Here is a 57,671-nt window from a genome sequence, read left to right on the forward strand (position 1 = left end):
AAAGAATTCATAGCAGAATTGGTTATATGACTCCACAAGCTTATGAAGATCTTATTACACAATCTGCTTAAAAAACTAAAAAAATGTGTCTACTATATTGACATAGGTCCAACAAGTAAGATTAATTTGCTTCAACATAAGATAACTTCATCAGCTAGAATATGTTTAAGTGAAAGCTTTTCTAGTAGAGTTTGGGCTAGTTTCAATGGTGTATTTCCATTTAGACTAGCCCTTGTTGTATTATTACATAGATTTATTTTAGTACATTTTCTTGGATGCAAACACGGCTTAGTTAATCTACTAATTTAGCTAGTGGATTTTTATTATATTTAATTATTGCAATTGCCACCGCAATTAAGATTTGCATTAGATTTGCAGTGGTGTCCCTCTTCATGATGTGAACATGTAACATTAGGATTATATAATAAGTTTCCATTTAAAAATGATTGAACATTTTCATCAGCATTTCCAGTAGCACCACCATAAAATTTTATGCCACAACTAGTTAATGCATTTTGGGCACCTCCACCAATGCCGCCACAAATAAGAATTTCTACATTTTGATTTTTTAGAAAAGAACCCAAAGCTCCATGACCTTTTCCATCAGTATTGATAATTTCTGTATTTGTAATTTTTCCCTTTTCAACATTATAAATTTTAAATTGTTCAGTATGACCAAAGTGTTGAAAAATTTGTCCATTTTCATAAGTAACTGCTATTTTCATATTATTACCTTCCTTTATATTTAATTTATCACTGCTATTACATATTTGAATACTGGAATTATTAAAAAAACATTTGTTAGAACAATGACTTTTACATATAGATACATTGCCTCCATATATTTTTAGTGGTAATCCTTCTATAATAAATCGTGATATTTTTTTTCTAGCATTATTGTATATACTTTGAATAGAAGCTCGTGAAACAGCCATTTGCTTTGCACACATTTCTTGAGTAAGACCATTATAATCAATTAAGCGCAGTACTTCATATTCATCTATAGATAGCACAAGTGATGTGTTACAAATCTTTGAATTAATAGCATTAAATTCAGTATACTGAGGCATTTTGCATATATTTTTTATTTTATCTGGTCTTGCCATAATGTAACCTCCATATAATAATAACAATTTATAATATAATATTATTTTAGTTATTGTCATATGTCAATAACTAAAATCTCAAAATTTATGAAAATAGTCTTATATTTTCATATAAAAATAAGTTATGGTATAATAAATGTTACTTAAACGTTTTGAACTTATGTGAGGTTGATTATATGGAAGATAATTTTCTAATACGAGAATTAAATTTTAAAGATATAAAAGCAGTATCAAATTTGGTGAAAAATGTATTTATTAAATTTGAATCTGAAAATTATAATAATTTTGAAGTAGAAAATTTTATTGATTTTATTAAAGAAGAAAATTTGTTGAAAAATTTAACTAATGGTACCATGAAATTTATAGGATGTTATCATGTAGAAAAGGTAATTGGTAGTTATTCTGAAAAAAAACTTGTAGGAATAATTGCAACTAAAAATGAAAATCATATAAGTCTTTTGTTTGTTCATGAAAATTTCCAAAAACAAGGCATAGCTACAAAACTTTTTAATGTTGTAAAAGAAAAATATAAAGGTAAATATGATTTTATATCAGTAAATTCTTCCCATTATGCAAGGGATGTATATCATAAATTGGGATTTTTTGATACAGATAAAGAGCAAATGAAAGATGGTATTATCTTTACTCCTATGAAATTTTATTATAAGCAAATTAAGGGAAAGATTAAAATTAGAAAAGCTAAAGTAGAGGATATAGATACCCTTGTCTCTTTGAGAATAAAGCAACTTAAGGATGAAGGAAATGATGAAAAAGATATTTCAGAAAATCTTAAAAAATTTTATTATAAAAATTTAAAGAATGAATCACTTATACTATATGTTGGGGAAGATGATAATAAAATAATTGCTACTGGAGGTATTTTAATATACAATCTGGTACCATATTTTGAAAATGAAACAGGTATTATTGCAAATGTAGTAAATATGTATACGGATATTTATTATAGAAGACAAAATATTGCATCAAAAATACTTATTAGTGCAATAAATGAAGGAAAAACTAAAGGCATAAAAGTATTTAGAGTAAGTGCTTCTAAATATGGAAAATTTCTTTATAAAAGCAATGGCTTTTTAAAAAAGGAAAATTCATATGAATTAATTATTAAATAATTAAAGTGAAACTGCTAGAGAAGTAATAAATTTATTATGTTGTAGCAGTTTTTTAATGCAATTTTAATAAATAATATATTAGTTTTTAATTTCCATTATGTAAAATGTAAAGTATAAAAATATGTAGTATAATTTTAATAGCTTAATAAATATTTGGAAAGTGATAATAATGGTTAATTTAAATAAAAAAGAAAAAAATAATAACAAGCAAGTTATTAAGTTGCAGCAAGCAGCTAATATTAGTTATGAAGAGGCAGAATATGTTTTAAAAAAAAAGGATGGAGATTTATTAGATGCCCTTTCTTTTTTAGAGGAAAAGGGAAGAATTAAAAATTCTAAAGTTTTATATTATAATACAAAAGATTATAATCCTAGTAGCAGCTCTAGTGAAATGCCTAATAGTAATAATTATAACTTTTCGCAAAAGATACCTAGTGGAATTAATGATGTTTTAGACAGGGGAAGTAGAAATTATTTTGAAATTAGAAGAAAAAATACAGAGCCAATAAAAGTTCCATTAATTGCATTTATTGCACTTACATTTACTGCTTTTGGATTTGTTGTGCCACTTATTATTATTGGTATGTTTTGCGATATTACATATGAGTTTACAGGCAAAGATATTAGTGAAAATGATAGTATAAATATATTTTTAAAAAAATGTAATGATACAATACAGAGGTGGCAAGGTAAAATAGGGGGCTAGAAAATAATGAGTAAAATATTAATAGTAGAAGATGAAATGAAAATTGCAAGGTTTATTGAATTAGAACTTATGCATGAAGGATATGATATAATAAAGGCTTTTGATGGTAGAGAAGGCTTAGATATTGCTGAAAAGGAAAATGTAGACTTGATTCTTTTAGATATTATGCTTCCTAAATTAAATGGGCTTGAAGTTTTAAGAAGAATAAGAAAAGAATCTGATGTGCCAGTTATTATGCTTACAGCAAGAGATGCAGTAATGGATAAGGTATCAGGTCTTGATGCAGGGGCTGATGACTATATAACAAAACCTTTTGCTATAGAAGAACTTTTAGCTAGAATAAGAAATGCATTAAGAAAGAAGAAAAAAACCTTAAATAATACAGATGGTTCAAAACTTCAAGTTGGTAAACTTACATTAGATAAAAAACGTCATGAGGTAGCTTATAATAGTATAATAGTAGAACTTACAAATAGAGAATTTAATCTTTTACAAATACTTATGGAAAATAAAAATATAGTTTTAAACCGTGATTTTTTAATGGAAAATGTTTGTGGTTATGATTATGTTGGAGAAACTAATGTAATAGATGTATATATAAGGTTTTTGAGAACAAAAATTGATGATGCCTTTAATGTGAAAATTATTTCTACTGTTAGGGGAGTTGGATATGTAATTAAAGATCAAGAGGAAAAGGGATAAATGACCAAAAAAAATATTAACAAAAACAAAAAGAAGGTATCATCTATTGCAGTAAAGATAAATTCACATTTTACATTAAGTATTTTAAAAAAGTATATTATTATTGATATAATGATTTTTTTTGTATTAATTTTTATGTGGTGTTATAAAACTGAGGCAAATGAATTTAATGGCTTTTTTACAGGAAAGAGAATGTTTTATCCAAGTAGTGACTTTAAGAACTTTACATATAGTGTTTATCTTGACAATGGTAAGGAATTGCATAAGGATGCAACAGAGCTTGTCCTTGATATTAGAAATATAATAATTGCTTTATCTATTGTACAACTAATAAGCTTAATAAAAAGTCATATTACTGGAAATAAATATATAAAAGGAAAACTTAAACCTTTAGATGAAATAGCAGAAACTACGGATAAATTAAGTAGTATGGCCTTTGATGAAAGTAAAATGCAATCTCTTGAAGATGCAATAGAAAACATTAGTGTAGTTAGTAATGAAGATAAGATACATATAAAAGATAGTGAACTTAAGGGTATTGAAAATTCCATTAATAATTTATTAGAGAGAATGAGAGATTCTTATCGTCAGCAAGCTAGATTTGTATCAGATGCTTCCCATGAACTTAGAACTCCCATAGCTGTAATTCAGGGATATGCTAATATGCTTGATAGATGGGGAAAAGAAGATGAAAAAGTACTTGAAGAGTCTATTGAAGCAATAAAAAGTGAATCCCTTCATATGAAAAATTTAATTGAACAATTATTATTTTTAGCAAGAGGAATAAATGGTAAAACAAAACTTAATTTATCACAATTTTCTTTAACTAAAATGATAAATGAAGTATATGAGGAATCTATTATGATAGATGAAAATCATATATATAGATATTCTAAAAAAGATGATATATATATAACTGGTGATGAAGAGTTGTTAAAGCAAACTGCAAGAATATTAGTTGAAAATGCTGCAAAATATACTCAAAAGGGAGAAATTATATTATTAAAAGTATTCATTAATAAAAAAAACGAACCAGCATTTTCTGTATCAGATAATGGTATAGGTATAGGAGTTAATGATGTTTCACATATTTTTGAAAGATTTTTTAGGGCAGATAGTGCAAGAGATAGAAAAACTGGTGGTACTGGTCTTGGACTTTCAATTGCTAAGTGGATTATTGATAATCATAAGGGATATTTTGAAGTTCTTTCACGAGAAGATATTGGAACTAAGATAATTGTAAATTTGCCATATATTAATATAAAAAAATAAATATTTGACAAAATTCATATAAAAATTTAATATTTTATTATAAAGATAAAAACACAGTCTGGTTGGTAGTCCAGACGCAAATTTTTTGTAAGTAACCTGCCTCCTTGGTTGTCCTTTCTTTATTTATATTTTAAGGGGGATAGTTATGGATGAATTAAATTATATTGAACTTAATGTGCTTTTTAATGATCCTTTTTGGATTGGTATATTAGAAAAAAGAGAGGGTGATAATTATTGTGCTTGTAAAATCACCTTTGGAGCTGAACCTAAGGATTATGAAGTGTTTGATTTCTTGCTTAAGAATTATTATAAGTTCAAATTTAGTCCAAAACTAAAGGAAAAAGCTAGTGCTCTAAGAACTATTAATCCCAAAAGACAGCAAAGAGAAATTAAAAAAGCTCTTAAGAAAAATGGAGAAGTAGGAACAAAAGCTCAAAGGGCATTAAGCCTTATGCATGAGGAAAATAAACTTCAAAGAAAGATTAAATCAAAAGCTAAACGTGAAGAAGAAAAAGAAAAAAAATTTAATCTTAAACAGGAAAAGCGAAAACAAAAACACAAGGGAAGATAATCATGCATAAAAATAACGCCTTAAGGTGTTATTAGATTGTTTTCAAAAGGGTTTAAATGTAGTTACATTTAGCCCTTTTGTTATTTGTTTGTATAAGATTCCTTTCATATGTGAATAATAAAAAAGTATATTTTAAATATTAAAAATATGAAAGGAGTAAAATACAGTGTTATAGTAATCATTGTATGGTTAAATTATGGATTATAAGCTTTGGATGATTTTACTTGATATAAGTAATAATTATAAAATAAAATTAATTAATAAATATAAAAGTGAAAAAGATATATATGATAATTTTGAGTATATTATAAGGGAAAATAATATACTTTTAAAAAAGTTTAAGGCATATGATAATTATAACTTAACTAAAGAAATTGATTTATTAACAGAAAAGTTAAAAAAAAATAATATTAAATTCATAGTAACTACTGATAAAGAATATCCAGAAGAACTAAAATATTATGATGATCGCCCCTATGTGCTATTTTACAAAGGAAATATTAATTTGCTAAAGGGATTAAAAGTAGCCTTTGTAGGAGCACGAAAATGTACAAATTATGGAATTCAAGCTGCTAAAATATTGACAAATGAATTGATTAGCTATAATATCACAATAATAAGTGGTGGTGCAAGGGGTATTGACAGCATAGCTCATAAAACTGCAATTTCTGGTAATGGGAATACTATAGCTGTACTTGGATGTGGCATTGATATATGTTATCCTAGAGAAAATAATTTATTATTTAGTGAGATAGAGAAAAAAGGTCTTATAATCTCAGAATTTTTACCTGGGACTCCACCTATGGCTTACAATTTTCCAAGAAGAAATAGGATTATTAGTGGATTAAGTAAGCTTACAATTGTAATTGAAGCTTCTAAAAAAAGTGGTTCATTAATTACAGCAAGGTTAGCTATTGAACAGGGAAAGGATGTTATGGTTGTTCCTGGTTCTATATTTTCAAATGAAAGTATAGGATGTAATACCCTTATATCAGAGGGCGCGTTAGTGTTTGCAGAAATGGCAGATTTATATACTGCACTTAAATTAGATATAAATAGAAAAAATAACAAATGTGATTCTCCAATTAAGGAAAAAATATTAAGTGTAATTGAAGAAGAACCTAAACATATTGATTACATTGAGAGTCATTGTAAATTTGACAGAGAAGTTTTAATTAATGTATTATTTGAAATGCAAATGAAAAAACAGATAATTTGCCTGCCAGGTAATTATTATGCAAAAATAATATAAATTTAAGGGGGTGCATACTCCAATAGGAGTAGTAGTATGGGTCAAAAATTAGTAATAGTGGAATCACCAGCAAAAGCAAAAACAATTGAAAAATATTTAGGAAAAAATTATGTGGTAGAAGCTTCAATGGGGCATGTTAGGGATTTGCCTAAGAGTAAGCTTGGTGTAGATATAGAAAATAACTATACTCCTAAATACATAACAATTAGAGGCAAAGGTGAATTAATAAGTAAATTAAAAAAATTAGCTAAAAAATCTGATAAAATATATCTTGCTACCGACCCTGACCGTGAAGGAGAAGCTATATCATGGCATTTGGCTAATATTTTAAAAATAGATGAAAAAGAAAACTGTAGAATTGTGTTTAATGAAATAACAAAAACTGCTGTTAAAAGTTCATTAAAAGAAGCAAGGACAATTAACCAAAATCTTGTTGATGCACAGCAGGCAAGAAGAGTATTAGATAGGCTTGTAGGTTATGAAATTAGTCCTATATTATGGAGGAATGTTAAATGGGGATTAAGTGCAGGTAGAGTTCAATCTGTAGCCTTAAGACTTATATGTGATAGGGAAAATGAAATTAAAGAATTTATACCTAAGGAATATTGGTCTGTAGAAACTACATTAAAAAAAGATAGAAAAAAATTTAATGTAAGACTTATAAATAAAAATGGTTCAAAACTAGAAATAAATAATGAAGATGAAGCAAATGAAATAATAAATGATTTATCTAAAAATGATTTTTTTGTGGATAAAATCGTAAATGGAAAAAAACAAAAAAATCCATTACCACCCTTTACAACAAGTACTCTTCAACAAGAAGCTGGGAAAAAGCTTAATTTCATGACAAAGAGAACTATGTCAATTGCACAAATACTTTATGAAGGTGTTAAAGTTAAGGGTTATGGAACTATTGGTCTTATTACATATATGAGAACAGATTCAGTAAGAATATCAAAAGAAGCTCAAGAAAAGGCAGTAACTTTTATAAAGGATTCTTATGGAAATGAATATATACCTGAATCACCTAGAGCATTTAAATCAAAAAAGAATATACAAGATGCTCATGAAGCAATAAGACCTACATACGTAGAAATAACTCCAGAAGTAGCTAAAGAAAATTTGACTCCAGAGCAGTATAAATTATATTCACTAATTTGGAAAAGATTTGTGGCTAGTCAAATGTCAAGTTGCATATTAAAAACAAGTTCTATTGATATTGTTAATGGAGAGTATAAATTTAAAGCTACAGGTTCAAGTGTAGACTTTGATGGATTTATGAAAATATATGAATATATATCAGAAGAAGAGGCTAAATCTGTAAACTTACCAGAACTTTCAGAAAAGGAAAAATTAAGCAAGGACAAAATTGAGGGAAAACAACATTTTACTCAACCACCAGCAAGATTTAGTGAAGCTTCTTTTGTAAAACTGATGGAGGAAAAAGGTATAGGAAGACCTAGTACCTATGTTCCAACTATTTCAACTTTAGTAAGTAGAAATTATGTAACAAGAGAAAAAAGAGTACTTATACCAACTGACCTTGGATTTATTGTAAATAATATAATGAGTGATTACTTTAAACAAATTGTAGATGTAGATTTTACTGCTGAAATGGAAAAAAATCTAGATAACATTGAAGATGGAAAAGAGCAATGGAAAAAAGTTGTAGCAGAATTTTTTGAACCACTTAAAGTTTGTATTGATAAAGCAGAAAAAGAAGTTTCTAAAGTGGTAATAGAAGATGAAGTTACAGATATACCATGTGAAAAATGTGGTAGGATGATGGTTATAAAAAGAGGACGTTATGGTAAATTCTTGGCATGCCCTGGATATCCAGAGTGTAAAAATGCTAAACCTATTGTAGAGGAAATAGATGTACCATGTCCTAAATGTGGTAAGAAAATTGTTGTTAAAAGAAGTAAAAAAGGCAAGAAATTTTATGGCTGTTCTGGATATCCAGAATGTGATTTTGTAAGTTGGAACGAGCCTGTAAAAGAAAAATGTCCAGAATGTAATTGTTATATGGTTAAGAAATTCTCCAAGAAAGATGGAGCATATATTCAGTGTTCTAACAAGGAATGTAATTTCAAAAAAATATTACCAAAGGATGAAAATAAAAAAGAAGAGATATAATACATGTTTTTTAAATTTATTTTTATAAAAGATTCATAAAATACTTGATTAATTGTAAAAATATGGTAATATATAAATAGAAAGTTTAAATTATTAATACAATTCCTTTGTAAGTTAGAATTTAATAAATTGTATAAGCATTATGCAATTATTGTAATATGTTACAAGGTATAAGTAATGGAGGGGTAACAAATGGCATCATTATTAAACAAGACTAGAAGGCTTAATAAGATTTTACAAAAGAAAGGAACAGAACCAGTAGAGTTTAATGAAATTTGCAGCTTATTAAGTGAGGTTTTAGATTGTAATGTTTATATAGCCAGCAGAAAAGGAAAAATTTTAGGACACACATTTTTAGAAGATTTTGATTGTAGTATTATGAAAGGAAAAATATTAGAAGATAAAATGTTTCCGGCTGTCTATAATGAAAAACTATTAGACATAATAGATACTATATCAAATATAAAAAGTAAAGGATTATGTGTTTTAGAAAGTGAACACAAATGTCAGGAGGAAGATAAGATAACAACAATAGTGCCTATCATTGGTAATAGAGAAAGACTTGGTACTTTAATACTTGCAAGGTTTGGAAAGAATTTTTCAGAAGAAGATTTAGTATTAGTTGAATATAGTGCTACAATAGTTGGCATGGAAATTCTTAGAGCAAAACAAAACGAATTGGAAGAAGAAACTAGAAAAAAAGCAGTTGTTCAACTTGCCATTGGTACATTATCTTATTCAGAACTTGAAGCTGTGGAACACATCTTCAATGAAATACATGGAGATGAAGGGCTTTTAGTTGCATCAAAAATAGCTGAGGAAGTTGGAATAACAAGAAGTGTTATTGTAAATGCTCTTAGAAAATTTGAAAGTGCTGGGGTAATTGAATCACGATCTTTAGGTATGAAAGGTACACACATAAAAATATTAAATGACAAGCTTATGGATGAACTTAAAAAGATAAAATAGTTAAAAAAGGCTGCTTTTTTAAAGTGGCCTTTATTATTAGCTAAAATATATAAATTTCAAAAAAATCTTGCCTCATAGTAAAGCTTATGATATACTAACTTAGGAAATTAAATACACACATTATCTTAGAGCATGCGCTAGGTGCCATAAGGTTGTAGCATGAGATAAGGATAATGGAGGTAAAAACCAGGAGGGAAAACAATGTCAGTTATATCAATGAAACAATTATTAGAAGCAGGTGTACATTTCGGTCACCAAACTAGAAGATGGAACCCTAAAATGGCTCCATACATCTTTACAGAAAGAAACGGAATCTACATAATAGATTTACAAAAAACTGTAAAGAAAGCTGAAGAAGCTTATGAATTTATAAAACAAGTAGCAATGGATGGTAAAGATATATTATTTGTTGGTACTAAGAAGCAAGCTCAAGAAGCTATTGAAGAAGAAGCAATAAGATCTAATATGCATTATGTAAATAACAGATGGTTAGGTGGAATGCTTACTAACTTCACAACTATAAAGCAAAGAATTAAAAAGATGGAAGAATTAAACAAGATGCAAGAAGATGGAACATTTGATGTTCTTCCTAAAAAAGAAGTTATTAAATTAAAAATGGAATTAGAAAAATTAGAAAAGAATCTTGGTGGAATAAAGAACTTAGATGCTGATAATATTGGAGCAATGTTCGTTGTAGATCCAAGAAAAGAAAAGAATGCTATATTAGAAGCTAAAATATTAGGAATTCCAGTAGTAGCTATTGTAGATACTAATTGCGATCCTGAAGAAGTAGATTATGTTATTCCAGGAAATGATGATGCTATAAGAGCCGTTAAGTTAATAACAGCTAAAATGGCAGATGGAATCATTGAAGGAAGACAAGGTGAACAAGTAGCTGCTGAATAATATAATTAAATTTGCAGCTTTGCTGCCTAGTTAAATTTTAATAATAAAAGGCAGATGAATTAAATTCATTTGCCTTTTTCACAAAGAAATATTTAAGAATAATGATTTTTAGGAGGATGAATTATGATAACTGCAAAGTCAGTAAAAGAATTAAGAGATAGAACTGGTGCAGGTATGATGGCTTGTAAAAAGGCATTAACTGAAACTAATGGAGACGTAGAAAAAGCTATAGAAATATTAAGAGAAAAGGGATTAGCTGCTGCTGCTAAAAAGGCAGGAAGAGTTGCTGCTGAAGGAATAGTAAAAACTTATCAAACAGAAGACTGCAAGAAAGCTGTTGTAGTAGAAGTTAACTGTGAAACAGATTTCGTTGCTGAAAATGATCAATTTAAGTCATTTGTTGATAAACTTGCTGCTTTCATAGCTGAATCTAAAGCTACTACAGTAGAAGAATTAGAAGCTGAAACTTTTGAAAATGGAAAAACAGTTAAAGAAGCTCTTACTGATTTAATTGCTGCTCTTGGTGAAAACATGACAGTAAGAAGATTTAAGAAATTTGAAGTACAAAATGGTGTGGTTCAAACTTACATGCATGGTGCAGGAAGAATAGGTGTTGCTGTTGAATTAGCTTGTGATTCTGATTCTGATGTTGTTAAGGCTGTTGCTAAAGAATTATGTATGCAAGTAGCTGCTGCAAATCCTTTATTCTTAGATAAGAATTCAGTAGATCAAACTGCTATTGAAAAAGAAAGAGAGATATATAGAGCTCAAGCATTAAATGAAGGAAAACCTGAAAAAATCGTTGAAAAAATGGTTGAAGGTAGAATTAATAAATACTATAAAGAAGTTTGCCTTGTAGATCAATTATGGGTTAAGGACGGGGATAAGACAATATCAAAACTTCTTGATGAAAAGTCAAAAGAGGTTGGATCTCCAATTTCAGTTGCTAGTTTTGTAAGATTTGAAAGAGGCGAAGGAATCGAAAAGGTTGAAGAAAACTTTGCTGAAGAAGTTGCTAAGCAAATGGGCAAATAAAAAATAATTAAGAGAACACCTTGTGTTCTCTTTTTTTGAAAATTTCTAAGATTAAAACATGGAGGCAATATTAATATGGCAAATAAATATAATAGAGTAATGTTAAAGCTTTCAGGTGAAGCACTTGCTGGAGAAAATGGATTTGGATTAGATTTTAACGTATGTACAAGAATAGCTTTAGAAATTAAAGAATTAGTAGATATGGGAATTGAAGTTGGAGCTGTTGTAGGTGGCGGTAACATATGGAGAGGCAGAAGTGGAGAAGGAATGGATAGAACTACTGCTGATTACATGGGCATGCTTGCTACATGTATAAATGCTTTAGCTCTTCAAGATTCATTAGAACAAGTTGGAGTTATGACAAGGGTTCAAACTGCAATAGAGATGAAGGAAGTAGCAGAACCATTTATAAGAAGAAGAGCAATGAGACATTTAGAAAAGGGTAGAGTAGTTATTTTTGCAGCAGGCACAGGTAACCCTTATTTCTCTACTGATACTACAGCTGCTTTAAGAGCTGCTGAAATAGAAGCAGATGTAATATTACTTGCAAAGAAAGTTGATGGTGTATATGATAAAGATCCTCATAAATTTGCAGATGCTAAAAAATACGATTCATTATCATATATTGAAGTATTAGATAAAGGTCTTCAAGTTATGGATTCAACTGCAACATCTTTATGTATGGACAATAATATTCCTATATTAGTATTTGGGTTAGATGATCCAAATAATATAAAAAGAGCTATTTCAGGAGAAAAAATAGGTACATTAGTATATAAGAAATAGGAGAGGATAATATGATTAAAGATATTAAAAAAGTTTCTGAAGAAAAAATGGGTAAAACTATTTCTAAATTAGAATCAGATTTATCTACAATGAAGGCTGGTAGGGCTAATCCAAGTATGCTTGATAGAGTGCAAGTTGATTATTATGGAAGTCCATGCCCAATTAGTCAAGTTGCCAATGTATCTGCACCAGAACCAAGAGTTTTAATGATTACTCCTTGGGAAAAAACAATTTTAAAAGATATAGAAAAAGCAATATTAAAATCTGATTTAGGATTAAATCCTTCAAATGATGGTAATGTTATTAGACTTATAGTTCCTGAATTAACTGAAGAAACAAGAAAAGATTTAGTTAAAAAGGTAAAAAAAGTTGGAGAAGAAGCTAAGGTTGCTATTAGATCAATAAGAAGAGATGCTAATGAAAAAATTAAAGCTTTAAAGAAAGAAGGAGATCTTTCTGAAGACGAAATAAAGAAAGGCGAAGATGACATTCAAAAAATAACAGATACTCATATTAAGAAGATTGATACTGTTGTGGCAGCTAAAGAAAATGAAATTATGTCTATATAGTTAAATTTGTTTTGTTAGAGATTTATCAGTTTCTTTGGTAAATCTCTGCTTTTTATAGGAGGTAAAGATGTTTAAAACATGTATGAAAAAAATTTCAAATGGTAAGGATGAAAAGGGAGTATCTTTTGAAATTGATATGGATAGAATTCCAACACATATAGGAATTATACTAGATGGGAATGGAAGATGGGCTAAGAAAAAAGGACTTCCAAGAAGTTTTGGACATAAAGCAGGTGTAGAAGTAGTAAGAAAAATACTTATTGAATCAAAAAAACTTGGAGTTAAATATTTAACTCTTTATGCTTTTTCAACAGAAAATTGGAAGAGGCCTAAGGAAGAAGTAGGAGCATTAATGAAACTTTTGGTTCAATATTTAAAACAAGAAGTTAACGAACTTGATAAAAATGACGTATGTTTAAAGTTTATAGGAAAAATTGATGAATTACCTAAAGAATGTGTTGACGGAATATATGCTGCTATGAAACAAACAGAAAATAATACAGGAATATATATGAATATAGCTGTTAATTATGGTGGCCGAGATGAAATTACAAAAGCTTGTAGAGAAATTGCTTTAGATTTAAAAGAAGGAAAAATACAAGCTTCAGATATTTCTGAAAAGCTAATATCAGATCATTTATATACTGCAGGTATGCCAGATCCTGATATGATTTTAAGACCATCTGGAGAACAAAGATTAAGTAACTTTTTACTTTGGCAAGCAGCTTATTCAGAATTTTGGGTGACTAATATATGCTGGCCTGATTTTTCAGAAGATGATCTTAGAACTGCAATTTATGATTATCAAAATAGAGATAGAAGATTTGGGGGAATTTAATTTTTTGAGGTGATAATTTGAAATCTAATAATAGATATTTAGGTGCTTTAATGATAGCACCATTCATTATATTTGTATTTTTAGGCGGAATGCCATTGAAATTATTTACTTTTGTGTTATCGCTACTTGGTATGTTTGAATTTTACAAAGCTACAAGAATTAAACACTTTAAGCCTATAAGTATATTAGGTTATATTGCTATTATTTTGTATTATACATTTAATAATGATTTTTCGAGTCTGTTTAATCTTTTAATTGCACTTACACTAATTGCACTTATTATACCTGTAATAAATTTGAAAATTACTTTTATAGATTCTGCAATTACAATACTTGGTTTTTTATATGTTGGTGTTTTTTTCTCATTCCTTCCAATGATATCAGAAAAAGCATCAGGTAATTTTTATGTATGGCTTGTTTTTATAGGAGCTTGGATTACTGATACTTGTGCTTATTATTCTGGAAAATTCTTTGGAAAGCATAAACTTTGCCCTAAAGTAAGTCCTAAAAAAACTATAGAAGGTTCAATAGGTGGCGTTATAGGAACTGCTTTAATATCAGGTATATATGGTTTTGTTATAAGTAATTTTGCAGATGTAATGCCAGTTTATCATTTTGTTATAGTGGGATTAATATGTGGTATTTTAAGTCAATTTGGAGATCTTGTAGCATCATCTATTAAAAGATATGTTGACATAAAAGATTATAGCAATTTAATACCAGGTCATGGTGGGATTTTAGATAGATTTGATTCTATTTTATTTACTAATGTAGTAGTATATTATTATTTGACATTAATAATACATATTTAGTATGATAAAAACCTTTGTTATCTAAGCAAAGGTTTTTTATTTTTATATAAATTTGTATGACTGTAAATTTGTATGCATATAAATATTTATAGAATTTTTAATAATTTTGAAAGGCATATTATGAAAATATATAAATATAATCTCTTAATAAAACTATTAATATTGTTTATTATAATGACAATTTTAATTTTTTTTATAAGATTCTATTTTAAACCTTTTTGGACTTTGCTTATAATATTTGTTTTAGCTACACCTACGTATAACATACTTTTAAAAGCTGGTATAAATAAAAAAGTTTCAGCAGTTATAAGTATTGTTTTTTGCAATGTAATGATATTTTTAATTCTTACAATTATAAGTAAGACTTTCTATAATTTATTGTCAAGTTTTTCTGGAGAATTTAATAATATATATAATTCTTTTTTGCTTCAATATAAATATATTTTTGATTATATTAAAGATATTCAATTTATTGATGTACTTAATATTGTAGGAAAGGGAAATATTGGCTTGAAGATAAAAAATACTGGTAATCAATTTATAGCTTATTTTATTGGTAATATTGCATGCTATTTTATTTTTACAGAAAAAGAACAAATATGTTTTATTATGAACAAAATACTATCAATAGATATTGTTAATCAAATTAGAAATCAGAAAAATAATATGTTAGAAATGATATTAATTGAGGGTAAACTTATTATATTATCTACAATTGCAATTATTATAGGTTTTTACTTTTTAGGTGTTAATAATTATCTTTTTTTAGGACTTATATGTGGTATACTTGATATTCTTCCTTATATAGGAACTGTTATAGTTTTTATTCCTCTTATAGTATATAATTTTTTTGTTAAAAGGTACTTTTTTTCTATTGGGCTTATACTTCTTTATGTTTTTGTTCAACTAATAAGGGAAATATTAGAAGCAAAATTTCTAGGTAAAAATTTAAAAGTGCATCCTATAGTAATATTTTTGTTTATGTATATATTTATAGAAATGTTTGGATTTGTGGGAGTAATATTCGGGCCTATTTATTGTATACTAGCTAAAGATATGATATTAAAGGATAATTGAAATAAATTAATTTGTTATTATTTTGATTTTAATATACAATAATATAAGTTAGTTAAATAATTTATAGAATGAAATGTAATTTATATATAAAATCTAAGGAGGAATAAGATGAAATTTGTGTCAATATTAGGGGCTACAGGTTCTATAGGAACTCAAACTCTTGATGTTATTAGAAAAGAAAAAGATAATTTTAAACTTGTAGGAATAACAGCTAACTCATCTGTGAAAAAGATTATAGAAATAATTAGGGAATTCAAACCTGAGCATGTAGCAATGATGGATGAAAAAAGTGCTGAAGATGTAAAAGAATTTTGCATGGAAAATAATTTTAATACAAATGTATATAGTGGAATTGACGGGCTTGTTAAGGTAGCTACTGTCCCTTCTGCAACAATGGTTGTTACATCTGTTGTTGGTATGATAGGTCTTGTCCCAACTATTGAAGCTATAAAAAAGGGTAAAGATATTGCCCTTGCAAATAAAGAAACCCTTGTAGTAGCAGGGGAAATAGTTATGAAACTAGCAAAGGAAAATAATGTTAAGATTTTACCTGTAGATTCAGAACATGGAGCTATTTTTCAATGCCTTAGAGGAAATGAATATAAGGATCTTAAAAATATAATATTAACAGCATCAGGGGGACCTTTTAGAGGTAAAACTTATGATGAACTTAAACATATTACAGTAAAGGAAGCATTAAATCATCCTAATTGGAGCATGGGGAAAAAGATAACTATTGATTCCGCCACTCTTATGAATAAAGGCTTAGAGGTTATAGAAGCTCATTTCCTTTTTAATTGTCCTTATGATAATATAAAACCTATTGTTCATAAAGAAAGTATTGTCCATTCAATGGTGGAATATAAAGATGGAAGTGTTATAGCACAACTTGCTTCAGCAGATATGAGACTTCCTATTCAATATGCTATGAATTATCCTAAAAGAGAAAAAGCAGTAGCTAAAACTATTGATTTTTATGAAATATCTAAGCTTACTTTTGAAAAGCCAGATTATGATACATTTAAATGTTTAAGACTTGCTTTTGAAGCAGGTAAAAAGGCTGGACTTATGCCTACTATATTAAATGGAGCAAATGAAGTGGCAGTAGATCTATTCTTAAAGGAAAAGATTAAATTCTTAGATATTGCAGATATTATTGAAGATGCTATGAATTATTTTGAAAAAGAATCTAAAGAAGAATTAACAATAGATAACATAATCTCCTTAGATAAAAAAGTAAGAAAATATGTTTTAGAAAAATTTAGTTAGGAGGATTAAACATGAAATATGTTTTGGCGCTTATAGGTTTTGGTTTACTTGTTATTGTTCATGAGCTTGGACATTTTATAATGGCAAAAATCAATAAAGTTAAAGTTATTGAATTTTCTATTGGAATGGGACCAAGAATATTATCATATCAAGGAAAAGAAACAAGATATAGTTTAGCACTTCTTCCTATTGGTGGTTTTGTAATGCTTCTTGATGGAGAAGAAAATATTGATGATCCAGGGTGCATGCTTAATAAATCACATTTAAGAAGAATAAGTGTAATGATTGCAGGTATTGTTATGAATTTTCTATTTGCTATGGCACTTTTTACAACATTTTATTATAATGTAGGGTTTGGCAGTAAGGCTTTAGCAGAGGTTACAGAAGACGGAGCAGCAAGTGAAGCTGGAATTTTGCCTGGAGATGAAATAACAAAAGTTGATGGCAAAAAGATGTATATTTATGATGATGTTAGCATGGCTATTGCAGAAGCTAAGGATAAGGAAATGGAAATTGAATATGTACGAAATGGAGAAAGTTACAAGACAAATCTTATTCCTAAATACAGTGAAGAATATGATAGATATATGATAGGAGTTTCTTTTGAAAAAATACAAAATCCAAGTGTTATTGAAAGTTTAAAGCACAGTACTTTTGAAACTCGTACATTAGTTAATGAAACTTTATTTTCAATAAAGAAACTTGTAACAGGTAAAGGTAACTTTAAAACAGATGTTGGAGGTCCTGTTAGTGTTGTTAAAGTATCTGCTTCTGCAGCAGAAATGGGAATTTGGAATTTTATATATTTAATTGGTATATTATCAATAAGTTTAGCAGTATTTAATGCACTTCCATTTCCGAAACTTGATGGAGGTACAACTCTTATATTATTAATTGAAATGATAACAAGAAGGAAAGTACCTGAAAAAGTTTTAACAGCAATAAATGCTTTCGGTTTTATAATGTTAATGATACTTATGGTTGCAGTTACAATTAAAGATATATTGTTTCCTATAAGTTTGTAGGAGGATAAAAAATGAAAAGAAGAGAAACAAGAAAAATAAAAGTTGGTAATGTATTTATTGGAGGAGATGCACCTGTTGTTATACAATCAATGACTAATACTGATACAAGAGATGCAAAAAAAACTTTAGATCAAATTAAACTTTTATATAATGCAGGTTGCGAAGTTATAAGATGTGCTGTTCCTGATATGGAGGCTGCAGAAAGTATAAAAGAAATAGTTTCTAAATCTCCTATTCCTGTAGTTGCAGATATACATTTTGATTATAGATTAGCATTAAAGGCTATGGAAAATGGGATAAATGCCCTTAGAATAAATCCTGGGAATATTGGAAGTATTGATAGAATAAAGGCTGTAGTAAATATGGCAAAAGAAAAAAATATTCCAATTAGAATTGGTGTTAATTCAGGTTCCCTTGAAAAAGACATTTTAGAAAAATATAAAACTGTAAATGCCCAGGGCTTAGTAGAAAGTGCTTTAAGACATGTTAAAATTCTAGAAGATCTTGACTTTCATGATATTGTAATATCAATAAAATCTTCTAATGTTTCTATGATGATTGATGCTTATAGATTAGTATCAGAAAAGTGTAATTATCCTCTTCATTTAGGAGTTACTGAATCAGGAACACCTTTTAAGGGAACTATAAAATCAAGTATTGGTATAGGGACATTACTATCAGAGGGGATAGGTGATACTTTAAGAGTTTCTCTAACAAGTGACCCAGTAGAAGAAATAAAAGTCGCAAGGGAAATATTAAGGGCTTTAGATTTAAGAAAAGGCGGAGTAGAATTTGTCTCTTGTCCTACATGCGGAAGAACAGCAATAAATTTAATAGAAATAGCAAATGAAGTAGAAAAAAGATTAGAAGGAATTAAAAAAGATATAAAGGTTGCAGTTATGGGGTGCGTTGTAAATGGACCTGGAGAAGCAAGAGAAGCAGATATTGGAATTGCTGGAGGTAAAGGTGAAGGAATTATATTTAAGAAAGGACAAATTATAAAAAAAGTTAAAGAATCTGAACTTGTAGATGAACTTATGAAGGAAATACAATCTATATAGGTTACTTTTTAGTAAAGGACTTGAAATATAAATGTATATATGATATTATTTATATATAAGATTTATCTTTAATAGCTAGAGTTTTTGAGTGGGCATTTTACCCGCTCTTTCTATTTGTCAGCGCAACTATATTTCTTTAGTTGCGTTTTTACATAAAAATTTTTAAAAGATAGTATCTTATAGCTTTTTATGCAAATGATATATATATATTAATGCATATTAAGTATTTACAATTAAATATAAGGAGGTATACAAATGCAAAATGATGCCTTAATAAACACAGTATTAGAGTTTACAAAGCCAATAGCAAATGATCTTAATTTACTTATTTATTATGTAGAATATGTAAAAGAAAACAAGGACTATTTTCTTAGAATATATATAGATAAGGAAGAAGGCAGCGTATCACTTAATGATTGTGAAAATCTTTCAAGAAGAGTTAGTGAGGTTTTAGATGATAAAGATCCAATTAAGGATCCGTATTATTTAGAAGTATCTTCACCAGGTCTTAATAGACAATTACACACACAAGAACATTTCAAAAGATTTATTGGCAGAGATGTATATGTAAAGCTAAAAAGCCAAGTTGAAGGGATGAAAGAAATTAAGGGAGTTTTGAAAGAGGCTCTTGAAGATGAAATTATAGTTATAAGTGGTGAAAATGAATATAATATACCTAAATCAAAAATAAAAAAAGCAAATTTAGATGGGGAGATTTAGAAGGAGGATTAATAATGAACGCAGAGTTTATAGGTGCTTTAAAAGATCTTGTTAAAGAAAAAGGTATTAGTGAAGATTTAATATTTACTACAATAGAGGATGCTATGGTTGCTGCATATAAGAAAAATTATGCAAATCCTAATACAGCTGCTCAAAATGTAAGAGTAAATATGGATAGAGAAACAGGGGAAATAAAAGTATTTGCTCAAAAAGTTGTTTGTGAGGAAGTTTATGATGATGTAACAGAAATTTCTATTGAAGATGCTAAAGCAATTAGTCCTAAATATGAGGAAGATGATATAGTAGAAATTGAAGTTACACCAAGAAACTTTGGAAGAGTTGCAGCACAACTTGCAAAACAAGTTGTAACTCAAAGAATTAAGGAAGCAGAAAGAAATATTATCTATAATGAATACAAAGAAAAAGAATATGATATAATAACAGGTACAGTTTTAAGAAAAGATAAAGATATGGTATTTGTTAATTTAGGTAAACTTGAAGGGGTAATTGTTCCTAAGGAACAAATACCAGGTGAACAATACTACTTTAATGAAAAATTAAAACTTTACATTGTAGAAGTTAAAAATGGTTCAAAGGGAGCTCAAATACATGTTTCAAGAACTCATCCTGGTCTTGTTAAAAGACTTTTTGAACTTGAAGTTCCAGAAATATATAATGGAATTGTAGAAATAAAGAGTATTTCAAGAGAAGCTGGTTCAAGATCTAAAATTGCAGTATTTTCAAATGATGAAGAAGTAGATGCAATGGGAGCTTGTGTTGGACCTAAAGGTATAAGAGTTCAAAATATTGTAGATGAACTTAAAAATGAAAAAATTGATATAATTAAATGGAGCAAAGATCCAAAGGAATTTATCGCAAATTCTTTAAGTCCAGCTAAGGTTTTAAGCGTTGTAGTTGATGAAGAAACTAAATCTGCAAAGGTTGTAGTAGATGATAATCAGCTATCATTAGCAATAGGAAAAGAAGGACAAAATGTAAGGCTTGCAGCTAAACTTACAAATTGGAAAATTGATATAAAGAGTAAGTCACAAGCTGACGAAATGCCAGAAGAAAGTGATGATTTTACAATTGAAAATGAATATGTTGAAAATGAAGATTTAAATGATTCATCAGAGTTTGAAGTTGTAGAAGAAGATTCAAACAATGAAATAATAGAATAATAGGGAGGTTTTTTATGAAAGTAAAAAAAATTCCTATGAGAATGTGCACTGGCTGTATGGAAATGAAACCTAAAAAAGAATTAATAAGAGTAGTAAAAAACAAAGAAGGAGAAGTTTCTGTAGATTTAACTGGCAAAAAAGCTGGAAGAGGTGCGTATATTTGTAAAAGTGCTAGTTGTTTAGAAAAAGCAGTTAAAACAAAAAGATTAGGAAGAAATCTTGAAGTTGTAATTGACGAGGAATTGCTAAATAAATTAAAGGAAGAAGTAGAAAAATGAATAAGTTTTTAAATTTTCTTGGCTTAGCTAAAAGATCAGGAAGTATTATTGAAGGTTATAGCAAATGTAATGAGCAAAGAAATAAAAAGAAAATATACTTATTTATAATTTCAAATGATGCATCAGAAGCGTCAAAAAAGAAGTTTAAAAATCATTGTAATGACAATAATATAAAATATATTCAAAATTTCTCTAAGGAAGAATTAGGAGCAGCAGTAGGAAGACCAGAAATTAAGATTATTGCTATTTTAGATAACAATATTGCAAAAAAATTAGTGGCTCTTTACCAGGAGGAAGAAAATATGAATTAAAATAATTAAGAGGGGTGATCGTATGTCTAAAATAAGAGTATATGAATTAGCTAAAGAATTAAACATAAGTTCAAAAGAACTTATAGCAATGTTAATGGATGAATTTGATGTAAAAGTAAAAAATCATATGAGCGTTATTGAGGATGAAGATGCAGCATTAATAAAAGAATTACTAGGTTCTTCAGATGAAGATAGTAACAAAAAAGACGAAAAGGAAAACAAAAAAGAAGAAAAAGAAGTTAAAAAGAGTATTGTAGATGAATACGAAGATATTTTGTCTGAAGAAGTTAACAAAGGTAATAAAAGAAAGAAAAAAACAAAAAAACAAATAGCAGCAGAAAAAGCTCAAAAAGAAGCAGAATTCGCTGAAAATACAATTCTTGAAATAGGTGAAACTATTACTGTTAAAGAATTATCTGATATGTTAAAAAAATCTTATGCTGAGGTTATTAAGTCATTAATGATGCATGGTGTAATGGCTGCAATGAATCAGGAAATAGATTATGATACAGCAGCTAAAGTTTGTGATGAATTTGGAATATTATGTGATAAAAAAGAAGTTACATCAGAACTTGAATCTTTAGACATAGAAGATGAAAATGATGAAAATGCAGTTGAAAGACCACCTATAATAACAGTTATGGGGCACGTTGACCATGGTAAAACATCACTTCTTGATGCCATAAGAAAATCAAAGGTAATAGCTTCAGAAGCAGGTGGAATTACACAACATATAGGTGCCTATACTGTAACAATAAAAGGAGAAAAAATTACATTTCTTGATACTCCAGGACACGAAGCATTTACTGCTATGAGAGCAAGAGGTGCTCAAATAACAGATATTGTTATTTTAGTTGTTGCTGCAGATGATGGTATTATGCCACAAACAAAAGAAGCTATAGATCACTGTAAAGCTGCAAATGTTCCAATAGTTGTTGCTATTAATAAAATAGATAAACCAGGGGCTAATATAGATAGAGTTAAACAAGAACTTACTGAATATGGCTTAGTGGCTGAAGATTGGGGCGGCGATACTATATGTGTACCAATATCAGCAAAGAAAGGACTTCATATAGATCAACTTCTTGAGATGGTTTTATTAACAGCAGAAATGCTTGAACTTAAGGCTAATCCAAATAGAAAGGCTAAGGGTACTGTAATTGAGGCACAACTTGATAAAGGTAGGGGTGCTGTTGCATCACTTCTTGTTCAAAGTGGTACATTAAAAGCAGGAGATTCTATTTTAGTTGGATCAACTTATGGTAGAATAAGAGCTATGTTTGATGATGATGGAAAGAAGATAAAATCTGCTGGACCATCAATTCCAGTAGAAATATTAGGACTTTCTGAAGTCCCAGCAGCTGGAGATAGATTTATTCAAGTAAAAGATGAAAAAACAGCTAGAACTATGGCTGAAGCTAGAAAAGAAGCAATTAGAAAAGAAACTTTAAATGCATCTCATAGAGTATCTCTTGAAGATTTATATAATCAAATTAGGGAGGGCACTGTTAAAGAACTTACAATTATAGTAAAAGCAGATGTTCAAGGTTCTGTTGAAGCTATAAAACAATCTTTAGAAAAACTTTCTACAGATGATGTTATGGTAAGAGTTATACATGGGGGAGTTGGTGCAATAACTGAAACTGATGTTACCCTTGCTGCAGCTTCAAATGCTATTATTATAGGATTTAATGTAAGACCTGATTCTAATGCTACAGGAGCAGCTGAAAGAGAAGGCGTTGATATAAAAACATATAGAATTATCTATGATGCTATTGAAGATGTTAAATCAGCAATGATTGGTATGCTTGAACCTGAGTATAGAGAAATAGTACTTGGAAAAGCTGAAGTTAGAGAAGTATATAAAATTTCTAATGTAGGTACTATTGCTGGATGCTATGTTAAAGATGGTAAAATGATAAGAAATGCTGAAGTTAGAGTTATTAGAAATGGTATTGTTATATTTGAAAGTGCTCTTGCTTCCCTTAAGAGATTTAAAGATGATGTAAAGGAAGTTACATCAGGTTTTGAATGTGGACTTAGTATTGAAAAGTTTAATGATATTAAGGAAGGCGATGAAATAGAAGCATTTAGAATGGAAGCTATAGCAAGAAAAGAACTTTAAGTTAGAGGGTGATATTTATGTCTAATTATAGAGGCGGTAGAATAAATGAAGAAGTAAAAAGAGAAATAAGTAATCTTATAAGAAATGAAATTAAAGATCCAAGAATAACTGCAATGATATCTGTAACAGAAGTAGATGTTACAAAAGATTTAAGCTATGCAAAGGTATATGTAAGTATCTTTGCAAAAACTGAAGAAGAAAAACAAAGTAATTTTGAAGCTTTAAAAGGGGCAGCTGGTTTCTTAAGAACAGAAATTGCTCACAGAATTAATTTAAGGCAAAGTCCTCAAATTTTATTTGAATTAGATAAGTCAATAGACTATGGTATGCATATTGAAGATTTAATTCAAAAAACTAAGGAAAAATAATTATGATATATACTGAAATTGCAAATAAAATATTAAACTCAAATAAAATTGCAATTACATTCCATGCATCTCCAGATGGAGATGCAATTGGAAGTGGTCTTGGACTTTTAAATGGATTAAGAATACTTGGAAAAGATACTTATATAATATCTAAGGAAGAAGTACCTAAAAATCTTTCTTTTCTTTCTTGTGCAGAAGAGATTACTGGTGAATTAGTTGAGCCTACAAAGGATACTGATTTGCTTATTCTTGTTGATTGTGGTGATAAACCTAGAATATGTGCAGATATTTCAAATTATTCAGGGGATATAATAATAATAGATCATCATTTGTCTAATGAAAAATTTGGAAATATAAATCTTGTAGAACCTGATGCTGCTGCAACTACAGAACTTATATATCTACTTTTAAAAGAAATGAAACTTGATTTTTCAAAAAGTAGTGTTTCTGAAAAAGTTGGAACATGCATATATACAGGACTTGTAACAGATACAGGTTGTTTTAGACATTCTAATGTAACAAAAAGAACACATGACATTGCAGGAGAATTAGTAGGTTTTGGAGTAAGTAATACTTATATATATAATAATTTATTTGATAATAAGCCTTTTAATAAGGTGAAATTAATGGGATATGCACTAAAGGATATTGAACTTTTAGCAAAAGGTAAAGTTACATATATTGGCTTGCCTATGAAAATGCTTGAAGAATTAAATCTTGGAAATGTTGACACTTCGGAAATAATTTCCATGGCCCTTGGTGTTGAAAATATTGAGGCAGCAGTTGTATTGAAAGAAGTAGAAGATGGTGTAAAAGCAAGTTTAAGGTCAAAAAATAATCTTGATGTTAGAAAAATTGCTGAAAAATTTGGTGGCGGTGGTCACATGAAAGCTGCAGGATTAAAAATGATGAATGTGGACCTTAAAACTGCTAAAGAAAAAATAATTACTGAATTTGAAAAAGAGTTGAATGTATGAACGGAGTAATTAATATATACAAAGAAGAAGGATTAACTAGCTTTGATGTATGCAAAGAAATAAGAAAAATATCTGGCGAAAAAAAAATAGGGCATACAGGTACCTTAGATCCTAAAGCTACAGGTGTTCTTCCTATTTGTTTAGGTAAAGCTACAAAAATAATAGATTATATTATGAACGATAATAAAAGCTATTTTACTGAATTTAAGCTTGGCATTAATACAGATACTTATGATTTAGAAGGTAAGGTTATAGAAGAGTTTGATATAAGTACTATTACAGAAGAGGATGTAGAAAAAGCTGTTTTAAGTTTTTGCAAAGAATATATGCAGGTTCCTCCAATGTATTCTGCTTTAAAAAAAAATGGAGTAAGGCTTTACGATCTTGCAAGACAAGGTATAGAAGTTGAAAGAGAAGGCAGAAGAGTAGTTATTTACAATATAGAAAATATAAAAATAAATCTTCCATATGTTTCTATGGATGTAACTTGTTCTAAAGGAACATATATAAGAAGTCTTTGTTTTGATATTGGACAAAAATTAAATGTAGGAGCTACTGTTACTAAACTTGAAAGAACTAGAACGTCATCTTTTTATAAGGAAAACAGCATAAAATTAAGTGAACTTACTAAAGAAAATATTCATAATTATTTAATTACAATAGAAGAAGCTTTAAAAAAGTATGATTCAATTAAAATTAATAAAGGTTTTTCAAAATTACTTGTAAATGGTGTTAAGGTATGTGATAAAAGAGTTACTAACTGTAATGTAAAAGAAAATATATTATATAGAATTTATGATGAAAATAATATTTTCCTAGGACTTGGAATGAAAGATGAAAAAGGATTAAAAATGTCAAAGCTTTTAATTTGATTATATATATGTATTAGGAGATTAATAAATGATTATTTATGATGAAGTTAAATTTCATAGTGGTAAAGATATTTTGCAAAAAGGTACATATGTAGCTCTTGGAAGTTTTGATGGACTTCATTTAGGGCATATTTCCTTAGTAAATAAAATTGTGGAATTAGCTAAAAAAAACAATTCTTTAAGCATGGTATATACATTTTCTAATCATCCAAGAAAATTTGTTAAACCAAATGAAAATTTAAAGCTTTTAACAGATTTTAATACAAAGGTTAAGATTCTTAAAAATCACAATGTTGACATAACATATTTTGAAAAATTTGATGAAAATTTTATGGAAAGATCTGCTGAAGAATTTATAGTATATTTAATTGATAAATTTAATGTTAAAGGCATTGTTGTTGGATTTAATTACAAATTTGGATATAAAAATTTAGGAAATACTGAAACACTTAAAAAGCTATCAAAAAAGTATAATTTTGATTTATATGTAATGGAGCCATGTAAGTATAAGGATAAAGCAGTAAGTAGTACCAGAATAAGACATGAAATAATAAATGGAAATGTTTTTGATGTGTTTAATATGCTTGGAAGACCATATCATTTATTGGGAAAAATTGTTTATGGAAAGCAAATAGGAAGAACTATAGGATTCCCTACTGCTAACCTTTATATAAATAAAGATTTTGTTATTCCTAAAATAGGCGTATATTATACAAATGTTTTTGTAGATGGAATTTTGTATAAAGGAATAACTAATGTAGGGACTAATCCAACAGTACATGGCAGTAAGCTAACTGTTGAAACGTTTATTCTTGATTTTAATGAAGATATTTATGGAAAAAATATAGAAGTTATTTTTATAAAAAAAATTAGAAACCAAACTAAGTTTAATAATATAGATGAACTTAGAAATCAGCTTATTAAAGATAAAAATACAGCGAGAAATGAAAATTTATATAAGTATAGTGAAAATTATTTACAACAATGAAGTATTTTGATATAATAATAGCTGAAAACCTAGTCCTATGTTTAGAGAATGCCAAAACTCTTTACTTGGAGCTATGGGGTTAATATTTTTGGAGGTGCAAACTTAATGGATAAGGCAAGAAAACAAGAAATAATTAAGGAATTTGGAAGAAACGAAGGAGATACTGGTTCAGTAGAAGTACAAGTAGCATTACTTACTGAAAGAATTACTGAATTAACAGCTCACTTAAAAGTTCATAAGAAAGATCATCATTCTAGAAGAGGTTTATTTATGATGGTTGGACAAAGAAAAGGTCTTTTAAACTACTTACAAAAACAAGATATCGAAAGATATAGAGCTATTATCAAAAAATTAGGTTTAAGAAGATAATCTTAGAGCGGATTATGTCCGCTCTATTATTTTGAAATAATTATAATTTTTAATATATAGTATATTTTTGAAGGGAGGTTCATAAATGAAAAATGAATTAAAAACAAATATAGCAGGAAGAGAAATGAAAGTTGAATTTGGAAGAATAGGTATGCTTTCAAATGCTGCAATATTCATGAGTTATGGTGATACTGTTATATTAACAAATGTTAATGCATCAGAAGAACCAAGACAAGGGATAGATTTCTTCCCATTAAGTGTTGAATATGAAGAAAGATTATACTCTGTAGGTAAAATACCAGGAGGTTTTATAAAAAGAGAAGGTAAACCAACGGAAAAGGCAATATTAAATGGAAGAGCAGTTGATAGAACAATAAGACCTCTTTTCCCAAAAGGGTATAGAAATGATGTTCAAGTTGTAACAACTGTAGTTTCAGTTGAACAGGATAATCTTCCGGAAATTTTAGCAATTAATGCGGCTTCAATGGGATTATGTTTATCTAGTATTCCATATACTATTCCAGTTGCTGCTGTTGAAATAGGATTAGTTGATGGCGAACTTGTAGTTAATCCTACAGCTGAGCAAAGAGAAAAAAGTACATTAAAATTAACTGTTTGTGCAACAAACGAAAGAGTTATGATGCTTGAAGCAGGTGCATGTGAAATACCAGAAGACAAAATGATAGAAGCCATTGAATTTGGTTTTGAAAGTTGTCAGCCAATTATTAAATTCCAAGAGGAAGCTATGGCTAAGTTTGGTAAAAAGAAAGAAGTACCTGAATGTTATCATCCAGATGAAGAAGTAGAAAAGGAAGTAAGAGCTTTTGCTTCTGATATGATAAAAGAAGCTATGTATATAGTTGATAAAGATGAAAGAAATGCTGCTATTGATGAAGCAACAGAAAAAATAAAAGAACACTTTGGTGAAGAATATGATGAAAAAGCAGCAGATATTAAAGAAATTCTTTATGTAATGCAAAAAGAAGTAGTTCGTAATATGCTTTTAAATGAAGGCAGAAGACCTGATGAAAGAGCATTTGATGAAGTTAGACATATAGGTTGTGAAGTAGGAATCCTTCCTAGAACTCATGGTACTGGATTATTTACAAGAGGATTAACACAAGTTATGACTGTTGCAACTCTTGGATCTGTAAGTGAAGTTCAAGTTTTAGATGGTGTAGATGAACTTGAATCAAAAAGATATATTCACCATTACAATTTCCCAGGATATTGTACAGGTGAAGTAAAACCTTTAAGAGGACCTGGAAGAAGAGAAATAGGTCATGGTGCTTTAGCAGAAAAAGCTTTAGTTCCTTTAATACCATCTGAAGAAGAATTCCCATATACTATTAGATTGGTTTCAGAAGTATTAAGTTCAAATGGATCTACATCACAAGCTTCTGTATGTGGATCAACTCTTGCACTTTTAGATGCAGGTGTGCCAATAAAGAGACCTGCTGCAGGTATAGCAATGGGACTTATAACTTCACCAGACTTATCAAAAGAAAAAGTTATAACAGATATTCAAGGAATAGAAGATTTCTTTGGTGATATGGACTTTAAGGTAGCAGGAACTACTGAAGGTATTACTGCTATTCAAGTTGATACAAAAATTCATGGTTTAAGTTTTAATGTAATAGAAAATGCAATAAAGGATGCTAGAAAAGCTAGACTATTTATTTTATCTAAAATTAATGAATGTATTCCTGAACCTAGGAAAGATGTATCAATTTATGCTCCTAAAACATCAACTATGAAAATAGATCCTGATAAGATTAGAGACGTAATTGGTGCTGGTGGTAAGGTAATTAATAAGATTATTGAAGATACTGGCGTTAAAATTGATATAAAAGATGATGGTACAGTATTTGTTTCATCTACAGATCATGAAGGTGTTTTAAAAGCCCTTAAAATTATTGAAGGATTAACAAAGGATGTTAAGCCAGGAGAAGTATATCTTGGAAAGGTAATTAAAATAACATCATTTGGTGCTTTTGTAGAAGTACTTCCTAATAAAGAAGGTTTAGTTCACATATCTAAACTTGATAAAGGAAGAGTTAACAAGGTAGAAGATGTAGTATCTGTTGGAGATGAAATTTTAGTTAAGGTTATTGATATTGACAACCAAGGAAGAATAAATCTTTCAAGAAAAGATGCACTAGAAGAAAAGGAAAAAAAAGAAGGGCAGAAATAATGCCTTTTTTCTTTCTACTGTTTTAGTTAAAATATCAAATATGAAAGGAAGATATTATGCATAAATTATATACTTTAAAGAATGGTTTAAGAGTTGTTACAGAAAAGTTTAATGGAGCAAATTCTGTAAGTGTGGGTGTAATGATTCAAAATGGATCTAGAAATGAAAGCTATATACAAAATGGTATATCACATTTTATTGAACATATGTTTTTTAAAGGTACAAATAAAAGAAACGCTAAGGATATAGCAGAAACAATAGAGAATGTAGGTGGTCAGTTAAATGCATTTACAGGAAAAGAATCTACGTGTTATTATGTGAAAAATTTATACACTCATTTAGAATTATCTTTAGAAGTATTATCAGATATGCTATTAAATTCTAAATTTGATGAAAAAGAAATTGAAAGAGAAAAAAGTGTTGTTATAGAGGAAATTAATATGAATGAAGATAATCCAGAAGATGTTTTGTATGATCTTCATTCAGAAGTTGCTTATAAAAATACATCATTGTCATATCCTATACTTGGAAGTATTGATAAAGTAAATAATATAACTAGAAAGGATATACTTAAATATGTAAATAGCAAGTATACACCATCTAATTCAGTAATTTCTGTTTGTGGAAGATTTGAAGATAGCAAACTTGAAGAACTAATAGAAAAATATTTTGGAAGTTGGCAAAGTGCTAATTATATACCAGATTATGAAAATATAAATATACAAAGTGGTTCTGGTTATATAAATAAGAAAATAGAACAGCATCATATTAATTTAGGACTTAAAGGACTTCCGTTTGATGATGATAATGGATATGCATTAGTGCTTCTTTGTAATCTTTTAGGAGGCGGAGCCTCTTCTATCCTATTTCAAAAGGTAAGAGAAGAACTAGGCCTTTGCTACAATATATATTGTTGCCCTCAAACTTTTGTAGGAAGTGGTATGATAGACATATATACTGGACTTGGTAAAAATTATGGAGAAAAAGCTTTAGAAGTAATAAAAAAAGAAATTTCTAATTTTTCAAAAACAGGTATTACAAAGGAAATTTTAGATATAAATAAAGAAAAGCTAAAAGCTAGTTATATTTTAGGACTTGAAAGTACTAGTTCAAAAATGTTTGGAAATGCAAAGTCTGTTCTTTTTAGAAATAGAATAATAACAGAGGAAGAAGTTATAAAAAAAGTAGATAATATTAAAAGTGAAAACATTGATTTTGTTTTAAAAGAATGTTTTGGCAAAGGAATTATTAATGCAGCATATGTTGGGGCCGATATAGAATATAAAAAATTAGATAGTATAATATTTGATTAATAAATAGCCTTCATAATGCATACAATTATAGTAGCATTTATGGAGGTTTTTTTATGAGCAATATTAAATTATTAAGTGAAATAGGAAAATATGAGCTTATTAATATTAATGATGGGGAAAAATATGATTATCTACAAAATAATGATCTCATTATTGATGATGATGGAAATTTGAAATATTTAGTTATCAATTTAGGGGGAAGGCTTGGTCTTTTTGGTTCTTCTAGAGAATTTCTTGAAATTCCTTGGAGTGCTGTAAAGAAGATTGGTTCAAAAACTATAATATTAGACGCAGAAGAAAGTGAAATTAAAAGAGCTAAACTTTAGATTGAGGTGGATAATTTGAAAATAGTAATACAAAAATTTGGTGGCACTTCAGTAGCTACAGAAGAAAAGAGAAAGTGCATTATAAAAAAGATAAAAGTAGCTATAAATAATGGGTATAAACCTGTAGTGGTTGTTTCAGCTATGGGAAGAAAAGGAGACTGTTATTCTACAGATAATTTGAAAAACTTAATTTCAAAAGATTTTGCAAGAGATAATAGTATGCAGTTTGATTTAATTGTAAGTTGTGGTGAAATAATAAGTTCTGTTATAATGTGCAATGATTTATATAATGAGGGATTTAATGCTATACCTCTTACAGGAGGGCAAGCAGGAATAATAACAAATGATAATTATACAAATGCATCATTAATTGAATTTGATAATAAAAGAATTGAGAAAATATTATCAGAAGATAAAATACCTGTCATATGTGGTTTTCAAGGAGTTACAAAAGATGGATTTATTACAACTCTTGGTAGAGGAGGAAGTGACACAACAGCTGCTATTTTAGGAGCAAAATTAGAAGCTTCAAAAATAGAAATATATACAGATGTTGATGGAATAATGACTGCAGATCCAAGAATTGTTCAAGATGCCTCATTAATTAGAGTTTTAAATTATGATGAAGTTTTTCAACTTGCAGATCAAGGAGCTAAAGTTATTCATCCAGAAGCTGTATCCTATGCTAAAGAGAAAAATATTCCTATTATAATTAAAAATACTTTTTCTGATTGTGAAGGAACTATAATAAATAGTATAGGGGACAAGAAAAGTGGCAGAGTTATTACTAGTATAACAAGTACTGGAAATAGGTGCCAGATAAAAATTAAATTAAAGGAAAATTGTAATTGTGAATTTTATGAAGATATATTAGAGTATATAGCAAAGGAAAATATTAGCCTTGATCTTATAAATATATTTCCTCACGAACAAATTTTTACTATATCTTCCTGTGACAAAAGAAAAATAACTAATATATTTAATAAATATAAAATTAAAGCTCACATAATAGAAAATTGCAGTAAAATTTCTCTTGTAGGTACTGGAATGAAAGGTATTCCAGGAGTTATGGCTAAAATATATAAAGCATTAAATGATGAAAATATTAATATGCTTCAAACTGCAGATTCTCATATGACTATATGGTGTCTTGTAAAAGATCAGGAATTAAATAAGGCAATAAATATACTACATAAAACATTTAAATTATAATTTATTTTTAAATTTTGAATTAAATAAATATTTTTTAGGCAAAATAAAAAAAAGACCTAGGAGATGAAATTTAATGAAAGAATTTAATAATATAATGTCTAGTAATAAGGAAATTGAAAATGAAAATAATAAAGATGTTAAAACTATAAAAGAATTTGGAAATTTAAGTATTTCTAAACCTAATGAAAGAATACAAATTATTTCTATAATAGGTCAAATTGAAGGACATAATATTTTAGGACCTCAAACTAAGGCTACAAAGTATGAGCATATTATTCCTCAACTTATAGAAATAGAACAAAATGAAAATGTAAAAGGAATTCTTATAGTTTTAAATACTGTTGGTGGCGATGTGGAAGCAGGCCTTGCTATTGCAGAAATGATTAATTCTTTATCAAAACCAACAGTTTCAATAGTAATTGGTGGTGGCCATTCAATTGGTGTTCCTCTTGCAACCTCTTCAAATTATTCTTATATAACACCTTCTGCCACTATGATAGTTCATCCTGTAAGAATGAATGGATTTGTTATAGGTATAGCTCAAACTTTTGACTATTTTAAAAAAATGCAGGAAAGAATAAATGGTTTTATATTAAGAACTTCTAATATCAAAAAAGAAACCTTAGAAGGTTATATGAAACAAAATGGTGAACTTTTAAATGATATAGGTACAATTTTAATAGGCAAACAGGCAGTAGATTGTGGCCTTATTGATGAAGTAGGAGGAATAAAGGAAGCTTTAGATAAATTAAATTCACTAATTAGTGAAAAATAAGTTTATTATAGCTTTTTATGTAAAGAGTGATAGTTCTTCACTCTTTATATTTTTTGTGAAAATATAAGTACATTCCAGATTAATAATGGAATTGAAAAGATTTTTGTGGTATGCTAATATTTAGGAATTAATACATAAGAAAGGGTGAAAATTTTGAGTCAGACAAAAAAGGGGAGCAGTAAGTCAAATAATTCAAAAACAAAAAAAGAAGTTACAAAGGAAGTTAAAACTGCTAATTATGAAATTAAAGGTATAGTAGCCCTTGCAATAGGAATATTACTTGCAGTAAGTATATATACAAATTTTGCTGGCTTTTTGTCTAATATTTCTCAAAGGTTAGCATTTTTACTACTAGGAATTGGAGGATTTTTAATACCTTTATACGTTATATATTTAAGTATAAATTATTTAAGTAGCAGAGGTAAAATTACATTAAATGGTAGATTTTATGGGATTACAATTATACTTTTTGTAGTAAATTTAGTTTTTGCAACAATAAGTATTTCTATGTTAGATAGTAATATATCTTTTAAAGAAGGTTTTAGTGATTTAATTGGTAGTGTAAAAAGTAATACATTATCAGTTAGTGGAGGAGCAATAGGTTTTGTTATTGCATATGGGCTTCATTATTTAATAGGTGCAGTAGGATCTTACATTGTATATGCATTATTAATTATTGTAACACTAATATTTACATTTGACATTTCAGTTGTAGATGTTTCAAAAAATATAAAACATAAGGGAATGGAATATAAAAAGTCCAAAATAGCTGCTAAAAAAGAAAAAATAAATTTAGATAATAATGATGATTACATTAATGTAGTTTCAAAGGATGAAAAGAGCAAAAATGATTATTTAAAAGGTGTAAATAATAAAATAAAAATATTAGATTTTATGAAAAACGCTACAATAGATGAGGAACTTGGAGCAGAAGATGATGGAAAGACTGAGAAGGAAGTACAAAATGAAATTGTAATATCTGAAATGAAAAAGGCTATAAAAACGCCATTTATAGATATTAAGGAACCTGAAGATATAGAAAAAGATAAAAATAATGAAAATTGTAACAAAAATAAGAAAGAAGATTTAAAAGAAAATATAAATGACGAAATAGATAAAGAAATGAATTTAAAAGATGAAACAAAAAAGGAATATAAATTTCCAGGATTAGATCTTTTAAATATTAATAATAAAACAAAACTTAATAGTTCTGATAAAAAAGAATTAATTGAAAGTGCTGCTAAATTAACAGAGATATTAGGAAATTTTGGAGTCTCTGCTAAGGTAAATCAAGTTAGCAAAGGACCATCTGTTACAAGATATGAACTTCAACCAAGTCCTGGAGTTAAAGTAAGTAAAATAGTTAACCTTGCTGATGATATAGCCTTAGGATTAGCTGCATCAGGTGTTAGAATAGAAGCTCCAATTCCAGGAAAGGCTGCAGTAGGAATAGAAGTTCCTAACAAAAAGCAAACAGCTGTGTTTTTAAGTGAAGTTCTTGAATCGGAAGAATTTGTTTCAAGTCATAAAAAACTTGCCTTTGCCTTAGGAAAGGACATAGCTGGTGAATGTATTGTTGGAGATTTAAGTAAAATGCCTCATACATTAATAGCAGGGGCTACTGGGTCTGGTAAAAGTGTATGTATAAATTCACTTATTATAAGTCTTTTATATAAGTATAAGCCAGAAGATGTTAAGCTTTTAATGGTAGATCCTAAAGTAGTTGAACTTAATGTTTATAATGGAATACCACATCTTTTGATCCCTGTTGTTACAGATCCTAAAAAGGCAGCAGCTGCATTAAATTGGGCTGTAAATGAAATGACAAAAAGGTACAATCTTTTTGCAGAAAAAGGTGTTAGAAATATAGATTCTTATAATAATTTATACAATAAGGGAGAGGTATCAGAAAAGCTTCCATTTATAGTTATTATAGTAGATGAACTTGCAGATCTTATGATGGTTTGTCCAAATGATGTGGAAGATGCTATATGCAGATTAGCTCAAATGGCAAGGGCAGCAGGTATGCATCTTGTTATTGCTACTCAAAGGCCATCTGTAGATGTTATTACTGGTGTTATTAAAGCTAATATTCCTTCAAGAATTTCTTTTGCAGTATCATCGCAAATAGATTCTAGAACAATACTTGATAGCTCTGGGGCTGAAAAACTTCTAGGAAAAGGAGATATGCTTTATTATCCAGTAGGAGAAAGTAAACCTCTTAGAGTTCAAGGATGCTTTATATCAGAAGAAGAAGTTGAAAATGTTGTAGAATACATTAAAAAAGAAGAGTCAGAGGTAAACTATAAAGAAGAAATAATTGAACATATAAATAAAGAAACTGAAGATAAGGAAGACACTTCTAGCAGTGAATCTGATACAGATGATTTATTAGATGAGGCAATAAAAATTGTTGTAGAATATAATCAGGCGTCTACTTCATTTTTACAAAGAAGACTTAGAGTTGGTTTTAATAGAGCTTCAAGAATAATGGAGCAATTAGAAGAAAGAGGAATTATATCAGAACGAGATGGGACAAAGCCAAGGCAAGTACTACTTACTAAAAATGATTTAATTAGAGAAAATGAAAGTGAGCAGTAAATTTTATCTTGTAATAGATTCAGAAAAGTAATAAAATTATAGTGTTGTGCTAGGTTAATATAAAAAGCTATGGAGGAAATATACTTGAATAAATTAAAAGTTGGAATGGTTAGCCTTGGATGCGATAAAAACAGAGTGGATTCTGAAATTATTTTAGGATCTATGAATAACATGTATGAAATAACTAATAATCCTAAAGAAGCAGATATAATTATAATTAATACATGTGGTTTTATAGAATCAGCTAAACAAGAATCAATAAATACAATATTAGAAATGGCAAATTATAAAAAAACAGCTAAATGTAAGCTTCTTGTTGCTACAGGTTGTTTGACTCAAAGATATGGTAAGGAATTAGAAGAACTTATTCCAGAAATTGATATTATGCTTGGAGTTAATGATTATAAAAAACTTCATATGTTAATTAACAACTTTTTTAATAACAATGAAAAGTCTTTAGAAGTTAATTTCTCTAATGAAAATATTAATGAAGGAGAAAGAATTTTAACAACAGAAGGTCATACAGCTTACATAAGAATTGCAGAAGGGTGTAATAATTTCTGTACATATTGTATTATCCCTAAAATTCGTGGAAAGTTCAGAAGCAGAAGTTTTGAAAGTATACTTGCTGAAGCAGAAAAGTTAAGTAAGATTGGTGTAAAAGAACTTATAATAGTAGCTCAGGATACTACAATGTATGGTACAGATTTATATGGTAAAAAAGAATTGCATACTCTACTAAACAAAATTTCAAAAATAGATGGCATTAAGTGGATTAGGGTACTTTATTGTTATCCTGAAGAAATTTATGATGAACTTTTAGATGAAATTGCAAATAATAATAAAATATTAAATTATTTAGATTTACCTATACAACATATAAGTAACAGAATTCTAAAATTAATGGGTAGAAAAACTACTAAGAAGGATATTTTAGAAAAAATAAATTTAATTAGAAATAAAATAAAAGATGTTACGTTAAGAACATCACTTATAGTTGGATTTCCAGGAGAAACAGAAGAAGATTTTAATGAATTATCTAGCTTCTTAGAAGATTTTAAACTTCAAAAGGTTGGAGTATTTAAGTATTCTATGGAAGAAGGTACTGCAGCTGCTAAAATGAGTAATCAAATTAGTGAAGAAGTAAAGGCTATAAGAGAAGAAAAATTAATGCTTCTTCAAAAAAATATTTCAAAAGAAATTAATAAAAATAAAATTGGTAATGTTTATGATGTTCTAATTGAAGGCTCAAATGAAGAATATTATAAAGGAAGAAATTATGAAATGGCTCCTGATATTGATGGGTGTGTATACATAAAAAGTGATAAACATTTAGAAAAAGGTACAATAGTTAGTGTGAAAATAACAAATTGCACAAATTATGATTTGGTAGGAGTTGTTAATTATGAAACTTAATCTTGCAAATAAATTAACCGTACTTAGAATATTTTTTGTTCCAATATTTTTGCTTTTTATAATAGTAAAGGATATTGTGCCTTATGGGTCATTTATTGCAACGATAATTTTTATACTTGCCTCATTAACTGATAAATTAGATGGTTATATTGCTAGAAGTAGAAATCAAGTTACTAATTTCGGAAAGTTTATGGATCCTTTAGCAGATAAACTATTAGTAACTACTGCACTTATTTGTTTGGTAGACTTACATGTTATATCTAGTGTTGTAGCAGTTATAATAATTGCTAGAGAATTTGCAGTTTCAGGACTTAGAACTGTAGCAGCTTCAGATGGAAAGGTAATTGCAGCAAGTTATTGGGGAAAGGCAAAGACTGTAGTTCAAATTATTGCTATTGTTTGTGCTCTTTTACAAGTTAATATATCTGCATCTGAAAATTTAAGTGCTTATGTTGCAAGTAATGTTTATTTAAGTGGTTTCATTAATATAGGAACAAATATTTTAATGTTTGTAGCTGTTCTTATAACAATAATATCTGGATTTGATTATTTTTATAAGAATAAACATGCCATAAGTACAGATAAATAAAATATGGAGCTTAGGCTCCTTATTTTTATGTGTATTATTTTTTATAAAAGTGGTAATAATTATTATTGAGATAAAAATAAATGTTGACTACTAAAAAATAGTATCATATAATTAAAACAGAACATAAGTTCGCAAAGGGATAATTTAATGTGTATTTTATATACTTACGTAAAGGGAGAGTTGTATAATAATGAGTAATATTGATGAAAATAAATTAAAAGCTATTGAAAGTGCTATGGGGCAAATTGAAAAACAATTTGGTAAAGGATCTGTTATGATGCTTGGGGAAAACAGTCATTTAACTATTGATGCTGTTTCAACAGGATGCTTAGATTTAGATATAGCACTTGGAATTGGTGGTGTTCCTAAGGGTAGAATAGTAGAAATATATGGACCTGAAAGTTCAGGTAAAACTACTGTTGCCCTTCATATAGCAGCAGAATCACAAAAGAAAGGTGGCGCTGTTGGGTTTATTGATGCTGAACATGCATTAGATCCAGGTTATGCAAAAAAAATAGGTGTAGATACTGAAAGTTTAATAGTTTCTCAACCTGATACAGGAGAACAAGGACTTGAAATTGCAGAAGCATTAGTAAGATCAGGAGCTATTGATGTATTAATTGTAGATTCAGTTGCAGCGTTAGTTCCAAGAGCAGAAATTGAAGGTGAAATGGGAGATTCACATATAGGTCTTCAAGCAAGACTTATGTCACAAGCTTTAAGAAAACTTGCAGGAACAATAAACAAAACAAATTGTGTTGCAATATTTATTAACCAACTAAGAGAAAAAGTTGGAGTAATGTTTGGGAATCCAGAAACTACTACTGGAGGAAGAGCATTAAAATTCTATGCATCTGTAAGATTAGATGTTAGAAGAATAGAATCAATAAAATCTGGAGATTCTATAATTGGTAATAGAACTAGAGTTAAAATAACAAAAAATAAAGTTGCACCTCCATTTAAACAAGCCGAATTTGATATAATGTATAATGAAGGTATATCAAAAAATGGTAACATTATTGATGTAGGTGTTAAAGAAGGTATTGTTCAAAAAAGTGGTGCTTGGTTCTCTTATGGAGATGTACGTTTAGGTCAAGGTAGAGAAAATGCAAAAATATACTTAAAAGATAATCCTGAAATTGCAAATGAAATAGAAATTCAAATTAGAGAAAAATATGGATTACCTACAGATGAAATTACAAATAATAATGCAAAAAGTGAAGAAAAAACTTCAGAAACAGAAAAATAAATAAAAAATTGCACAAAAAAAGAAAGCCTACACAGGTATTGTTGTACAAAAAACTATGTGCTAGGCTTCTTTTTAATAAATTATAAAATTATTAGCTAATGTTGACATAATATCGTTTTTCGGATAAAATAATAACAAATACTGGTTTATCATATTCCTAGATTTACAGCAGTATAATTGTATTAATAAATACACCTTCTTGTTAACTTATAAAACATAAAATTTGACAAGATTGGGGGTGTTTACGTGGGAACGCAAACATTAATATTAATAGTAATAGATATTGTAGTACTTATCATTTTAGGAATGGTATTGAATAAAACACTAAAATTAGCTTCGAAAAATAAACTTGAGGCATTAGAGCGAGAAGCACAATTATCTCTTGAAAATGGAAAAAGAGAAGCGGAAGCTGCCAAAAAAGAAGCAATTTTAGAAGCAAAGGAAGAAGCTCATAAAATAAGAAGTGACTGTGAAAAAGAAACTCGAGAGAGAAGAAATGAAGTTCAAAGACTTGAAAGAAGACTTATTCAAAGAGAAGAAACTCTTGACAAAAAGAGTGATTCCCTTCAAAAGAAAGAAGATACAATAGCTAAGAGATTAGCTGATATTGAAAAGACTGAAATTCAAGTTCAAGAATTACATGCTAAAACTAGAGAAGAACTTGAAAGAGTAGCCGGATTAACTGGCGAACAGGCAAAGGAAATGTTACTTGATGAAGTAAAAAAAGAAACTTCTCACGAAGCTGCTTTAATTATTAAAGAAAGTGAAAACAAGGCAAAGGAAGAAGCTGATAAGAGAGCTAGAAATATTATAACTAATGCAATTCAAAGATGTGCAGCAGATCATGTATCTGAATCAACTGTACATGTAGTTGCTTTGCCTAATGATGAAATGAAAGGTAGAATAATAGGTAGAGAAGGAAGAAACATTAGAACCCTTGAAACTTTAACTGGTGTAGATTTAATAATTGATGATACTCCAGAAGCAGTAATTTTATCTAGCTTTGATCCAATAAGGAGAGAAGTTGCTAGAATTGCTCTTGAAAAGTTAATTGTGGATGGAAGAATTCATCCGGCTAGAATTGAAGAGATGGTTGAAAGAGCACAAAGAGATGTAGAAAATGACATTAAAGAAGAAGGAGAACAGGCTGCTTTAGAAACTAGTGTTCATGGATTACATCCTGAAATTATTCGATTACTTGGTAGATTAAAGTATAGAACTAGCTATGGTCAAAATGTACTTAAACATTCCATAGAGGTTTCATATTTAGCTGGTTTAATGGCTTCAGAGCTAGGTCTTGATGTTACCTTAGCAAAGAGAGCAGGTTTGCTACATGATATTGGTAAAGCTGTGGATCAAGAGCAAGAAGGACCTCATGCAATAATTGGTGGGGATCTTGCTAAAAAGTATCGTGAGTCACCAGTAATAGTTAATGCTATTGCAGCGCATCACGGTGATGTGGAAATGCAATCTTTAGAGGCTGTGTTAGTTCAAGCAGCTGATGCAATATCAGCTGCTAGACCAGGAGCTAGAAGAGAAACATTAGAAGCATATATTAAGAGATTAGAAAAGTTAGAAGAAATTGCAAATTCCTATGAAGGTGTAGATAAATCATATGCAATTCAAGCTGGTAGGGAAATTAGAATTATGGTTAAACCAGATCATGTCGACGATGCTGGAGCAATAGAACTTGCACGTGATATTGTAAAGAGTGTCGAAGAACAATTAGAATATCCAGGACAAATAAAAATAAATGTTATAAGAGAAACTCGAGCAGTGGACTTTGCAAAATAGAAAAAGATACCTTTTGATTAACTTTCAAAAGGTATCTTTTTTAAATACAAATGTAATAATGTTAAAAACTAATAGTATATTGTAATAGTATGTTTTTAATTTTATAATATTATTCATATTTCATGAAAAATCCTTTGTTTTAAAGGTTTATCTTAGTTACAATAAATTAACATTAAAAAAGACTATAAAGAAGTAGTAAAAGGAGGAATTTATACAGGGAAATAGAATAATATATATAAGCAAGAGTTTTATATATGGCAGTTTCTGTAAACGATTAGTAATAGTATGAAGGGGGAGTAACAAATGGAAGTATTAAAAGTATCAACAAAATCAAATCCAAATTCTGTAGCAGGAGCATTAGCTGCAGTAATAAAAGAAAAAAATGTTGTGGAGATTCAAGCTGTTGGAGCAGGAGCAATAAATCAAGCTATTAAAGCTATTGCTATTGCTAGAGGCTTTGTAGCACCAACAGGAAAAGATATAGTATGCGTTCCAGCATTTACTGATATTGAGATAGATGGAGAGGAAAGAACTGCTATTAAATTAATAGTTCAACCTAGATAAACATAAGCAAGTTTCAAAATAAAGCTAAAAATAAAAGTTCGATAACCATATGTTGTATCAATTAAAAAAAATAACTGTTTAATAAAACTTCTTGTAAATCTGAAAAAACAAAACTGTTGTAATTTAATTTAAAGTACTATATAATTAGATTAAAGTGTTAAGCTTGCAGATTAAATGAAGAGGTGAATGTAATGGTTTCAAAAGAAGTAGTAGTAAAAAACGGAACTGGTTTACATGCTAGACCAGCAACTTTATTAGTTAAGAAAGCTTCATCTTTTAAATCAGATATAAGTATCGAATTTAATGGAAAGAAAGCAAATGTTAAAAGTTTAATAGGCGTTTTATCATTAGCAGTAACAAAAGAATCAACTATCAAAGTTATTGCAAGTGGTGATGACGAAACACTTGCTGTTGATGAAATAGTAAAATTAATTGAACAATTAGAAGATTAATTTTTTAGATTATTTCTTTTAAAAAAAGTGCTAAAAGTACCTTTAAGTTTAAGTACTTTTAGTACTTTTTTGTTTGTGAGATTAACTATTTTGAAAAAAAACATATATATGTTATAATATTTTGGTAAAAAGTATTAAAAAAGTCCCTGGAGGTTAACAATGAGAGATTTATACAGTACACCATTAAATTCTAGATATGCCTCAAAAGAAATGAGTCATATATTTTCTGATGATAAAAAATTTACAACTTGGAGAAAGCTATGGATAGCTCTTGCAGAATGTGAAAAAGAATTAGGATTACATATTACAGATGAACAAATTGATGAGTTAAAGGCACATGTAAATGACATAAATTATGATGATGCAGCAAAAAGAGAAAAAGAAGTTCGTCACGATGTTATGAGCCATGTTTATGCTTATGGACTTCAATGCCCTAAAGCTAAAGGAATAATACATCTTGGAGCTACAAGCTGCTATGTTGGTGATAATACAGATATTATTCTTATGAAAGAAGCACTTTTATTAACTAAAGAAAAAATGGTAACAGTCCTTGATAGATTAAGAAAATTTGCACTTAAATATAAGGATATGCCAACATTAGGTTTTACGCATTTTCAACCTGCTCAACTTACAACAGTAGGAAAGAGAGCTACTCTTTGGATGCAAGATTTAGTTATGGATATTGAAAATATTGATCATGTAATTGAACACTTGAAATTAAGAGGTGTTAAAGGAACTACTGGAACACAAGCAAGTTTTATGAACCTTTTTGAAGGTGATGAGGATAAAGTTAAAAAACTAGATAAAATGGTAGCAGAAAAAATGGGCTTTAAAAAGAGCTTTGGCGTAACTGGACAAACTTATTCAAGAAAAGTTGATTCAATTGTTTTAAATACATTATCTGAAGTAGCACAAAGTTGCTATAAATTTTCTAATGATTTAAGATTACTTCAAAATATGAAAGAAATAGAAGAACCTTTTGAAGCACATCAAATAGGTTCATCAGCTATGGCTTATAAGAGAAATCCTATGAGAAGTGAAAGAATGGGATCACTTGCTAGATATGTTATAGTTACAGCATTAAATCCTGCAATTACTGCTTCTACACAATGGTTTGAAAGAACACTTGATGATTCTGCAAATAAGAGAATTTCAATTCCTGAAGCATTCCTTGCATTAGATGGAGTATTAAATCTTTATATAAATATTTCTGAAAATATGGTTGTTTATGATAAGGTTATTGCATCACATGTAAATAGAGAACTTCCATTTATGGCAACTGAAAATATAATGATGGAATCAGTTAAGCGTGGCGGAGACAGACAAGAACTTCATGAAAGAATTAGAGAACATTCTATGGCTGCAGCTCAAAGAGTAAAAGGCGAAGGTCTTGATAATGATCTTATAGAAAGAATAATAAATGATAAGAGCTTTAATTTAAGTAAAGACGAAATAATTTCTATAATTGATCCTATTAAATTTGTAGGTAGAGCACCAAGTCAAACTACAGAATTTATAGAAGAATATGTTGATCCAATAATTGCTGCAAATCCAGAAGCTGTAAAGATAGATAGCGAAATAAATGTATAAATAAATTTTTTAGAACCATTTTCAATATATTTGATTATGGTTCTTTTTTTATGCAAAATTTCCTAAAGGGAGGAAAAATGTAATTTTTTTTAGTATAATAAAGTTGTATAATAACAAATAAGTAAAGTTAAAACTTATTTTATGTAAAGACATAATTTAACATAAGGGGCGATTTTTTAATGGGTAAATATATAATTGCTTTAGATCAAGGAACAACAAGTTCAAGAGCTATTATTTTTGACAAAGAACAAAATATTATAGGTATGAGTCAAAAAGAAATAACTCAAATTTATCCAAGAAGAGGTTGGGTAGAACAAAATCCTATGGAAATATGGGCTACTCAATATGGTGTTTTACAGGAAGTTATAGCCAAAACAAATATAAATCCAAATGAAATATCAGCAATAGGACTTACAAACCAGCGTGAGACTACTGTTGTATGGGACAGATTTACTGGAATGCCTATTTATAATGCTATAGTATGGCAATGTAGAAGAACTGCTAATTTAATAGAGTCCTTAAAGGAAGATAAAGAACTTGAAGATTATATAAGGGAAAATACAGGACTTTTACTTGATTCTTATTTTTCTGCAAGTAAAATAAAATGGATACTAGATAATGTTGAGGGTGCAAGAGAAAGAGCAAAAAGAGGAGAATTATTATTTGGAACTATTGATACATGGCTTATTTGGAAATTTACAAATGGTAAAGTACATGTAACTGATTATACAAATGCTTCTAGAACTATGCTTTTTAATATTAAAGAATTAAAATGGGATAAATATCTTTTAAATAAATTTAATATACCAGAGAATATAATGCCACAAGTTAAAAATTCATCAGAAATATATGGACGTATAACTTTAAGCAGGGATAAATCCTATAATGTACCTATTGCTAGTATTATAGGAGATCAACAAGCTGCGCTAATAGGACAAAACTGTTTTAATAAAGGTGAAGTAAAAAATACTTATGGTACAGGATGCTTTATGCTTATGAATACTGGTGATACTTTTGTTAGAAGCAAGAAAGGTCTTATTTCTACTATTGCACTTGGAATGAATGGCAAAATTAAATATGCTTTAGAAGGTTCTGTCTTTTCTGGAGGTGCTACTTTAAAGTGGCTAAGAGATGAAATGAAAATAATAAATGATATAAGTGATTCTGAATATTTTGCAAATAAAGTTCAGGATAATGGTGGTGTTTATATTGTTCCTGCCTTTGCAGGATTAGGAGCACCATATTGGGATATGAAAGCAAGAGGAGCAATATTAGGTCTTACAGGAGGCACTAATAAAGATCATATTATAAGAGCAGCTCTTGAAAGTATTGCATATCAATGTAAAGATGTTTTAGACACAATGGAAAAGGAATCAGGAATTAAAATAAAAGAACTTAAAGTTGATGGTGGAGCAAGTAAAAATAGATTTTTAATGCAATTTCAAGCTGATATTATGAATACAAGAGTTATTAAACCAATTATTACAGAAACTACATCCTTAGGAGCTGCATACTTAGCAGGACTTGCAGTAGGTTTTTGGAAAAACAATGAAGAAATTTCTGCTGGATGGTATCAAGCAGAAAGTTTTAAATCAAAGATGTTTCCAATTGACAGAGAAAGGCTTTATAAGGGCTGGAATAAGGCTATAGCAAGAGCAAAGGCTTGGGAAGAAGATTAATCTTTATAAAAGTAAAAAATTATGATATTATTAAGGTACAAGATTTTTAAAAGCATATAAAAAAGGATGGTTAATATGGCAAAAATTAGTACATGTACATTAATTATAAGGGATGATTTTAAGAATGTTTTAATCCTGCAGAAAAAGGTAAAAAAAGGTGAAGTAGATAGTTTTTCATTATTAACACAAAAGCTTCGTGGTAGAGAAAGTGAAGAAAAGTGTGTAAATAGAGCTGTAAAAGATTCTTTAAAGTCAATAATTTTTGATCTTGAAAAATTACAAAATTATAAATTAAATGATGAAGAAGAAACAGCAGTATATGTAGGTCAGTTAAAAGAAAGAATTGTACTTGACAAAGCTTATAAAGATTGTAAATGGATAAGTAAAAAACAAATTGATGATTTTAATTTAGATGAAACACAAAAGGAAATATTATCATTGTACTTTAAATAGGTGGCAATAAATTATGCCACCTATTTTAATATACAATTTTGATAATTCTTATTTTGTCAAAATATATTGGGTAAACTTCACTTAAGGGAAAATCTAATTTATCATAGCTGTGGCAACAATATAAGTAATCTCCATTAGGTAAAGATGTAGTAATTAGTCCAGAGTGAGAAAAGTAATTTTTAGTATTTGTGTAAAATTGAATTATGCTTCCAGCATTATATGATTTAGAAGAGGTATTGTCTATTCCAATGCCTTTTCTTAGTAGGTAATAATAAAGTTCATTTACTCTAATCCAAGCATTAGAATAAGGCTTCCAACTGCTAGTAGTTTTTATACCACCAGCATGAATACATTGACAAACAAAATTAGTACAATCTCCACCAGCATTATTAAAATGTTTATATTCTTTATTGTAATTTAAAGCATATTTTCTAGCATAGGAAATTGCCTCTTCATAATTATATTTCATAGGATAGGATCTATCCATATAATTTGATTTGTATATAGAACAAGTTTTATTATATTCTCTTTTTAATGTATCTATATTAGCAATTTTAATATTCCAATAATTAATTTTATAATCTAGGTTATTTTTATATTCTTCCTGTTCTGATATATTTCTATACATACTAGGAAAATGCTCTTTGTCAATAATATCATTAATTAGCCAATTGAATTTTTCTTTAGTTAATATAAATATAAATTCTAGTATTTCTGAAGATGTATGTAAAGTAGGAGCATTTTCTAAAATAAAACTGTGATTTACCTTTACAAATACTTTTGTATAGTCAGTATAATTATTAATTGATAAGTTAATAATTTTAAAGGATTCTTTTGATATTAATGATCCTATTTTTTTTCTCCAATTATTTTTAAAGTTATTCATAAGAGTTATTTCTTTAGTTAATTTATTGCTAGCAATATACTTTTGGCTAAATATTTCAAATGTTTTTTGGTTAAACTTTTGCTGTACTTTAAAATACTTTTTCAATAAATATTTTATACACATAATTTACCTCATTAAATACTTATAATTAATTTATATATAAAAAATATTAAAATATGATAAAAAATTGTTTTAGTTTTATATATATATTGTTAAAATAAATATATAAAAAGGAGGTATAGTTTTGGATAAAGTATTAATTTTAATAATAGTTTTACTTATTATAGTAAATATAGTTCTATTTATATATGGAAAAAGAAAATTAAATGAAATAAAGAAAAATGAAAATGCTAAGGATGAAGATTATAAAAAAGGAATGAAATATATTATTTTATCATCAGCAGTATCTTTTTTAACAATTATTCTAATAACAATTATGGCTATAATAAAATTAGTATATAAATAATATGAAAAGGTGAACTTATCTATTGATATAGTTTACTTTTTTTATTTTTTAGAAAAATATATAGCTATACGTAAAGAATTAGAAAGTAATAACGATAAAATATATAAATACACATTTTTACATTAAGAAAGGTAGTGGTAAGAATGAAAATATCATCTATGCATGTTAATAATAGAATAAATTTTGGTGTTAACCAAAATAAAAATGCTAATAATAAAAATGACAACTTAGGAGAAGCTATGCAAAAACCTTCTTTTGATAGTACAGAAAAAATTATAGAAAATTTACAAAAAATGAAACAAAAGCTTACAGATCAAAAGGATAAAGTAAAAATGCAAGAGGATTTGGACAAGGATACTAAAAAACAAAAAATAAAAGATCTTCAGGAAAAAATATCTGATATAGATAGTCAGATTCAAAATATACAAATTCAAAAACAAAAAGAGAAAATTGAAAAACAAAAGGAAGAAAATGAGCAAAAAGCTAGCAAAGAAGAAAAGGAAAAAGCAAAGGAATATAAAGATAAGGATCTTGGAGGAGCTATTGTTTCTAAAAGCCTTGTAAAACTTATTGATGCAAATAATTCTTTAAGTAATATACATAACCTAAAGGATGATAAAACAAGACTTAATGCAGAAAAACTTGATATTAAGCCTACAGGTAATGAAAATTCATATAATGACATTAAGCTTTCAAAAATTGCAGGTTCATTAGCTGGTATAGATATAGGCATTAGTACCAAAATAGGAGAAAGTATAAATAAAATAAATGAAAACATAAAAGATAAAAACAAAGAAGTAAATACAAATACTGACATTAAGAAAGATGAAATAAATAATAAGGGTTATAATATTTCAGATAACGAAGAAAATAGTAAAAATAATAATAAAATTAATAATAAAAATTTAAAAAATACTGAGGAAAATGAAATATAGTATGGTATAATCTTATTATTTACAAATGAAAATAAGGTGGAATAATTATGACAGGTAAAACCCATATGGCTCTAGGTGTACTTACTACACTTTTTATAACACAACCAGAATCTCCAAAGGAATTTTTAATTTGCTTAGGTGTATCTTCTATGGGATCTGTATTAAGTGATATTGATGTAAGTACATCAAGTTCTAGAAATGTTTTAAATAAAACATTATTAGTTATAGGTATTTCTATTGCTATTTTGTTTTTTGCAGAATTCAAATGGGGAATTTCTCTTAGTGAAGGTATACAAAGCATTTTTAGAGTTATTATAGGATTAGCTTTCTTTTTAGGTATATGTATATATGGAATGAATACACCTCATAGGTCTTTTATGCATTCTTTTCTAGCTATAGCACTTATTACGATAGCAACATATATTGTATTACCAGAAGGTGCTATATATATGATAATTTCTATGATGAGTCATATAATTTTAGATATGTTTAACAAGAAAAAGGTGCAAATTTTATACCCAAGTAATAAAGGTATAAGTTTAAATATATGTAAAGCAAATGGAATGGCAAATAGTGTGCTTTTTAAAGTTTCAAGTATATTATTAACTTTATATGTTTTTCTTTTTTTATTAAGATACTATTTATAAAATTATGAGAGGTGATATTTATGGGACTAGATTCTTTTTTAAGAGAAATTGAAAATAAAATTAATGGCATTACAGAAGGATGTAATAATTCTATAAATTCTGTAAAAAATCAAATTACAGAAAAAACTGACAAATACATTAATGAAAATTTTAATGATATAAGATATTCATCAGATAATATTAATAAATGTATAAATGATGGTATAGACAAATTGTTTGATAAGAGAAGTAACATAGAAAAAAAGAAATTGGTAGATAGTAGCTCCTTTATTAGTGAAAATAGTGAAATTAACAAACCAAAAGTAGATTTAAAAAAGAAATAGTAGTTTTTAAGTACCCTATGAAAAAATTCATAGGGTATTTTTTTGTATAAAAAAATTTTTCTTACAAATAATAATTTAGTAATATGAAGTAAGGAGGCTTAATTATATGAAAAAGTATATGTGTATAGTTTGTGGTTACATACATGAAGGAGATTTACCTCCAGAAGTATGCCCTGTATGTAAAGCTGATAAGTCAAAATTTCAAGAAGTTTTAGAGGATCTTGTATTTGCAGATGAGCACAAAATAGGAACAGCTGTAGATATTGATGCAGATATTATTGAAGATTTAAGGGCTAATTTCACAGGAGAATGTACAGAAGTTGGAATGTATCTTGCCATGTCTAGGCAAGCTGATAGGGAAGGATATCCTGAAGTTGCAGAAGCTTACAAGAGAATTGCTTATGAAGAGGCAGAACATGCAGCTAAATTTGCAGAAATTTTAGGAGAAGTTCTAGTAGCTGATACTAAAGCAAATTTAAAGGCAAGAGTTGAGGCAGAATTTGGAGCTTGTGCAGGTAAAAAGCAATTAGCAACTAAAGCTAAAGAAAAGAATTTAGATGCAATTCATGATACAGTACATGAAATGTGCAAAGATGAAGCACGTCATGGAAGAGCATTTAAGGGATTATTAGATAGATATTTTAGTAAATAAATTTGGAGGTTTATTCTTATGAGCAAAATAAAATGTAATGTAACAAATTGTTCTCATAATAGTGGAGAAATTTGCCATGCTGATAGAGTTAATATAGGAGGAATAAATGCATCAAATGATTCTAATACATGTTGTGGCAGCTTTTTGAATCGTCTTTTGTATTCAGATTTAACAAATTGTTCTAGTGAAAGTGGCACATGTGATTGTCTTGTTTGTTATTCTAAAACCTGTAAGCATAATGAAAATTGTTTATGCAGTTTAGAAGATATATCTGTAGGTGGTGGCTCTGATACTGCAATATACACAGAAACATGTTGTAATAGCTTTGAAAGTAAATAATAAGCCATTTATGTACTTAAAATAATTATTGTGATAGAATATATATTAGAAATTTAAGTACATATTTGGAGGAAGAAATGTTAGATATAACAATTAAAGAACTTAAAAAAACATATAATTTTCAAGATAAAACTTTTGAAATTTACAATAAAGCATTAAATGATGTAAAAGATCAATTTAAAAAATTTGATGAAATAAGAGAATTTAATCAAATAAAAGTATTAGATGCTTTTAGGGAAGAAAAAATAAGTGATATGCATTTTACTAATTCATCAGGTTATGGTTATGATGATGCAGGCCGTGATGCACTTGATAAAGTATATGCAAGAATATTTAAGGCAGAAGCTGCTTTAGTAAGGCCACATTTTGTTAATGGTACTCATGCCATAGGAGCTGCTATTTTTGGAAATTTAAGACCAGGTGATACTCTTCTTTGTGCATCAGGAAGACCATATGACACTTTAATGAGTTTAATTGGACTTAAAGAAAATGAAAGAATAGGTTCTCTTAGAGAATATGGAGTAAAATACAAAGAAGTAAGTTTAAATGAAAATGGGAAATTTAATTATAGTGCTATAGAAGAGGCGCTAAAAGATATGACAATAAAGGTTGTTCATCTTCAAAGAAGCACTGGTTATGGATGGAGAAACGCATTTTTAGTAGAAGAATTAGCAGAAGTTATTAGTTTTATTAAATCAAAAAGAAACGATGTTAGCATATTTGTTGACAACTGCTATGGTGAATTTATAGATACTATAGAACCTACAGAAGTAGGAGCTGATTTAATTGCAGGTTCATTAATTAAAAATATAGGTGGCGGTTTAGCACCAGCAGGTGGTTATATTGTTGGAAAGAAAGATCTAGTAGAGCAAGCTTCTTACAGACTTACAGTACCAGGTATAGGTGGTGAATGTGGAGCTACTTTTGGACTTATGAGAAATTTATTTCAAGGATTATTTATGGCTCCTCATGTAGCTATGGAAGCTTTAAAAGGTGCAGTATTTTGTTCAAGAGTAATGGAACTTGCAGGTTTTGAAGTATTACCTAAATATACAGATAAAAGAAGTGATATTATTCAAGCTATTAAATTTGGAAACCCAGAAAATGTTATAAAATTCTGTAAGGGTATTCAATATGGATCTCCAATTGATTCTTTTGTTGAATGTGAACCTTGGGCAATGCCTGGCTACGAAGATGAGGTAATAATGGCTGCTGGAGCATTTATTCAAGGATCATCAATTGAACTTTCAGCAGATGCGCCAATTCGTGAACCATATATAGCATATATGCAAGGTGGTTTGACTTTTGACCATGCTAAAATAGCTATTTTAATAGCTTTAAACAATATATTAAAATAAACCTATAAAAAGCTTGTATCTGGCATTTTTTATTGCTAGCTACAAGCTTTTTTTGTGTATTATTTTTACGTATTAAAATTTCCAATAAAGAACAACTTATATATTAAAGTAATTGCTATCTATTTTTATTATTTCATCAATAGGTATAATGCTACAATCTGACATATATAAAGTATGGTTAAATTTATCTATTTTTATTACATGACCATAACAAGTTACATAAGATCCACCAGATTTATTTTTATCTGTTTGAAAATACGTTATTTTAATTTCAATATGTAAGTGAAGATTTTGTGAAATTATAAGTAGTTTTTTGTTTAAGCTTTCTTTCATATATTCATCAAGTTCTATTTTTTTATTTGTTAATCTTGCAGTTTCTTTTATTGCAACATCATATCCATTTAGAGCAGCAAAAGGTGCAAATTGGGCAGCACGATTATAGGTTGACATATGTTTGTAATATGATGATTGATGATGTTTCATGTTAATAATATCATTATAAGAATTATTATCCAAGGTTGTATCCTCCATTTTATTCTATGCATTATGACCACCAATTTGGCTATTTCTATTTTTGGCAGTTGCACCTTCCTCTAAATTAATTCCTTTTAAAATTGAATTTTTTCCGAATTTTTTCTTGATACTCAATATAGTTTTTTGTATGTTTCTTTCATGTTCCAAGGCTAATTTCTCTTTTTGCTGTTTTTTCTGTAATTCTTCATAATTTGTAAATAGGTCAATTTGTTCAATGTTTTTTGATTCTATTGATAAACCTTCCTTCATAAGATGATTTGCTGAAATATTAATTCTTCTCACAAGGAGATTTTTATCAACAATCCTATCATATAGTTTCATCATTGTATCTATAATTAATGTAGTAGAGGAGGTTTGCTTTTTTATATTAGCTGTACCATGAGCATGTTTTGGAATTATTCTTCCATAATGATCTGTAGTAATAGCTCCATTGTACATATTTCTTTTATCCTCATTATTTAAGTTTTCAATATCATATCCTATAGTCAGTACAATCTGGTCAGTAACAAGACCTTTATCTACTAAGTCTAGAACTAATAAATCAGTCATTTCTTTAACAACTAATTTTGCTTTTTCAAAATTATAAGGACATTGAAGTACTTGTCCTGATGCTAAACTATTTGTTGCAGGTTTATATTTTTTTATATCTTCAATGGTGCAAGGTTCCCATCCCCAAGCATGGTCAATTAAAAGTTCAGCATTAACACCAAACATATCATACAATATTTTCTCGTTATAATATTCATTAGGTTTGCCTATGGAACATCTAGCAATATCACCCATAGTATATAAACCCTGTTTATATAATTTTTTTGCGTAGCCATTGCCTACTCTCCAAAAATCAGTAATTGGTTTATGATTCCAAAGCTTTCTTCTATAAGACATTTCATCAAGTTCTGCAATTCTTACTCCATTTTTATCTGCTTCAGTATGTTTTGCTACTATATCCATTGCTACCTTACATAAATATAAATTCGTTCCTATTCCAGCAGTAGCAGTTATTCCAGTTGTATCAAGTATATCTTGAATAATCATTTTAGTAAAATTATGGGCTGACATTTTATATGTTTTTAAATATGCAGTAACATCTATAAATACTTCATCTATTGAATATACATGAATATCTTCTGGCGCAATATATTTTAAATATATTTTATAGATCTTTGTACTATATTTCATATATAAAGCCATTTGTGGTTTAGCAATAATATATTTTAATTCTAATGATGGATTTGTTTTCAGATCAACATTATTAAATGATGAACCATTAAAAGTTTTATATGGTGCCCTCTGCTTTCGCATAGAATTTATTTGCATAGTTTTTTGAATAACTTCAAATAATCTTGGCCTTCCAGGGATTCCATAAGATTTTAATGATGGTGAAACAGCAAGACAAATGGTTTTGTTTGTTCTACTATTATCTGCAACAACAAGGTTAGTAGTTAATGGGTCAAGATTTCGTTCTCTACATTCAACAGAAGCATAAAATGATTTTAAATCAATTGATACATAGATTCTATTATTATCCATACTCATTCTTCCTTTTATATTTCTATATTATTAATATACCATAAGGAACATATGTTTGTATATGCCATTAGCTAATGAAATACGTATTTAATATAAACAAATTCTTATGTATGAGTTTTTAGGGGTTGAATTTAAGAAACAAGTAAAAAAACTTATGACTAGTAGTTTTTAATTGCTAGCCATAAGTTTTTTTAATATTTTCTATAAAGCCCTACAATTTTTCCTAAGATGCTACAATTAGGAACAATAATTGGATCCATTGTATCATTTTCAGGTTGAAGTCTAATGTGGTTTTTTTCTTTATAGAAGGTTTTTATAGTAGCTTCATTTTCTATAAGAGCTACAATAATGTCACCATTTTTTGCAGTGCTACATTTTTCAATAATAGCTAAATCGCCATTATTTATTCCTTTATTTATCATACTTTCACCAGATACTCTAAGCATAAATAATTCTTTATTATGACTTATGTAATCAAGTGGAAGCGGAAAAGTATCTTCTATATTTTCTGTTGCAAGAATAGGCATACCTGCAGTAACTTTTCCTATAATAGGTATATTTACCATTTCTTTTTTGTTTTCATGAAGTTCCACAATTTCTAAGGCTCTAGGTTTAGTAGGATCTCTTTTTATAAGTCCTTTTTTTTCTAATCTTTTTAAATGACCATGAACAGTAGAAGTAGAACTAAGAGAAACAGCTTCACATATTTCACGTACAGAAGGTGGATAACCTTTTGTTTCTGTATAAACTTTTAAGAAATTATATATTTCAGATTGTTTATCATTACTTCCCATATAATATTTTTTTACTTTAAAAATTAATTAAAGTAAAAGCTCCTTTCTAGTATTCTATTAATTAGAGTATACCATAACAATGATTATATATCAAACTTATGTTCCCATTTTCATAAGTATATTTCGTGTAAATAATTGACTTTTTTATTTTATTAAAGTGTAGTATAATAGCGTGTAAAGTTTTTTTAAGAGGTGACAACATGAAAAAAAACAATTTTTTATCTATTTTAGATAATGATAACAAAAAGCTTGATTTTAAAAAAGAATTTTTAGCAGGATTAACTACTTTTATTACAATGGCATATATTATAGCTGTTAATCCTAATATTCTTGGTGCTACAGGCATGGATGCAGGAGCTGTAGTTACAGCAACTTGTCTTTCAGCTGGTTTTGCAACTATTATTATGGGAGTATATGCAAATCTTCCTTTTGTTTTAGCTTCTGGAATGGGATTAAATGCTTATTTTGCATATACAGTAGTAATAAAGCAAAATATATCATGGGAAGTTGCATTAACAGCTGTTTTTGTAGAAGGTATAATATTTATATTATTATCCTTATTTAAGGTTAGAGAAGCTGTTGTAAATGCTATTCCAATAAATATGAAGCATGCAGTTACAGCTGGTATTGGCTTATTTATTGCATTAATAGGCTTTAAAGGAGCAAATCTTGTAGTAGCAGATGAAAGTACATTAGTAGCTCTTGGAAATTTTAAAATGCCTACAGTTTTAATAGCTCTTGCTGGATTTATAGTAATTGCTATACTTGAAAAAAAGCAAGTTAAAGGAGCCATACTTATTGGTATAGCAACTTCAACATTACTTGCATGGGGATATGCATTATATGATCCATATTATGCAAATGCATTAGGAATATACCTTCCACAAGGAATATTCAAATATGAAAGTATAGCTCCAATAGCAGGTAAAATTGATTTTAATTATATGATTAATCCTGAAACAGTCGCATCATTTATTAGTATAGTACTTACATTTTTATTTGTTGATTTCTTTGATACAATAGGGACTTTAGTTGGTGTTACATCAAGAGCAGGAATGTTAGATGAAAATGGAAAGGTACCACGTGTTAGTAAAGCTTTAATGGCAGATGCTATAGGAACAACTGCAGGAGCATGCCTTGGAGTTTCTACAGTAACTACATATGTTGAAAGTTCCACAGGAGTTGCTGCTGGAGGAAGAACTGGTTGGACAGCAGTATTTGCAGGTATATTTTTTATTTTATCAATGTTTTTATCTCCAATATTTATTGCAATTCCTTCTTGTGCAACTGCACCAGCTTTAATTTATGTTGGATTTTTAATGGTAGGTGCTGTTAAGAATATAGATTTTGAAGATTTAACAGAAGGAATACCAGCTTTTATGACAATTGCATTAATGCCACTTACTTATAGTATAGGCGATGGATTAACATTTGGAGTTTTATCATATGTTGTTATTGGATTATTATCTAATCTTATAAGTAAGGAAAAGAAAAAAGTATCAGTTGTTATGATTATTTTAGCAATAATATTCTTAATAAAATTATTACTATTATAGAATTGTTATAAAAAATAAAGGCTATTGCACTTAAAAAATGTGATAGTCTTTTTTTGCTATTACAAAGAGAAATAAGCATAAGTATGTATATTTTTTATTATAAGTAATAAAAATATAGTTAATGAAAGAGTATATTGTAAAGTAACTTTATAAATTAAGTAAAATTTATCATAAATCTATGTAAAAAAATAATTGAATAGATTTAAATATTATATTAAAATAAAGAAGTGGTAAAATCTATTTAAAAATAAATATAGATATTAGGAGGAAAGATTTTTGTACATATTAATAAGTCTTATAGGTGGCCTTGGATTATTTCTATATGGTATTAGTGTAATGGGAGATGGCTTACAAAAATCTACAGGTCCTAAGCTTGAAAAAGCTATTGGACTTTTGACAAGTAATAAGCTTATGGGAGTTTTAGTAGGTGCTGTAGTTACTGGTATAATTCAAAGTAGTGGAGCAACCACGGTTATGGTAGTTGGTTTTGTTAACGCTGGTATAATGAGTTTATATCAGGCTATAGGAGTTATAATGGGTGCTAATATTGGTACTACTGTCACAGCTCAGCTAGTGTCTTTTGATGTTAGTATATTATCATCTGTTGCATTAGGAATTGGTATAGTCTTATATATGATTGGCTCTAAGTCAAAGCCAAAGTTAAAAAATATTTCTGAAATATTAATTGGTTTTGCAATATTGTTTATTGGTATGAATTTCATGAAAGATGCTTTAGCGCCTTTGTCAGAATATGAAGCTTTTAAAAATGCACTTGCTTATCTTGCAAAGTATCCAATACTTGCCTTAATTGCTGGATTTTTGCTTACTACTATTTTACAAAGTTCTAGTGCATCAATGGGTATATTAATAGCTCTTTCATCACAAGGATTAATGCCATTAAGTGCTGCATTACCTGTTTTATATGGTGACAATATTGGTAGTTGTACAACATCACTTTTATCAAGTCTTGGGGCAAATAGAAATGCCAAAAGAGCTGCTACAATGCATTTGTGTTTTAATATAGTAGGAACAATTTTGTTTATGCTTGTTTTAAATATTCCAATAAGAATGATTGTTGAATATATAGATCCTAATGATACAGCAAGACAAATTGCAAATGCTCATACTTTATTTAATTTAGTTAATGTAGCTATTCTTCTGCCATTTTCTAAGTATATAGTTAAGTTAGTTATGTTCTTAATACCAGAAAAACCAGAAGAAAAAGAAGGTAAAAATACTACAAAATATATCGATGGAAGAATGCTTGAAACTCCAGCTATAGCTTATGCTAATATTATAAGAGAAGCTTTAAGAATGGGATTAAAAGCAAAAGAAAGTTATACAAGTGCAGTATTAGGTGTTACAAAAAGATCACAAAAGGATATAGATAATACCTTTGAAAAAGAAAAACTTATAAATAAAGAACAGAAAAAAATAATCAGTTATCTTATTAAATTATCTAATAAATCCTTAGATGAAAAAATGCGAATGTCTGTTGACTTATTGTTTCATACAGTAAACGACATTGAGAGAATAGGAGATTTATCAGAAAATGTAGCTGAATTAGCTGAAGGATGTTTGAAAAACAATGTAAATATATCTCTAGAAGGTATTAAAGAAATAGAAAATTTCTATTCTCAAGCATTAAAAACATATGAATTAGCTTTGGAATCTATGAAAGAAAATAATGTTGATTTGGCAAATAAATCTTTAGAGTCTGAAGAAGAAGTTAATAAACTTGATAAAAAGTACAGAGAAGAACATATGCATAGATTAAATAATAATCAATGTACTATAGATTCTGGAGTTGTTTACTTAGATTTATTAACTAATATAGAAAGAATATCTGACCATGCAGTAAGCATTGCAAAAAGAGTTATAAAAATTAATTAGTTTAATATTAAATATCTGTATAAGGTTTAAGTTTTATACAGATATTTTTTTATTATATAATGTTATATAATAAATATTATGTAAAGTAAGTTGATTATTTTATTTTACTTTGATATAATTTGATGTAATATATAATTAAG

Annotated in this window: 57 protein-coding genes; 52 read left to right on the top strand and 5 right to left on the bottom strand. The window is 28.3% G+C overall.

The window, feature by feature from the left end:
- Positions 1 to 329 precede the first annotated feature (329 nt).
- A complete protein-coding gene (locus ACTNAO_RS03740) occupies positions 330 to 1,106 on the bottom strand; it encodes a NifB/NifX family molybdenum-iron cluster-binding protein (protein WP_441029232.1) in 777 nt (258 codons plus the stop codon).
- A 176-nt stretch (positions 1,107 to 1,282) separates the two neighbouring features.
- Here ACTNAO_RS03740 and ACTNAO_RS03745 point away from each other — a divergent pair, with 176 nt between their 5' ends.
- The 43 genes from ACTNAO_RS03745 to ACTNAO_RS03955 all read left to right on the top strand — a co-directional run bounded on the left by ACTNAO_RS03745 (position 1,283) and on the right by ACTNAO_RS03955 (position 45,618).
- Positions 1,283 to 2,236, top strand: coding sequence for a GNAT family N-acetyltransferase (locus tag ACTNAO_RS03745; RefSeq protein WP_441029234.1), 954 nt, complete (start codon positions 1,283 to 1,285; stop codon positions 2,234 to 2,236).
- Positions 2,237 to 2,405: 169 nt separating this feature from the next.
- Entirely contained in the window at positions 2,406 to 2,942 is a 537-nt protein-coding gene (locus tag ACTNAO_RS03750; RefSeq protein WP_441029236.1) for a hypothetical protein, read from the top strand.
- A gap of 6 nt (positions 2,943 to 2,948) precedes the next feature.
- Entirely contained in the window at positions 2,949 to 3,644 is a 696-nt protein-coding gene (locus ACTNAO_RS03755) for a response regulator transcription factor (RefSeq protein ID WP_441029238.1), read from the top strand.
- Positions 3,645 to 4,916: a sensor histidine kinase gene (locus ACTNAO_RS03760; RefSeq protein WP_441029240.1), complete on the top strand. Its 1,272-nt coding sequence runs from the start codon at positions 3,645 to 3,647 to the stop codon at positions 4,914 to 4,916.
- A 145-nt stretch (positions 4,917 to 5,061) separates the two neighbouring features.
- Entirely contained in the window at positions 5,062 to 5,487 is a 426-nt protein-coding gene (locus ACTNAO_RS03765; protein WP_441029242.1) for a YjdF family protein, read from the top strand.
- A 196-nt stretch (positions 5,488 to 5,683) separates the two neighbouring features.
- Positions 5,684 to 6,739: a DNA-processing protein DprA gene (gene dprA / locus ACTNAO_RS03770; protein ID WP_441029244.1), complete on the top strand. Its 1,056-nt coding sequence runs from the start codon at positions 5,684 to 5,686 to the stop codon at positions 6,737 to 6,739.
- 36 nt (positions 6,740 to 6,775) lie between these two features.
- Positions 6,776 to 8,875, top strand: coding sequence for a type I DNA topoisomerase (topA, locus tag ACTNAO_RS03775; RefSeq protein ID WP_441029246.1), 2,100 nt, complete (start codon positions 6,776 to 6,778; stop codon positions 8,873 to 8,875).
- Between the two features lie 192 nt (positions 8,876 to 9,067).
- Positions 9,068 to 9,844 carry a GTP-sensing pleiotropic transcriptional regulator CodY gene (gene codY, locus ACTNAO_RS03780; RefSeq protein ID WP_441029248.1) on the top strand — a complete coding sequence of 259 codons (777 nt, stop codon included), beginning with the start codon at positions 9,068 to 9,070 and terminating at the stop codon, positions 9,842 to 9,844.
- A gap of 201 nt (positions 9,845 to 10,045) precedes the next feature.
- A complete protein-coding gene (gene rpsB / locus ACTNAO_RS03785; protein ID WP_441029250.1) occupies positions 10,046 to 10,750 on the top strand; it encodes a 30S ribosomal protein S2 in 705 nt (234 codons plus the stop codon).
- A 123-nt stretch (positions 10,751 to 10,873) separates the two neighbouring features.
- On the top strand, positions 10,874 to 11,785 hold the full coding sequence (gene tsf, locus ACTNAO_RS03790; RefSeq protein ID WP_441029252.1) for a translation elongation factor Ts: 912 nt from the start codon (positions 10,874 to 10,876) through the stop codon (positions 11,783 to 11,785).
- 75 nt (positions 11,786 to 11,860) lie between these two features.
- Positions 11,861 to 12,571, top strand: a complete 711-nt coding sequence (pyrH, locus tag ACTNAO_RS03795) for a UMP kinase (protein ID WP_441029254.1) — start codon at positions 11,861 to 11,863, stop codon at positions 12,569 to 12,571.
- A gap of 11 nt (positions 12,572 to 12,582) precedes the next feature.
- Entirely contained in the window at positions 12,583 to 13,140 is a 558-nt protein-coding gene (frr, locus tag ACTNAO_RS03800; protein WP_441029256.1) for a ribosome recycling factor, read from the top strand.
- A gap of 82 nt (positions 13,141 to 13,222) precedes the next feature.
- Complete coding sequence (locus ACTNAO_RS03805; RefSeq protein WP_441029260.1) at positions 13,223 to 13,978, top strand: isoprenyl transferase; 756 nt, start codon at positions 13,223 to 13,225, stop codon at positions 13,976 to 13,978.
- 17 nt (positions 13,979 to 13,995) lie between these two features.
- The gene (locus ACTNAO_RS03810) at positions 13,996 to 14,790 is read left to right on the top strand and encodes a phosphatidate cytidylyltransferase (protein ID WP_441029258.1); all 795 of its coding nucleotides are present in this window, start codon (positions 13,996 to 13,998) and stop codon (positions 14,788 to 14,790) included.
- Positions 14,791 to 14,910: 120 nt separating this feature from the next.
- A complete protein-coding gene (locus ACTNAO_RS03815; RefSeq protein WP_441048049.1) occupies positions 14,911 to 15,867 on the top strand; it encodes an AI-2E family transporter in 957 nt (318 codons plus the stop codon).
- A 108-nt stretch (positions 15,868 to 15,975) separates the two neighbouring features.
- Positions 15,976 to 17,136, top strand: a complete 1,161-nt coding sequence (locus ACTNAO_RS03820; protein ID WP_441027376.1) for a 1-deoxy-D-xylulose-5-phosphate reductoisomerase — start codon at positions 15,976 to 15,978, stop codon at positions 17,134 to 17,136.
- 11 nt (positions 17,137 to 17,147) lie between these two features.
- The gene (gene rseP, locus ACTNAO_RS03825) at positions 17,148 to 18,161 is read left to right on the top strand and encodes an RIP metalloprotease RseP (RefSeq protein ID WP_441027377.1); all 1,014 of its coding nucleotides are present in this window, start codon (positions 17,148 to 17,150) and stop codon (positions 18,159 to 18,161) included.
- Between the two features lie 11 nt (positions 18,162 to 18,172).
- Complete coding sequence (gene ispG, locus ACTNAO_RS03830) at positions 18,173 to 19,222, top strand: flavodoxin-dependent (E)-4-hydroxy-3-methylbut-2-enyl-diphosphate synthase (protein ID WP_441027378.1); 1,050 nt, start codon at positions 18,173 to 18,175, stop codon at positions 19,220 to 19,222.
- Positions 19,223 to 19,477: 255 nt separating this feature from the next.
- Complete coding sequence (rimP, locus tag ACTNAO_RS03835) at positions 19,478 to 19,942, top strand: ribosome maturation factor RimP (protein ID WP_441027379.1); 465 nt, start codon at positions 19,478 to 19,480, stop codon at positions 19,940 to 19,942.
- 14 nt (positions 19,943 to 19,956) lie between these two features.
- Positions 19,957 to 21,123: a transcription termination factor NusA gene (nusA, locus tag ACTNAO_RS03840; protein WP_441027380.1), complete on the top strand. Its 1,167-nt coding sequence runs from the start codon at positions 19,957 to 19,959 to the stop codon at positions 21,121 to 21,123.
- A gap of 14 nt (positions 21,124 to 21,137) precedes the next feature.
- Entirely contained in the window at positions 21,138 to 21,401 is a 264-nt protein-coding gene (gene rnpM, locus ACTNAO_RS03845; RefSeq protein ID WP_441027381.1) for an RNase P modulator RnpM, read from the top strand.
- A complete protein-coding gene (locus tag ACTNAO_RS03850; protein ID WP_441027382.1) occupies positions 21,398 to 21,712 on the top strand; it encodes a ribosomal L7Ae/L30e/S12e/Gadd45 family protein in 315 nt (104 codons plus the stop codon). The genes rnpM and ACTNAO_RS03850 overlap by 4 nt, the downstream gene beginning before the upstream one ends.
- Before the next feature lie 22 nt (positions 21,713 to 21,734).
- The gene (gene infB / locus ACTNAO_RS03855) at positions 21,735 to 23,837 is read left to right on the top strand and encodes a translation initiation factor IF-2 (RefSeq protein ID WP_441027383.1); all 2,103 of its coding nucleotides are present in this window, start codon (positions 21,735 to 21,737) and stop codon (positions 23,835 to 23,837) included.
- 17 nt (positions 23,838 to 23,854) lie between these two features.
- Positions 23,855 to 24,205: a 30S ribosome-binding factor RbfA gene (gene rbfA, locus ACTNAO_RS03860; RefSeq protein WP_441027384.1), complete on the top strand. Its 351-nt coding sequence runs from the start codon at positions 23,855 to 23,857 to the stop codon at positions 24,203 to 24,205.
- A 2-nt stretch (positions 24,206 to 24,207) separates the two neighbouring features.
- The gene (locus ACTNAO_RS03865) at positions 24,208 to 25,182 is read left to right on the top strand and encodes a DHH family phosphoesterase (RefSeq protein WP_441027385.1); all 975 of its coding nucleotides are present in this window, start codon (positions 24,208 to 24,210) and stop codon (positions 25,180 to 25,182) included.
- Positions 25,179 to 26,054 carry a tRNA pseudouridine(55) synthase TruB gene (truB, locus tag ACTNAO_RS03870; protein WP_441027386.1) on the top strand — a complete coding sequence of 292 codons (876 nt, stop codon included), beginning with the start codon at positions 25,179 to 25,181 and terminating at the stop codon, positions 26,052 to 26,054. The genes ACTNAO_RS03865 and truB overlap by 4 nt, the downstream gene beginning before the upstream one ends.
- A gap of 28 nt (positions 26,055 to 26,082) precedes the next feature.
- Positions 26,083 to 27,042, top strand: coding sequence for a bifunctional riboflavin kinase/FAD synthetase (locus ACTNAO_RS03875; protein ID WP_441027387.1), 960 nt, complete (start codon positions 26,083 to 26,085; stop codon positions 27,040 to 27,042).
- A 105-nt stretch (positions 27,043 to 27,147) separates the two neighbouring features.
- Positions 27,148 to 27,411: a 30S ribosomal protein S15 gene (rpsO, locus tag ACTNAO_RS03880; protein ID WP_441027388.1), complete on the top strand. Its 264-nt coding sequence runs from the start codon at positions 27,148 to 27,150 to the stop codon at positions 27,409 to 27,411.
- Positions 27,412 to 27,496: 85 nt separating this feature from the next.
- On the top strand, positions 27,497 to 29,605 hold the full coding sequence (locus ACTNAO_RS03885; protein WP_441027389.1) for a polyribonucleotide nucleotidyltransferase: 2,109 nt from the start codon (positions 27,497 to 27,499) through the stop codon (positions 29,603 to 29,605).
- 56 nt (positions 29,606 to 29,661) lie between these two features.
- Positions 29,662 to 30,918, top strand: coding sequence for a M16 family metallopeptidase (locus ACTNAO_RS03890; protein ID WP_441027390.1), 1,257 nt, complete (start codon positions 29,662 to 29,664; stop codon positions 30,916 to 30,918).
- Between the two features lie 53 nt (positions 30,919 to 30,971).
- A complete protein-coding gene (locus tag ACTNAO_RS03895) occupies positions 30,972 to 31,244 on the top strand; it encodes a YlmC/YmxH family sporulation protein (RefSeq protein ID WP_441027391.1) in 273 nt (90 codons plus the stop codon).
- A 15-nt stretch (positions 31,245 to 31,259) separates the two neighbouring features.
- The gene (gene dapG / locus ACTNAO_RS03900; protein WP_441027392.1) at positions 31,260 to 32,456 is read left to right on the top strand and encodes an aspartate kinase; all 1,197 of its coding nucleotides are present in this window, start codon (positions 31,260 to 31,262) and stop codon (positions 32,454 to 32,456) included.
- A gap of 73 nt (positions 32,457 to 32,529) precedes the next feature.
- A complete protein-coding gene (locus tag ACTNAO_RS03905) occupies positions 32,530 to 33,231 on the top strand; it encodes a ClpP family protease (protein WP_441027393.1) in 702 nt (233 codons plus the stop codon).
- A 153-nt stretch (positions 33,232 to 33,384) separates the two neighbouring features.
- Positions 33,385 to 35,832: a DNA translocase FtsK 4TM domain-containing protein gene (locus ACTNAO_RS03910; RefSeq protein WP_441027394.1), complete on the top strand. Its 2,448-nt coding sequence runs from the start codon at positions 33,385 to 33,387 to the stop codon at positions 35,830 to 35,832.
- An 84-nt stretch (positions 35,833 to 35,916) separates the two neighbouring features.
- A complete protein-coding gene (gene rimO / locus ACTNAO_RS03915) occupies positions 35,917 to 37,248 on the top strand; it encodes a 30S ribosomal protein S12 methylthiotransferase RimO (protein WP_441027395.1) in 1,332 nt (443 codons plus the stop codon).
- Positions 37,238 to 37,837 (top strand): CDP-diacylglycerol--glycerol-3-phosphate 3-phosphatidyltransferase, encoded by a 600-nt coding sequence (gene pgsA, locus ACTNAO_RS03920; protein ID WP_441027396.1) that lies wholly within the window; start codon positions 37,238 to 37,240, stop codon positions 37,835 to 37,837. The genes rimO and pgsA overlap by 11 nt, the downstream gene beginning before the upstream one ends.
- Before the next feature lie 190 nt (positions 37,838 to 38,027).
- Positions 38,028 to 39,086 carry a recombinase RecA gene (recA, locus tag ACTNAO_RS03925; RefSeq protein WP_441027397.1) on the top strand — a complete coding sequence of 353 codons (1,059 nt, stop codon included), beginning with the start codon at positions 38,028 to 38,030 and terminating at the stop codon, positions 39,084 to 39,086.
- A gap of 246 nt (positions 39,087 to 39,332) precedes the next feature.
- Positions 39,333 to 40,880 (top strand): ribonuclease Y, encoded by a 1,548-nt coding sequence (gene rny, locus ACTNAO_RS03930; protein ID WP_441027398.1) that lies wholly within the window; start codon positions 39,333 to 39,335, stop codon positions 40,878 to 40,880.
- 303 nt (positions 40,881 to 41,183) lie between these two features.
- Positions 41,184 to 41,444, top strand: coding sequence for a stage V sporulation protein S (locus ACTNAO_RS03935; protein ID WP_441027399.1), 261 nt, complete (start codon positions 41,184 to 41,186; stop codon positions 41,442 to 41,444).
- A 191-nt stretch (positions 41,445 to 41,635) separates the two neighbouring features.
- Positions 41,636 to 41,896, top strand: coding sequence for an HPr family phosphocarrier protein (locus ACTNAO_RS03940; RefSeq protein ID WP_441027400.1), 261 nt, complete (start codon positions 41,636 to 41,638; stop codon positions 41,894 to 41,896).
- Positions 41,897 to 42,055: 159 nt separating this feature from the next.
- Positions 42,056 to 43,486, top strand: a complete 1,431-nt coding sequence (purB, locus tag ACTNAO_RS03945) for an adenylosuccinate lyase (protein ID WP_441027401.1) — start codon at positions 42,056 to 42,058, stop codon at positions 43,484 to 43,486.
- A gap of 179 nt (positions 43,487 to 43,665) precedes the next feature.
- Complete coding sequence (glpK, locus tag ACTNAO_RS03950; RefSeq protein WP_441027402.1) at positions 43,666 to 45,165, top strand: glycerol kinase GlpK; 1,500 nt, start codon at positions 43,666 to 43,668, stop codon at positions 45,163 to 45,165.
- A 75-nt stretch (positions 45,166 to 45,240) separates the two neighbouring features.
- Positions 45,241 to 45,618: a hypothetical protein gene (locus ACTNAO_RS03955; protein WP_441027403.1), complete on the top strand. Its 378-nt coding sequence runs from the start codon at positions 45,241 to 45,243 to the stop codon at positions 45,616 to 45,618.
- A 25-nt stretch (positions 45,619 to 45,643) separates the two neighbouring features.
- Here ACTNAO_RS03955 and ACTNAO_RS03960 read toward each other — a convergent pair whose 3' ends face one another.
- Positions 45,644 to 46,627 (bottom strand): amidase domain-containing protein, encoded by a 984-nt coding sequence (locus ACTNAO_RS03960; RefSeq protein WP_441027404.1) that lies wholly within the window; start codon positions 46,625 to 46,627, stop codon positions 45,644 to 45,646.
- Positions 46,628 to 46,748: 121 nt separating this feature from the next.
- On the opposite strand from ACTNAO_RS03960, the gene ACTNAO_RS03965 reads away from it, so the two are divergent.
- From ACTNAO_RS03965 to ACTNAO_RS03995, 7 genes are all read left to right on the top strand, one after another.
- Positions 46,749 to 46,970: a hypothetical protein gene (locus ACTNAO_RS03965; RefSeq protein WP_441027405.1), complete on the top strand. Its 222-nt coding sequence runs from the start codon at positions 46,749 to 46,751 to the stop codon at positions 46,968 to 46,970.
- Positions 46,971 to 47,113: 143 nt separating this feature from the next.
- A complete protein-coding gene (locus ACTNAO_RS03970) occupies positions 47,114 to 47,905 on the top strand; it encodes a hypothetical protein (RefSeq protein WP_441027406.1) in 792 nt (263 codons plus the stop codon).
- Positions 47,906 to 47,952: 47 nt separating this feature from the next.
- On the top strand, positions 47,953 to 48,552 hold the full coding sequence (locus ACTNAO_RS03975) for a metal-dependent hydrolase (RefSeq protein ID WP_441027407.1): 600 nt from the start codon (positions 47,953 to 47,955) through the stop codon (positions 48,550 to 48,552).
- A 20-nt stretch (positions 48,553 to 48,572) separates the two neighbouring features.
- Entirely contained in the window at positions 48,573 to 48,875 is a 303-nt protein-coding gene (locus ACTNAO_RS03980; protein ID WP_441027408.1) for a hypothetical protein, read from the top strand.
- A gap of 106 nt (positions 48,876 to 48,981) precedes the next feature.
- Positions 48,982 to 49,527: an NADH peroxidase gene (locus tag ACTNAO_RS03985; protein WP_441027409.1), complete on the top strand. Its 546-nt coding sequence runs from the start codon at positions 48,982 to 48,984 to the stop codon at positions 49,525 to 49,527.
- A gap of 18 nt (positions 49,528 to 49,545) precedes the next feature.
- On the top strand, positions 49,546 to 49,866 hold the full coding sequence (locus ACTNAO_RS03990; protein WP_441027410.1) for a DUF1540 domain-containing protein: 321 nt from the start codon (positions 49,546 to 49,548) through the stop codon (positions 49,864 to 49,866).
- Between the two features lie 77 nt (positions 49,867 to 49,943).
- Entirely contained in the window at positions 49,944 to 51,224 is a 1,281-nt protein-coding gene (locus ACTNAO_RS03995; RefSeq protein WP_441027411.1) for an aminotransferase class I/II-fold pyridoxal phosphate-dependent enzyme, read from the top strand.
- Between the two features lie 96 nt (positions 51,225 to 51,320).
- Here the strand turns inward: ACTNAO_RS03995 and ACTNAO_RS04000 are convergent, their stop codons facing one another.
- From ACTNAO_RS04000 to lexA, 3 genes are all read right to left on the bottom strand, one after another.
- Positions 51,321 to 51,740 (bottom strand): hypothetical protein, encoded by a 420-nt coding sequence (locus tag ACTNAO_RS04000; RefSeq protein WP_441027412.1) that lies wholly within the window; start codon positions 51,738 to 51,740, stop codon positions 51,321 to 51,323.
- Positions 51,741 to 51,761: 21 nt separating this feature from the next.
- Positions 51,762 to 53,288: a Y-family DNA polymerase gene (locus tag ACTNAO_RS04005; RefSeq protein ID WP_441027413.1), complete on the bottom strand. Its 1,527-nt coding sequence runs from the start codon at positions 53,286 to 53,288 to the stop codon at positions 51,762 to 51,764.
- A gap of 191 nt (positions 53,289 to 53,479) precedes the next feature.
- Complete coding sequence (gene lexA / locus ACTNAO_RS04010; RefSeq protein WP_441027414.1) at positions 53,480 to 54,082, bottom strand: transcriptional repressor LexA; 603 nt, start codon at positions 54,080 to 54,082, stop codon at positions 53,480 to 53,482.
- 200 nt (positions 54,083 to 54,282) lie between these two features.
- On the opposite strand from lexA, the gene ACTNAO_RS04015 reads away from it, so the two are divergent.
- Both ACTNAO_RS04015 and ACTNAO_RS04020 read left to right on the top strand, forming a co-directional pair.
- A complete protein-coding gene (locus tag ACTNAO_RS04015) occupies positions 54,283 to 55,638 on the top strand; it encodes an NCS2 family permease (protein ID WP_441027415.1) in 1,356 nt (451 codons plus the stop codon).
- Positions 55,639 to 55,914: 276 nt separating this feature from the next.
- The gene (locus tag ACTNAO_RS04020) at positions 55,915 to 57,531 is read left to right on the top strand and encodes a Na/Pi cotransporter family protein (protein ID WP_441027416.1); all 1,617 of its coding nucleotides are present in this window, start codon (positions 55,915 to 55,917) and stop codon (positions 57,529 to 57,531) included.
- The last annotated feature ends 140 nt before the right edge of the window (positions 57,532 to 57,671 follow it).

Origin of the sequence: Clostridium sp. HCP1S3_C6, assembly GCF_052066735.1 — a bacterium.
In the GTDB taxonomy this organism is placed as follows: Bacteria; Bacillota; Clostridia; order Clostridiales; family Clostridiaceae; genus Clostridium.

Bases quoted from the DNA above. Each gene is read 5' to 3' on its own strand.
- ACTNAO_RS03820 (WP_441027376.1), top strand. From the start codon at position 15,976: ATGAAATTTGTGTCAATATTAGGGGCTACAGGTTCTATAGGAACTCAA.
- rseP (WP_441027377.1), top strand. From the start codon at position 17,148: ATGAAATATGTTTTGGCGCTTATAGGTTTTGGTTTACTTGTTATTGTT.
- lexA (WP_441027414.1), bottom strand. From the start codon at position 54,082: ATGGGAAGTAATGATAAACAATCTGAAATATATAATTTCTTAAAAGTT.
- nusA (WP_441027380.1), top strand. From the start codon at position 19,957: ATGAACGCAGAGTTTATAGGTGCTTTAAAAGATCTTGTTAAAGAAAAA.
- ACTNAO_RS03875 (WP_441027387.1), top strand. From the start codon at position 26,083: ATGATTATTTATGATGAAGTTAAATTTCATAGTGGTAAAGATATTTTG.
- ACTNAO_RS03805 (WP_441029260.1), top strand. From the start codon at position 13,223: ATGAAAAAAATTTCAAATGGTAAGGATGAAAAGGGAGTATCTTTTGAA.
- codY (WP_441029248.1), top strand. From the start codon at position 9,068: ATGGCATCATTATTAAACAAGACTAGAAGGCTTAATAAGATTTTACAA.
- ACTNAO_RS03990 (WP_441027410.1), top strand. From the start codon at position 49,546: ATGAGCAAAATAAAATGTAATGTAACAAATTGTTCTCATAATAGTGGA.
- ACTNAO_RS03970 (WP_441027406.1), top strand. From the start codon at position 47,114: ATGAAAATATCATCTATGCATGTTAATAATAGAATAAATTTTGGTGTT.
- ACTNAO_RS03940 (WP_441027400.1), top strand. From the start codon at position 41,636: ATGGTTTCAAAAGAAGTAGTAGTAAAAAACGGAACTGGTTTACATGCT.
- rpsO (WP_441027388.1), top strand. From the start codon at position 27,148: ATGGATAAGGCAAGAAAACAAGAAATAATTAAGGAATTTGGAAGAAAC.
- tsf (WP_441029252.1), top strand. From the start codon at position 10,874: ATGATAACTGCAAAGTCAGTAAAAGAATTAAGAGATAGAACTGGTGCA.
- rnpM (WP_441027381.1), top strand. From the start codon at position 21,138: ATGAAAGTAAAAAAAATTCCTATGAGAATGTGCACTGGCTGTATGGAA.
- ACTNAO_RS03995 (WP_441027411.1), top strand. From the start codon at position 49,944: ATGTTAGATATAACAATTAAAGAACTTAAAAAAACATATAATTTTCAA.
- ACTNAO_RS03850 (WP_441027382.1), top strand. From the start codon at position 21,398: ATGAATAAGTTTTTAAATTTTCTTGGCTTAGCTAAAAGATCAGGAAGT.
- pgsA (WP_441027396.1), top strand. From the start codon at position 37,238: ATGAAACTTAATCTTGCAAATAAATTAACCGTACTTAGAATATTTTTT.
- ACTNAO_RS03765 (WP_441029242.1), top strand. From the start codon at position 5,062: ATGGATGAATTAAATTATATTGAACTTAATGTGCTTTTTAATGATCCT.
- glpK (WP_441027402.1), top strand. From the start codon at position 43,666: ATGGGTAAATATATAATTGCTTTAGATCAAGGAACAACAAGTTCAAGA.
- rimP (WP_441027379.1), top strand. From the start codon at position 19,478: ATGCAAAATGATGCCTTAATAAACACAGTATTAGAGTTTACAAAGCCA.
- ispG (WP_441027378.1), top strand. From the start codon at position 18,173: ATGAAAAGAAGAGAAACAAGAAAAATAAAAGTTGGTAATGTATTTATT.
- ACTNAO_RS03960 (WP_441027404.1), bottom strand. From the start codon at position 46,627: ATGTGTATAAAATATTTATTGAAAAAGTATTTTAAAGTACAGCAAAAG.
- ACTNAO_RS03975 (WP_441027407.1), top strand. From the start codon at position 47,953: ATGACAGGTAAAACCCATATGGCTCTAGGTGTACTTACTACACTTTTT.
- dprA (WP_441029244.1), top strand. From the start codon at position 5,684: ATGGATTATAAGCTTTGGATGATTTTACTTGATATAAGTAATAATTAT.
- ACTNAO_RS04005 (WP_441027413.1), bottom strand. From the start codon at position 53,288: ATGGATAATAATAGAATCTATGTATCAATTGATTTAAAATCATTTTAT.
- ACTNAO_RS03905 (WP_441027393.1), top strand. From the start codon at position 32,530: ATGAAAGAATTTAATAATATAATGTCTAGTAATAAGGAAATTGAAAAT.
- ACTNAO_RS03755 (WP_441029238.1), top strand. From the start codon at position 2,949: ATGAGTAAAATATTAATAGTAGAAGATGAAATGAAAATTGCAAGGTTT.
- rbfA (WP_441027384.1), top strand. From the start codon at position 23,855: ATGTCTAATTATAGAGGCGGTAGAATAAATGAAGAAGTAAAAAGAGAA.
- ACTNAO_RS03885 (WP_441027389.1), top strand. From the start codon at position 27,497: ATGAAAAATGAATTAAAAACAAATATAGCAGGAAGAGAAATGAAAGTT.
- pyrH (WP_441029254.1), top strand. From the start codon at position 11,861: ATGGCAAATAAATATAATAGAGTAATGTTAAAGCTTTCAGGTGAAGCA.
- ACTNAO_RS03760 (WP_441029240.1), top strand. From the start codon at position 3,645: ATGACCAAAAAAAATATTAACAAAAACAAAAAGAAGGTATCATCTATT.
- ACTNAO_RS04015 (WP_441027415.1), top strand. From the start codon at position 54,283: ATGAAAAAAAACAATTTTTTATCTATTTTAGATAATGATAACAAAAAG.
- truB (WP_441027386.1), top strand. From the start codon at position 25,179: ATGAACGGAGTAATTAATATATACAAAGAAGAAGGATTAACTAGCTTT.
- infB (WP_441027383.1), top strand. From the start codon at position 21,735: ATGTCTAAAATAAGAGTATATGAATTAGCTAAAGAATTAAACATAAGT.
- rpsB (WP_441029250.1), top strand. From the start codon at position 10,046: ATGTCAGTTATATCAATGAAACAATTATTAGAAGCAGGTGTACATTTC.
- ACTNAO_RS03935 (WP_441027399.1), top strand. From the start codon at position 41,184: ATGGAAGTATTAAAAGTATCAACAAAATCAAATCCAAATTCTGTAGCA.
- ACTNAO_RS03740 (WP_441029232.1), bottom strand. From the start codon at position 1,106: ATGGCAAGACCAGATAAAATAAAAAATATATGCAAAATGCCTCAGTAT.
- ACTNAO_RS03890 (WP_441027390.1), top strand. From the start codon at position 29,662: ATGCATAAATTATATACTTTAAAGAATGGTTTAAGAGTTGTTACAGAA.
- ACTNAO_RS03750 (WP_441029236.1), top strand. From the start codon at position 2,406: ATGGTTAATTTAAATAAAAAAGAAAAAAATAATAACAAGCAAGTTATT.
- ACTNAO_RS03955 (WP_441027403.1), top strand. From the start codon at position 45,241: ATGGCAAAAATTAGTACATGTACATTAATTATAAGGGATGATTTTAAG.
- purB (WP_441027401.1), top strand. From the start codon at position 42,056: ATGAGAGATTTATACAGTACACCATTAAATTCTAGATATGCCTCAAAA.
- ACTNAO_RS03865 (WP_441027385.1), top strand. From the start codon at position 24,208: ATGATATATACTGAAATTGCAAATAAAATATTAAACTCAAATAAAATT.
- ACTNAO_RS03985 (WP_441027409.1), top strand. From the start codon at position 48,982: ATGAAAAAGTATATGTGTATAGTTTGTGGTTACATACATGAAGGAGAT.
- recA (WP_441027397.1), top strand. From the start codon at position 38,028: ATGAGTAATATTGATGAAAATAAATTAAAAGCTATTGAAAGTGCTATG.
- ACTNAO_RS03980 (WP_441027408.1), top strand. From the start codon at position 48,573: ATGGGACTAGATTCTTTTTTAAGAGAAATTGAAAATAAAATTAATGGC.
- ACTNAO_RS03895 (WP_441027391.1), top strand. From the start codon at position 30,972: ATGAGCAATATTAAATTATTAAGTGAAATAGGAAAATATGAGCTTATT.
- ACTNAO_RS03815 (WP_441048049.1), top strand. From the start codon at position 14,911: ATGAAAATATATAAATATAATCTCTTAATAAAACTATTAATATTGTTT.
- ACTNAO_RS03745 (WP_441029234.1), top strand. From the start codon at position 1,283: ATGGAAGATAATTTTCTAATACGAGAATTAAATTTTAAAGATATAAAA.
- frr (WP_441029256.1), top strand. From the start codon at position 12,583: ATGATTAAAGATATTAAAAAAGTTTCTGAAGAAAAAATGGGTAAAACT.
- topA (WP_441029246.1), top strand. From the start codon at position 6,776: ATGGGTCAAAAATTAGTAATAGTGGAATCACCAGCAAAAGCAAAAACA.